The 55978-nt window shown below is 65.5% G+C and carries 55 protein-coding genes and 2 tRNA genes (1 of these 57 cut by a window edge); 36 read left to right on the top strand and 21 right to left on the bottom strand.

Annotated elements, in window-relative coordinates; all coding sequences use genetic code 11:
* Positions 1–256 carry the 5' portion of an L-rhamnose mutarotase gene (locus AC59GX_RS06020; protein WP_426280549.1) on the bottom strand. It extends 86 nt beyond the left edge of the window, so only the first 256 of its 342 coding nucleotides appear in the window; its start codon is at positions 254–256; its stop codon lies off the left edge, out of view.
* Positions 257–368: 112 nt separating this feature from the next.
* On the opposite strand from AC59GX_RS06020, the gene AC59GX_RS06015 reads away from it, so the two are divergent.
* The 5 genes from AC59GX_RS06015 to fucP are packed head-to-tail and all read left to right on the top strand — an operon-like array spanning position 369 to position 5294.
* Positions 369–1109, top strand: a complete 741-nt coding sequence (locus AC59GX_RS06015) for an SDR family oxidoreductase (protein WP_426280550.1) — start codon at positions 369–371, stop codon at positions 1107–1109.
* A gap of 10 nt (positions 1110–1119) precedes the next feature.
* Complete coding sequence (locus tag AC59GX_RS06010) at positions 1120–1965, top strand: fumarylacetoacetate hydrolase family protein (RefSeq protein WP_426280551.1); 846 nt, start codon at positions 1120–1122, stop codon at positions 1963–1965.
* Entirely contained in the window at positions 1962–3239 is a 1278-nt protein-coding gene (locus tag AC59GX_RS06005; protein ID WP_497301222.1) for an L-fuconate dehydratase, read from the top strand. The genes AC59GX_RS06010 and AC59GX_RS06005 overlap by 4 nt, the downstream gene beginning before the upstream one ends.
* Positions 3236–3988, top strand: coding sequence for an L-fucose dehydrogenase (locus tag AC59GX_RS06000; RefSeq protein ID WP_426280554.1), 753 nt, complete (start codon positions 3236–3238; stop codon positions 3986–3988). The genes AC59GX_RS06005 and AC59GX_RS06000 overlap by 4 nt, the downstream gene beginning before the upstream one ends.
* Positions 3989–4016: 28 nt before the next feature.
* Complete coding sequence (gene fucP, locus AC59GX_RS05995; protein WP_497301219.1) at positions 4017–5294, top strand: L-fucose:H+ symporter permease; 1278 nt, start codon at positions 4017–4019, stop codon at positions 5292–5294.
* Between the two features lie 205 nt (positions 5295–5499).
* Here fucP and lldD read toward each other — a convergent pair whose 3' ends face one another.
* On the bottom strand, positions 5500–6633 hold the full coding sequence (lldD, locus tag AC59GX_RS05990; protein WP_497301217.1) for an FMN-dependent L-lactate dehydrogenase LldD: 1134 nt from the start codon (positions 6631–6633) through the stop codon (positions 5500–5502).
* Positions 6634–6797: 164 nt separating this feature from the next.
* Here lldD and AC59GX_RS05985 point away from each other — a divergent pair, with 164 nt between their 5' ends.
* From AC59GX_RS05985 to AC59GX_RS05940, 10 genes are all read left to right on the top strand, one after another.
* Complete coding sequence (locus tag AC59GX_RS05985) at positions 6798–7607, top strand: IclR family transcriptional regulator (protein WP_426280558.1); 810 nt, start codon at positions 6798–6800, stop codon at positions 7605–7607.
* A 309-nt stretch (positions 7608–7916) separates the two neighbouring features.
* On the top strand, positions 7917–8282 hold the full coding sequence (locus AC59GX_RS05980) for a hypothetical protein (protein ID WP_426280560.1): 366 nt from the start codon (positions 7917–7919) through the stop codon (positions 8280–8282).
* A 97-nt stretch (positions 8283–8379) separates the two neighbouring features.
* Positions 8380–9789, top strand: a complete 1410-nt coding sequence (locus tag AC59GX_RS05975; RefSeq protein ID WP_253072214.1) for a mechanosensitive ion channel — start codon at positions 8380–8382, stop codon at positions 9787–9789.
* A gap of 38 nt (positions 9790–9827) precedes the next feature.
* Positions 9828–10112 carry a CsbD family protein gene (locus AC59GX_RS05970; RefSeq protein WP_426280561.1) on the top strand — a complete coding sequence of 95 codons (285 nt, stop codon included), beginning with the start codon at positions 9828–9830 and terminating at the stop codon, positions 10110–10112.
* Positions 10113–10301: 189 nt separating this feature from the next.
* Complete coding sequence (aqpZ, locus tag AC59GX_RS05965) at positions 10302–11090, top strand: aquaporin Z (protein ID WP_056486919.1); 789 nt, start codon at positions 10302–10304, stop codon at positions 11088–11090.
* 283 nt (positions 11091–11373) lie between these two features.
* Positions 11374–12504, top strand: coding sequence for a LuxR C-terminal-related transcriptional regulator (locus AC59GX_RS05960; RefSeq protein WP_497301214.1), 1131 nt, complete (start codon positions 11374–11376; stop codon positions 12502–12504).
* Positions 12505–12687: 183 nt separating this feature from the next.
* The gene (locus AC59GX_RS05955; RefSeq protein ID WP_426280563.1) at positions 12688–12870 is read left to right on the top strand and encodes a hypothetical protein; all 183 of its coding nucleotides are present in this window, start codon (positions 12688–12690) and stop codon (positions 12868–12870) included.
* 18 nt (positions 12871–12888) lie between these two features.
* A complete protein-coding gene (locus tag AC59GX_RS05950; RefSeq protein WP_136189770.1) occupies positions 12889–13032 on the top strand; it encodes an entericidin A/B family lipoprotein in 144 nt (47 codons plus the stop codon).
* Between the two features lie 236 nt (positions 13033–13268).
* The gene (locus AC59GX_RS05945; protein WP_136189769.1) at positions 13269–13508 is read left to right on the top strand and encodes a hypothetical protein; all 240 of its coding nucleotides are present in this window, start codon (positions 13269–13271) and stop codon (positions 13506–13508) included.
* The gene (locus tag AC59GX_RS05940; protein WP_426280564.1) at positions 13501–14490 is read left to right on the top strand and encodes a GGDEF domain-containing protein; all 990 of its coding nucleotides are present in this window, start codon (positions 13501–13503) and stop codon (positions 14488–14490) included. The genes AC59GX_RS05945 and AC59GX_RS05940 overlap by 8 nt, the downstream gene beginning before the upstream one ends.
* Before the next feature lie 45 nt (positions 14491–14535).
* Here the strand turns inward: AC59GX_RS05940 and AC59GX_RS05935 are convergent.
* Positions 14536–14609, bottom strand: a tRNA-Gly gene (locus AC59GX_RS05935).
* Positions 14610–14738: 129 nt separating this feature from the next.
* On the bottom strand, positions 14739–15245 hold the full coding sequence (locus tag AC59GX_RS05930) for a MarR family transcriptional regulator (protein ID WP_136189767.1): 507 nt from the start codon (positions 15243–15245) through the stop codon (positions 14739–14741).
* Between the two features lie 41 nt (positions 15246–15286).
* Here AC59GX_RS05930 and AC59GX_RS05925 point away from each other — a divergent pair, with 41 nt between their 5' ends.
* The 3 genes from AC59GX_RS05925 to AC59GX_RS05915 all read left to right on the top strand — a co-directional run bounded on the left by AC59GX_RS05925 (position 15287) and on the right by AC59GX_RS05915 (position 17967).
* The gene (locus tag AC59GX_RS05925) at positions 15287–16396 is read left to right on the top strand and encodes a branched-chain amino acid aminotransferase (protein ID WP_426280565.1); all 1110 of its coding nucleotides are present in this window, start codon (positions 15287–15289) and stop codon (positions 16394–16396) included.
* A 52-nt stretch (positions 16397–16448) separates the two neighbouring features.
* Positions 16449–16523 (top strand) — tRNA-Gln (locus tag AC59GX_RS05920).
* A gap of 265 nt (positions 16524–16788) precedes the next feature.
* The gene (locus tag AC59GX_RS05915; protein ID WP_426280587.1) at positions 16789–17967 is read left to right on the top strand and encodes an aspartyl/asparaginyl beta-hydroxylase domain-containing protein; all 1179 of its coding nucleotides are present in this window, start codon (positions 16789–16791) and stop codon (positions 17965–17967) included.
* A gap of 34 nt (positions 17968–18001) precedes the next feature.
* Here AC59GX_RS05915 and AC59GX_RS05910 read toward each other — a convergent pair whose 3' ends face one another.
* Positions 18002–19291 (bottom strand): aspartyl/asparaginyl beta-hydroxylase domain-containing protein, encoded by a 1290-nt coding sequence (locus tag AC59GX_RS05910; protein WP_426280588.1) that lies wholly within the window; start codon positions 19289–19291, stop codon positions 18002–18004.
* Between the two features lie 18 nt (positions 19292–19309).
* Positions 19310–19570: a hypothetical protein gene (locus tag AC59GX_RS05905; protein WP_426280590.1), complete on the bottom strand. Its 261-nt coding sequence runs from the start codon at positions 19568–19570 to the stop codon at positions 19310–19312.
* Positions 19571–19698: 128 nt separating this feature from the next.
* On the opposite strand from AC59GX_RS05905, the gene AC59GX_RS05900 reads away from it, so the two are divergent.
* Entirely contained in the window at positions 19699–20763 is a 1065-nt protein-coding gene (locus tag AC59GX_RS05900; protein ID WP_497301210.1) for a hypothetical protein, read from the top strand.
* A 194-nt stretch (positions 20764–20957) separates the two neighbouring features.
* Here the strand turns inward: AC59GX_RS05900 and AC59GX_RS05895 are convergent, their stop codons facing one another.
* Entirely contained in the window at positions 20958–24185 is a 3228-nt protein-coding gene (locus tag AC59GX_RS05895; RefSeq protein WP_426280592.1) for a TonB-dependent receptor domain-containing protein, read from the bottom strand.
* Between the two features lie 222 nt (positions 24186–24407).
* Between AC59GX_RS05895 and AC59GX_RS05890 the strand changes: the two genes are divergently transcribed.
* The 4 genes from AC59GX_RS05890 (at position 24408) to AC59GX_RS05875 (ending at position 29757) form a co-directional block, all read left to right on the top strand.
* Positions 24408–24947, top strand: coding sequence for a hypothetical protein (locus AC59GX_RS05890; RefSeq protein WP_497301209.1), 540 nt, complete (start codon positions 24408–24410; stop codon positions 24945–24947).
* Between the two features lie 209 nt (positions 24948–25156).
* Positions 25157–27079, top strand: coding sequence for a S9 family peptidase (locus AC59GX_RS05885; RefSeq protein ID WP_426280595.1), 1923 nt, complete (start codon positions 25157–25159; stop codon positions 27077–27079).
* A gap of 38 nt (positions 27080–27117) precedes the next feature.
* Complete coding sequence (locus AC59GX_RS05880) at positions 27118–28098, top strand: MBL fold metallo-hydrolase (RefSeq protein WP_426280597.1); 981 nt, start codon at positions 27118–27120, stop codon at positions 28096–28098.
* Between the two features lie 78 nt (positions 28099–28176).
* Positions 28177–29757 carry a L,D-transpeptidase family protein gene (locus AC59GX_RS05875; protein WP_426280598.1) on the top strand — a complete coding sequence of 527 codons (1581 nt, stop codon included), beginning with the start codon at positions 28177–28179 and terminating at the stop codon, positions 29755–29757.
* Here AC59GX_RS05875 and AC59GX_RS05870 read toward each other — a convergent pair.
* Positions 29754–31088: a chloride channel protein gene (locus AC59GX_RS05870; protein ID WP_426280599.1), complete on the bottom strand. Its 1335-nt coding sequence runs from the start codon at positions 31086–31088 to the stop codon at positions 29754–29756. The two genes, AC59GX_RS05875 and AC59GX_RS05870, sit on opposite strands and share 4 nt — an antisense overlap.
* A gap of 169 nt (positions 31089–31257) precedes the next feature.
* Here AC59GX_RS05870 and AC59GX_RS05865 point away from each other — a divergent pair, with 169 nt between their 5' ends.
* Positions 31258–32421, top strand: coding sequence for an endo-1,4-beta-xylanase (locus tag AC59GX_RS05865; protein WP_426280600.1), 1164 nt, complete (start codon positions 31258–31260; stop codon positions 32419–32421).
* A 27-nt stretch (positions 32422–32448) separates the two neighbouring features.
* Here AC59GX_RS05865 and proC read toward each other — a convergent pair whose 3' ends face one another.
* The 5 genes from proC to AC59GX_RS05840 form a co-directional block, all read right to left on the bottom strand.
* A complete protein-coding gene (proC, locus tag AC59GX_RS05860; protein WP_426280601.1) occupies positions 32449–33252 on the bottom strand; it encodes a pyrroline-5-carboxylate reductase in 804 nt (267 codons plus the stop codon).
* Positions 33249–33755: a type III secretion system chaperone family protein gene (locus tag AC59GX_RS05855; protein WP_165895101.1), complete on the bottom strand. Its 507-nt coding sequence runs from the start codon at positions 33753–33755 to the stop codon at positions 33249–33251. Before AC59GX_RS05855 ends, proC begins: the two co-directional genes overlap by 4 nt.
* 97 nt (positions 33756–33852) lie before the next feature.
* Positions 33853–34140: an accessory factor UbiK family protein gene (locus tag AC59GX_RS05850; RefSeq protein WP_426280602.1), complete on the bottom strand. Its 288-nt coding sequence runs from the start codon at positions 34138–34140 to the stop codon at positions 33853–33855.
* Between the two features lie 51 nt (positions 34141–34191).
* Entirely contained in the window at positions 34192–34710 is a 519-nt protein-coding gene (locus AC59GX_RS05845; protein WP_426281101.1) for a TspO/MBR family protein, read from the bottom strand.
* A 220-nt stretch (positions 34711–34930) separates the two neighbouring features.
* Positions 34931–35728: a TlyA family RNA methyltransferase gene (locus AC59GX_RS05840; protein WP_426280603.1), complete on the bottom strand. Its 798-nt coding sequence runs from the start codon at positions 35726–35728 to the stop codon at positions 34931–34933.
* A gap of 185 nt (positions 35729–35913) precedes the next feature.
* Between AC59GX_RS05840 and AC59GX_RS05835 the strand changes: the two genes are divergently transcribed.
* The gene (locus AC59GX_RS05835; RefSeq protein ID WP_056047792.1) at positions 35914–36585 is read left to right on the top strand and encodes an RBBP9/YdeN family alpha/beta hydrolase; all 672 of its coding nucleotides are present in this window, start codon (positions 35914–35916) and stop codon (positions 36583–36585) included.
* 141 nt (positions 36586–36726) lie between these two features.
* Here AC59GX_RS05835 and AC59GX_RS05830 read toward each other — a convergent pair whose 3' ends face one another.
* Together AC59GX_RS05830 and dxs are read right to left on the bottom strand one after the other, a co-directional pair.
* On the bottom strand, positions 36727–36894 hold the full coding sequence (locus tag AC59GX_RS05830; RefSeq protein ID WP_353466769.1) for a hypothetical protein: 168 nt from the start codon (positions 36892–36894) through the stop codon (positions 36727–36729).
* Entirely contained in the window at positions 36891–38813 is a 1923-nt protein-coding gene (gene dxs / locus AC59GX_RS05825) for a 1-deoxy-D-xylulose-5-phosphate synthase (protein WP_426280605.1), read from the bottom strand. Before dxs ends, AC59GX_RS05830 begins: the two co-directional genes overlap by 4 nt.
* Positions 38814–38962: 149 nt before the next feature.
* Between dxs and AC59GX_RS05820 the strand changes: the two genes are divergently transcribed.
* On the top strand, positions 38963–39436 hold the full coding sequence (locus AC59GX_RS05820) for a GNAT family N-acetyltransferase (RefSeq protein WP_426280606.1): 474 nt from the start codon (positions 38963–38965) through the stop codon (positions 39434–39436).
* A 144-nt stretch (positions 39437–39580) separates the two neighbouring features.
* Here AC59GX_RS05820 and AC59GX_RS05815 read toward each other — a convergent pair whose 3' ends face one another.
* On the bottom strand, positions 39581–40048 hold the full coding sequence (locus AC59GX_RS05815) for a Fur family transcriptional regulator (RefSeq protein WP_426280607.1): 468 nt from the start codon (positions 40046–40048) through the stop codon (positions 39581–39583).
* 41 nt (positions 40049–40089) lie between these two features.
* Complete coding sequence (locus AC59GX_RS05810; protein WP_056047781.1) at positions 40090–40473, bottom strand: MerC domain-containing protein; 384 nt, start codon at positions 40471–40473, stop codon at positions 40090–40092.
* 300 nt (positions 40474–40773) lie between these two features.
* On the opposite strand from AC59GX_RS05810, the gene AC59GX_RS05805 reads away from it, so the two are divergent.
* The 3 genes from AC59GX_RS05805 (at position 40774) to rpsI (ending at position 42987) form a co-directional block, all read left to right on the top strand.
* Positions 40774–41826, top strand: coding sequence for a COX15/CtaA family protein (locus AC59GX_RS05805; protein WP_426280608.1), 1053 nt, complete (start codon positions 40774–40776; stop codon positions 41824–41826).
* A gap of 124 nt (positions 41827–41950) precedes the next feature.
* Positions 41951–42430, top strand: a complete 480-nt coding sequence (gene rplM / locus AC59GX_RS05800; RefSeq protein WP_060524218.1) for a 50S ribosomal protein L13 — start codon at positions 41951–41953, stop codon at positions 42428–42430.
* Entirely contained in the window at positions 42430–42987 is a 558-nt protein-coding gene (rpsI, locus tag AC59GX_RS05795; RefSeq protein WP_082441435.1) for a 30S ribosomal protein S9, read from the top strand. The genes rplM and rpsI overlap by 1 nt, the downstream gene beginning before the upstream one ends.
* A 330-nt stretch (positions 42988–43317) precedes the next feature.
* Here rpsI and AC59GX_RS05790 read toward each other — a convergent pair whose 3' ends face one another.
* Both AC59GX_RS05790 and AC59GX_RS05785 read right to left on the bottom strand, forming a co-directional pair.
* A complete protein-coding gene (locus AC59GX_RS05790; protein ID WP_426280609.1) occupies positions 43318–44301 on the bottom strand; it encodes a polysaccharide deacetylase family protein in 984 nt (327 codons plus the stop codon).
* Positions 44298–46157 (bottom strand): sensor histidine kinase, encoded by a 1860-nt coding sequence (locus tag AC59GX_RS05785; protein WP_497301202.1) that lies wholly within the window; start codon positions 46155–46157, stop codon positions 44298–44300. Before AC59GX_RS05785 ends, AC59GX_RS05790 begins: the two co-directional genes overlap by 4 nt.
* A 197-nt stretch (positions 46158–46354) precedes the next feature.
* Here AC59GX_RS05785 and AC59GX_RS05780 point away from each other — a divergent pair, with 197 nt between their 5' ends.
* Entirely contained in the window at positions 46355–46822 is a 468-nt protein-coding gene (locus AC59GX_RS05780; RefSeq protein WP_055880606.1) for an Lrp/AsnC family transcriptional regulator, read from the top strand.
* A 213-nt stretch (positions 46823–47035) separates the two neighbouring features.
* On the opposite strand, the gene AC59GX_RS05775 is transcribed toward AC59GX_RS05780, so the two are convergent.
* Complete coding sequence (locus AC59GX_RS05775; RefSeq protein ID WP_426280611.1) at positions 47036–48328, bottom strand: hypothetical protein; 1293 nt, start codon at positions 48326–48328, stop codon at positions 47036–47038.
* Positions 48329–48491: 163 nt separating this feature from the next.
* On the opposite strand from AC59GX_RS05775, the gene yaaA reads away from it, so the two are divergent.
* The 5 genes from yaaA to AC59GX_RS05750 all read left to right on the top strand — a co-directional run bounded on the left by yaaA (position 48492) and on the right by AC59GX_RS05750 (position 53647).
* Positions 48492–49241, top strand: coding sequence for a peroxide stress protein YaaA (yaaA, locus tag AC59GX_RS05770; RefSeq protein WP_497301200.1), 750 nt, complete (start codon positions 48492–48494; stop codon positions 49239–49241).
* Entirely contained in the window at positions 49238–49924 is a 687-nt protein-coding gene (locus AC59GX_RS05765) for an SDR family NAD(P)-dependent oxidoreductase (protein ID WP_426280613.1), read from the top strand. The genes yaaA and AC59GX_RS05765 overlap by 4 nt, the downstream gene beginning before the upstream one ends.
* Positions 49925–50131: 207 nt before the next feature.
* Entirely contained in the window at positions 50132–50413 is a 282-nt protein-coding gene (locus AC59GX_RS05760) for a hypothetical protein (protein ID WP_426280615.1), read from the top strand.
* A 121-nt stretch (positions 50414–50534) separates the two neighbouring features.
* A complete protein-coding gene (gene gyrA / locus AC59GX_RS05755; protein WP_426280616.1) occupies positions 50535–53300 on the top strand; it encodes a DNA gyrase subunit A in 2766 nt (921 codons plus the stop codon).
* Positions 53297–53647, top strand: a complete 351-nt coding sequence (locus AC59GX_RS05750) for a DUF952 domain-containing protein (RefSeq protein ID WP_426280617.1) — start codon at positions 53297–53299, stop codon at positions 53645–53647. Before gyrA ends, AC59GX_RS05750 begins: the two co-directional genes overlap by 4 nt.
* A gap of 323 nt (positions 53648–53970) precedes the next feature.
* Here AC59GX_RS05750 and AC59GX_RS05745 read toward each other — a convergent pair whose 3' ends face one another.
* A complete protein-coding gene (locus tag AC59GX_RS05745) occupies positions 53971–54918 on the bottom strand; it encodes an alpha/beta fold hydrolase (protein WP_497301197.1) in 948 nt (315 codons plus the stop codon).
* Between the two features lie 78 nt (positions 54919–54996).
* On the opposite strand from AC59GX_RS05745, the gene AC59GX_RS05740 reads away from it, so the two are divergent.
* Positions 54997–55965: an alpha/beta hydrolase gene (locus AC59GX_RS05740; protein WP_497301195.1), complete on the top strand. Its 969-nt coding sequence runs from the start codon at positions 54997–54999 to the stop codon at positions 55963–55965.
* The last annotated feature ends 13 nt before the right edge of the window (positions 55966–55978 follow it).

Below are 55978 nucleotides of genomic sequence, written 5' to 3'. Positions count from 1 at the left end.
CGTCCATCGCCGTCTCCCAGGACGCGACGACCGGCTGCAACGCCGGGTCGGCCGCGCATGGAAAATCGTCTTCGACCTCGGCGATCATCACGAGCCGGTCGGCGATCTGCCAGATCTCCATCTCTCGATACCCCCGCTGGACGATGTCGCGCACGACCTCGGGCCACACGGCGCCCGGCGCGTGGCGTTCGCGATAGGCGGCGATCAGGGCTGCGTCGTCGACGAGGTCCAGCGCGGTCACGATGCGATACGTCACGGAAACTCCTTCGATACGGCGTACTCCCGCGACAATAGCGTCGCCGCCCCTTTTCAAAAGTCACTTTGACTAATAAAACCAACAAAACGCACAACGACGCGCAGGAGATGGAATGAGACTGTCCGGCAAGACCGCGGTAGTGACCGCGGCGGCACAAGGCATCGGCCGCGCCACCGCAGAACGCTTCCGTGACGAGGGCGCACGGGTCTTTGCGCTCGATCGTGATGGCGATACGCTGCAGGCGATCGACGGCGTCGAACGTCTGGTCGTCGACCTGCTCGACGCCAGCGCGATTGCCGCGCTGCCTGCCGCGATCGGCGATATCGACATTCTGGCCAACGTCGCCGGCTTCGTCGCGGCGGGCGATATTCTCCAGGGCAGCGACGACGACTGGATGCTGTCGTTCGACCTCAACGTCCACGCGATGCACCGCATGACCCGCGCGTTCCTGCCCGGCATGCTCGCGCGCGGCGGCGGTGCGATCGTCAACATGAGCAGCATCGCGTCGAGCGTGAAGGGCATCCCCAACCGCTACGCCTACGGCGCATCGAAGGCGGCGGTGGTCGGGCTGACCAAGGCCGTGGCAGCCGATTTCGTCGGCCGCGGGATCCGCTGCAACTGCGTGTGCCCGGGCACGATCGAGACCCCGTCCCTGCGCGAACGCATCGTTTCGCAGGCAGGGACGCAGGGCATTTCCGTGAGCGAGGCCGACGCCGCGTTCGTCGCGCGCCAGCCGATGGGCCGGCTGGGCCGCGCCGAAGAGATCGCCGCGCTGTTCCTGTACCTTGCCAGCGACGAATCGAGCTTCACCACCGGCGCGGTCCACGTGATCGACGGCGGTTGGGTCAACTAAGGATCATTTGATGAAATTACTGCGTTACGGCCCCCGCGGCGAGGAAAAGCCCGGCATCCTCGACCAGGACGGTGCGATCCGCGCGCTGCCCGCCGAGCTCGGCGATATCGCCGGTGAATTGCTGTCGCCCGCGGGGCTCGCGAAGATCGCCGCGCTCGACGTGATGACCTTGCCCAAGGTCGACGGCGCGCCGCGGATTGGGCCGTGCGTCACGCGCACCGGCAAGTTCATCTGCATCGGCCTGAATTATTCGGACCACGCCGCCGAGAGCAACATGGACCTCCCCGCCGAGCCGGTCGTGTTCGGCAAGTGGACCAGCGCGATCCAGGGTCCGAACGACGATGTCGAGATCCCGCGCGGCTCGGAAAAGACCGACTGGGAGGTCGAACTCGGCGTCGTCATCGGCACGCCCGGCCGCCACATCGCCAAGGAAGACGCGCTGTCGCACGTCGCCGGATACTGCGTCGTCCACGACGTGTCTGAGCGCGCGTTCCAGCTCGAGCGCAGCGGTACGTGGGACAAGGGCAAGGGCTGCGATACGTTCGGCCCGATCGGTCCCTGGCTCGTAACCGCGGACGAGGTCGGCGATCCCCAAAAGCTGGGTCTGTGGCTCGAAGTCGACGGCCATCGCTATCAGGACGGCACCACCGCCAACATGATCTTCGACGTCGCGACGATCGTTTCCTACCTCAGCGATTTCTGCACGCTCGAAGCCGGCGACATCATCTCGACCGGTACGCCGAAGGGCGTCGGTCTGGGCCAGAAGCCGCCGGTCTATCTGCGTGCGGGCCAGACGGTCCGCCTCGGTATCGATGGCCTCGGCGAACAGACACAGACGATGGTCGCCGCCGCGTGACGACCATCACCGGCCTGCGCACGATCGACCTTCGTTTCCCGACCAGCGCGGGACTCGACGGGTCCGACGCGATGAACCCCGATCCGGACTACTCGGCCGCCTATGTCGTGCTGGACACGGATACGGACGGGCTCGAAGGTCACGGCCTGACCTTCACGATCGGCCGCGGCAACGACATCTGCGTCGCGGCGATCGAGGCGATGCGGCATCTCGTCATCGGGCTCGACCTCGACTGGATCATCGAGAATCCGGGGCGAATGTGGCGGCACCTGACCGGCGACAGCCAGTTGCGCTGGATCGGCCCCGACAAGGGCGCGATCCACCTCGCGACCGGCGCGGTGGTCAACGCGATCTGGGACCTTTGGGCGAAGGCGGTCGGCAAGCCCGTCTGGCGCCTCGTCGCCGACATGACCCCGGAGGAACTGGTCCGGACGATCGACTTCCGGTATCTGACCGACGCGATCACGCCGGAGGACGCGCTCACGCTGCTGACCAAGCGGGCGGAAGGTAAGGACGAGCGGATCGCCGATCTCGAGGCGACCGGTTTCCCTTGCTACACCACGTCGGCCGGCTGGCTCGGCTATCCCGACGAGAAGCTGCGGCGGCTCGCGCAGGAAGCGGTCGATGCCGGCTTCGACTATATCAAGCTCAAGGTCGGTCGCGATCTGGAGGACGATATCCGTCGCCTGACGATCGCACGCGAAGTGCTCGGCCCCGACCGCAAGTTGATGATCGACGCGAACCAGGTGTGGGACGTCCCGCAGGCGATTGAATGGGTGAACGCACTCGCCTTCGCGAAGCCCTGGTTCATCGAGGAACCGACCAGCCCCGACGATATCCTGGGCCACCAGGCGATCCGCAACGCGATCGGCGAGGTGAAGGTCGCGACTGGCGAGATGTGCCAGAACCGCATCATGTTCAAACAGTTCATGGCGGCGGGTGCGATCGACGTCGTGCAGATCGATAGTTGCCGCCTGGGCGGCGTCAACGAGGTGCTGGCGGTGCTGTTGCTGGCGGCGAAGTTCGACCTGCCGGTGTGTCCGCATGCCGGCGGCGTGGGGCTGTGCGAATATGTCCAGCACCTGTCGATGATCGACTATCTCTGCTTCTCCGGGACCAAGGAGGGGCGCGTGATCGAGTATGTCGATCATCTCCACGAGCATTTCATCGATCCCTGCGTGATCCGTGACGCAGCCTACATGCCGCCGACGCTGCCGGGCTATTCGATCGAGATGAAGCCGCAGTCGCTGATCGACTATCGGTTCGCCGGATGAAGCTCGGGCTCGCCGGCAAGGTCGTGATCGTCACGGGTGGCGGGGCCGGGATCGGCCTCGCCATCGCCCGCGGGCTGGCCGAGGAAGGCGCGATCCCGGTGATCGTGTCGCGGAGCGCGCCCGAGGACTTCACGGCCGAGCATCTGTTCGTCGCGACCGAATTGTCCGACGACGCTGCGTGCGCGGCGGCGGTCGAGGCGGCGGTCGCGCGCTATGGCCTGATCGACGGGCTGGTGAACAACGCTGGCGCCAACGACAATATCGGGCTCGGCCGGACGCCGGCTGAGTTTCGCGCCTCGCTCGACCAGAACCTCGTCCATTATTTCGCGATGGCGCATCACGCGGTGCCGCATCTGCGCAAGACCGGCGGCGCGATCGTCAACATCTCGTCGAAGACCGCGGTTACCGGGCAAGGCGACACCAGCGCGTATGCCGCCGCCAAGGGCGCGCAACTCGCGCTCACCCGCGAATGGGCGGTGGCGCTGCGCGGCGATGGAATCCGCGTCAACGCGGTGATCCCCGCCGAGGTGATGACGCCGCTGTACCAGCGCTGGGTCGACAGTTTCGACGATCCGCAAGCGAAGCTCGACGGCATCGTCGCGCGCATACCGCTCGGCCACCGCATGACCGAGGATCGCGAGATCGCGGACACGGTGGTGTTCCTGCTGTCCGACCGGGCAAGCCACACGACCGGCCAGTGGCTCTACGTCGATGGCGGCTACACCCATCTCGACCGCGCGATAGACTGACAAACATAAACATAATCAGGAGTGGATCATGAGCGGAACGACCGCCGACAGGAAATATGTGCCGGCGATCGTGCTGACAGTCGCGCTGTTCTTCCTCTGGGGGATGGCGAACAACCTCAACGACATCCTGATCGCGCAGTTCAAGAAGGCGTTCACGCTTTCCGACTTCCAGACCAGCTTCGTCCAGCAGGCCTTCTACATGGGCTATTTCCTGCTCGCGGTGCCGGCGGCGCTGGTGACGCGCGCGAAGGGCTACAAGACCGCGATCGTCACCGGACTGGTGCTGTATGCGGCGGGGGCGCTGCTCTTCTATCCCGCCGCGCATTACGGGGAGTATCTGTATTTCCTCGCCGCGCTGTTCGTGATCGCGTGTGGGCTCGCGTTCCTGGAGACGTCGGCGAACCCGCTGATGACCGAACTCGGCGACCCGACGACCGCGGCCAAGCGGTTGAACTGGGCGCAGGCCGCGAACCCGGTCGGCACCGTCGCGGGCGTGCTGATCGGCAAGTATTTCATCCTGTCGGCGATCGTCCACGACGAGAACGCGGTCGCGGCGATGAGCCCGGCGGCGCGCGAGGCCTTCTATCGCAGCGAAGTCGTCGCGGTGCAGACGCCCTATCTCGTGATCGGCCTCGTCGCGCTGCTGTTCGCGGTCGCCGCCGCGGTGATCCGCTTTCCAGAGCATCGCGCGGAAGAAACCGTCGGCGCACCGTCGCGGTTCGTCGACGTGTTCCGCCACCCGCGGCTGATCTTCGCGACGGTGACGCAGTTCTTCTACGTGGGCGCGCAGGTCGGCATCTGGAGCTATACGATCCGCTATGCGCAGGCGAACGTGCCCGGCATGGCCGAGCATGATGCCGCGGATTACCTCTTCGCCAGCCTCGTGCTGTTCGGGATCGGCCGGTTCGCCGGCACCGCGCTGATGGGCCGGATCGCGCCCCCTCGCCTGCTGGCGATCTTCGCGGTGGTAAGTGCCGTGCTGGCAGGCATCGCGGGCCTCGCCGGCGGGCAAATCGGGCTGTACGCGCTGGTGCTTGCCAGCCTGTTCATGTCGATCCAGTTCCCGACGATCTTCGCGCTCGGCATGGACGGGCTGGGCCCGCTCCGTCGCGCGGGCGCCTCGCTGATCATCATGGCGATCATCGGCGGCGCGGTGCTGACCGGGCTGATGGGGCATATCTCCGATCTTGCCGGGATCGATACCGCGATGCTGGTGCCGGCGGCGTGCTTCCTGGTGGTGCTGGCGTTTGCGGTAAAGGCCGGACGGACGCTGTCGGGTGAGGCGCTAGAGCCGACGATCCACTGAGCTCTGTATCGAGGCACTGGAAAACTCGCAGGACCTCCCGATGTTGCCACCACCCCGGCGAAGGCCGGGGCCCAGTTGGGGGACGGAGGTAACCAGGGACCGCCCTACGTTATGACGACCTTTCCAACTGGGCCCCGGCCTTCGCCGGGGTGGTTAACTTAAGCAGCGTGCGTGAGCGTGAAGCGAGCGTTAGGAGGCCCTGCCCTCAGACCAGAATACCCCGATCGATCTCCGCAATCGACCGCACCCCCGTCAGCGCCATCGCCACGCGCATCTCGCGCTCGATCAGCGTCAGCAACTGGGTCACCCCCGCCTCGCCCCGCGCCGCCAGCGCATACAGCCACGCCCGGCCGAGCAGCACGCCGTCCGCCCCCAGCGCCAGCATCCGCACCACGTCGAGCCCCGACCGCACGCCCGAATCCGCCAGCACCGTCAGCTGCCCCTTCACCGCCTCCGCGATCGCCGGCAGCGCCGCCGCGCTCGACAACACGCCGTCGAGCTGCCGCCCGCCATGGTTCGACACGACGATCCCATCCGCACCGATCGCCGCCGCCTCGCGCGCGTCATCCGGATCTAGGATGCCCTTGATGATCAGCGGCCCGTCCCAGCCGTCGCGGATCCATTCGAGGTCTTTCCACGCGATCGACGGATCGAAATTGTTGCCAAGCCAGCCCATGTAATCGTTCAGCCCGCTCGCCTTGCCCAGCACCGGCTCCAGATTGCCGAGCTGGTGCGGCCGCCCGTGCAAGCCCACGTCCCACGCCCAGCCGGGACGCCCCATCGCCTGCAACATCCGGCGCAGCGGCGCGCGCGGCCCCGACATTCCCGAATGCTGATCGCGGTAGCGCGCGCCCGGCACCGGCATGTCGACCGTGAACACCAGTGCCTTCGCGCCTTCCGCCTTAGCCGTGGCGAGCAGATCACGCATGAACGCCCGGTCGCGAATGACGTAGAGCTGAAACCAGGTCGGCCCGGTCGGCGCCGCTTTCACCACCTCGCCGAGCGAGCACAGCGACACCGTCGACAGGCAGAACGGTACCCCCGCGGCATGCGCGGCGCGTGCCGCCTGCGTCTCGCCGCGGCGATGGTACATGCCCGCGATCCCGACCGGCCCGAGCCCGACCGGCAGCGCCTGGTGCTGGCCGAACAGCGTCGTCGACAGATCGATATCGGACACGTCGCGCAACACGCGCTGGCGCAGCGCGATGCCCGACAGGTCGCTGACGTTGCGCGCGAGCGTCGCCTCCGCATAGGAACCGCCATCGGCATAGTCGAACAGGAACCGCGGCAGTCGCTTGCGTGCAGCCTCGCGGAAATCGAGAGTCGAGGCGATCGTCATGCGGCGTCTCCTATGGTCTGCGCATCGATCCTCAGGTCGCCGCGTACGGCGTTCCCTAGCAAGCCAACGCCTCCGCCAGCAACTTTCAGATATGAAAGATTGTTGTTCCGCGTCCGCGCGTCTGCGGCATAAGGATCGCGCCTGCCATCACGATAGCTTCAACCATGCCGCTTCCCTCGCCGCCGCCAGACATCAATAGCGCCAGTCCGCGCGTCTATACGGCGCCCGCGCTGGAAAAGGCGATCGACATCGTCGAACTCCTCGCACGCGAACCGAACGGCCTTACGGTCAGGGAAATCGCCACTCGCCTCGCGCGGTCGATCAGCGAACTCTTCCGCGTGATCGTCGTGCTCGACCGGCGCGGCTGGCTACACAAGGATCCCGGCAGCGATCGCTACCGCGTGACCTACAAGCTCCTCGAAACCGCGCACCGCGCGACCCCCGCGCAGGAACTGACGCACGTCGCCGCGCCGCTGATGCAGGCGCTTTCCGCGATCGCGGTGCAATCCTGCCATCTCGTCGTCGTCAACGGCACGTCCGGGCTGATCATTCTTCGACAGGAAAGCCCCGGCCCGACCGGTTTCGCCGTCCGGCTGGGTACCAGCATAGCCTTGGCGACAAACTGCTCGGGTCACGTCCTGCTCGCCTTCATGGCCGACGATGCCCGATCCGCGATCCTCGACCAAACAATGGACCCGGCGGCCCGCGACACGCTCGATGCCGCCTTTACCGAAATCCGCGAACGCGGCTATGAATCGATCCGCAGCGCACGGATGGGCGGCGTGTCCGACATCAGTTGCCCGATCTTCGGCTTTGACGGCCACGTCGTTGCCGCGCTGACCATCCCGTTCCTCGAGGTCATCGACGAGACCCCGCATATCTCCGCCGACGAAGCACTGGTTGCACTGAAGCGTACCGCAACGCAGATTTCGCAAGCGCTAGGCTGGTACGCGCCGGGCGCGGCGTCCGCCTGAGGTCTGAGGCTATTGTTATAAGCCGCATCCTCCTGTCGCTTGCCACCCTGATCCGTGGCTGAATGCGTCGAACGTAGGGCCATATCGACCAGTCAGACGGCGTTGGCGGGGCCGCATGGAACATCGTTCTGAACAGTTTCTCTGCTCTAATCCGGTGTCCACCCATCCGGGTAGAATAGTATTTATCTACCCGACGGCTGGCTAACAATACTAGAAACTTTTAAATGAATTGAAGGGTTTGGCGCTCGGGATCATCGGATCGCGGGCCACTCCGGCCTGATGTCATGGCCCCGACAAGAGGGGCTTTTCATGACTCGGCATCCTAGTTTTTCACGCGTCGCGGCGCTTGCTGCTGTCGGCATCACCACGCTGTCGCTCGCTGCGTGCGTCAATCCGTCGGCGAAGATCGCCACCTCGCTCGAGGGGTATGGCTTCCAGCCTGCGCAGTCGCAGTGCGTCGGCGACCGGCTCGAGGCGAACCTGTCGCTTGGCCAGCTCCAGCAGCTCGGTCGCGCAGCCAAGGCGTCGCGCGAAGGCGACACCACGCCGGGCCGCCTGACGGCCAGCGACTTCGTTCGCGTGTCGGGTCAGGTCAAGGATCCCAAGGTACCACTCGAGGTCGGCAAGGCCGCTGCTGCGTGCGGCATCCTGACCGACCCCGCATCACCACTCTAATCCGGAACCGCGGCATCGAGGCCAAGGCACACCCAAGGCGCACGATGCCGCGAACGGCAGACGTCAGGCCCCGTAGAGGGTTTCAAGGGACACACACATGCAAGACGTAACCTATGCGGGCGATACGGTCGTATCGAACACCCGCGATTTCGGGGCGCAAGCCTGGAGCTATGTCGAGATCTGGACACCCCGGATCATCGCGGCGCTGATCATCCTCGTCATTGGCTGGGCGATCGCGCGTGCCGTGAAATGGGGCGTCGCCAAGCTCGTCAACAAGACGCCGCTCGCGATCCACGCCAACGAGCCGAATGCCAACCCGCGCAACCCGACCACGATCGGCGCGCAGGTCGGTGATGCCGCCTATTGGGTGGTCCTCCTGATCGCGCTGTTCCTCGCCACGCAGCCACTGGGCCTCGCCGGCGCAACCGGCCCGCTCGGCGACATGTTGCAGGGCTTCGGCACGGCCATCCCGCGGATCATCGGCGCAGCGCTGATCTTCTTCCTCGGCTATGTCCTCGCCAAGGTCGCCAAGAAGGCGGTCGAGGCGGTCATCACGGCCAGCCATGTCGAGCGTTTCTCGACGCATGTCGGCGCGACCACGCCGACCGACCCGACGATGCTGCCGCGTACCATCGGTGGCATCGTGTTCGCCTTGATCATCATCCCGGTCTCGATCGCGGCGCTCGACACGCTGAACATCGCGGCGATCTCGCAGCCGGCAACCGCCATGCTGCGCATCATCCTCGACGCCATCCCGCACGTCATCGCCGCCGGCATGATCCTCGCCGTCGCCTATGTCATCGCCAAGTTCGCGTCGCGTCTGTTGACGCAGTTCCTGGCAACGACCGGCTTCGACCGGACGATCGGGTCGATCGGCATCTTCGGCAACACGGAGAACCGCGAGCTCGGCACCACCGGCCAGTCGACCGGTCCGTCGTTCGTGCCATCGAAGACGGTCGGCACCGGCGCGTTCGTCGCGATCCTGATCTTCGGCCTGATGGAAGCGTTCCGCCAGCTGAACTTCGCCTATGGCTCGCAGATCATGGCCGAGGTGCTGACGCTGTTCGGGCAGGTCGTGTTCGGGGCGATCATCATCTTCGCATCGGTCGTCATCGCCCGCTTCGTGGCGCACGCCATCGAGCGCAACGGCGACCAGGGCACGCGCGTTGCCGCCCCCGTCGTACGGATCGCGATCATCGTGCTCGGCACCGCGATCGGCCTGCGCTTCATGGGTCTGGCCGACGACATCATCAACCTGGCGTTCGGGTTGCTGCTCGGTGCGATCGCAGTCGCCTTTGCCCTGGCGTTCGGCCTGGGTGGTCGCGATGCAGCCGGGAATGCCGTGAAGCGGATGCTCGACGGTGCCAAGTCGACCGATAACCCCGCCGATCGGGCGATCGACGGCGACCGCACGACGCCACCCTCAGGGATGGATCGTCAGACGGACGGCGATCTCGCCCGTCAGGATGACCGTGGCGACATGCGGGACCTTACCGACCGCCCCTGATCTGACCGTCCTTCCCTAGACAATCAAAGGAGATTCTCATGAACACCGATACCCTCAACGGCGCAGCCACCAACGTCGGCGGCAAGCTCAAGGAAACGCTCGGCGGCGTGATCGGCGACACGTCGTTGCAGAGCGAAGGCACCGCGGATCAGCTTGGCGGCACGATCCAGAAGACCGTCGGCCAGGCGAAGGACGTCGTCCAGGACAATATCCGCCCGCTGCTCGACTATGTTCGCCAGTTCTCGAAGGAGCGCCCCTTCACCGCGGCCGCCGTGGCCGGCGTGCTCGGCATCGCGGTCATCAACACCCTGCGCGGCAAGTAAGCCGCCAGACGGAAACGCTCTGATCGGCGGGCGGGGCAGCGATCGCTGTGCTCTGCCCGCCACCCCAAAGACCGACGGGCGCTCATCGATGCACCCCAGTTAGGCACGAACGACATGGCCGACAGTCCACACCTTCAGCGCACGTCGACCATCGGTACGCCCGCTGGTCAGGCAGCCCGACCCCGCCGTATCGCTACCGCGCGACGGCTGGCCGCCGAAGTCATCGGCACGTTCTGGCTGGTCCTGGGTGGTTGCGGCGCTGCGGTTCTTGCCGCGGGCACGGGCGTCCCCGGCACGATCGGCATGGCGGGCGTGGCACTGGCGTTCGGCCTTACCGTCTTCACGATGGCGTTTGCCGTCGGCTTCATTTCGGGCGGCCACTTCAACCCAGCCGTCAGTGTCGGCTTGACGGTCGCCGGCCGCTTTCCCGCTCGCGACCTGCCGGGCTATGTCATCGCGCAGGTCATCGGCGGCATATTGGGCAGCGCGGCACTCGCTGCACTGGCATCGGGGACCGCAGGGTTCGACCTGGTCGCCAGCGGGTTCGCCGCGAATGGTTACGGCGTGCATTCGCCGGGCGGATACGGCGCCGCAACCGCGTTCCTTTCGGAGGCACTGCTGACCGCCGGTTTCCTGACGGTAATCCTCGGCGCGACCGACGAGCGCTCTCCGGCAGCGTTCGCCCCGCTGTCGATCGGTCTGGCGTTGACGCTGATCCATCTCATCTCGATCCCGATCGACAATACGTCGGTGAACCCGGCGCGCAGCACGGGTCCGGCGCTGTTCGTCGGCGGGTGGGCGCTGTCGCAGCTCTGGCTGTTCTGGATTGCACCGCTGAGCGGCGCCGCCGTGGCTGGCCTTCTCGGTCGCTGGCTGTTCGCGCATACCGATGAAGATCAATCGCCAGGCCCGATCGGCGATACCCCGGTCGAACTGATGGTCGGCGACGACCGCAATACTGCGCCGCGTGAAGGATAATCAGTTCGGCAGCCGCCAGAATGGGAAGCAATAGTTCACCTGGTCAACAACAACACAACACCTGAAGCAGCAATACAAGAACCGGTCTGAGATAATATCATAGTTAATACCATCGGGATCGACTTAAGTAACCGACACTGACCTTTCGACTCATCTGTCATACAGATTGCGCGCCAATATACAGATCTCCTTAGTATCGAAATGGGGCATTCTTGGTATAACGGATTTTTCACTCCATCTATGGATCAACTTAAGTGTATCTTCGTGACGACGAGGAACGACCATGACGAACGACTGCCTGGATATCTTCACACGGCCTCACCACTCGCTCGCGGGCACCGTGTGGCATGCGCCAGATCGCATGACGCGGCTCGAATGCTCGATCGAGTCGCACCCCGCCCCCGCCATCGTCTGCGGCTTGCGGGACCTGCGCTACGTCATGGTCAGTCGTAGTTTCCTCGCGCTCACTGATAGCACGGACGAGGATTGGCTGAGCCGCTCGATGTACGAGCGCAACATCCTCGAGGGCGTCGCGAACTACGCGGCGGTGAAGCGCGCGCTCGTCAACGCGCAGACGATCCCGCAGACCCGGGCCAGCCTGGCGATGCCTGACGGCACAAGCCGGCCCGTGATCGTTACCGGCCAGCCCGTCACCTTCGGCGGCCAGCCGTGCATGCTGTTTACGCTGACGGATATCGAAGCGTGGCAGCAGACCGAACGCCATTACGATCAACTCCGAACAAGCGTCGAAACCGCGTTCGCGACGTCGACGGCCTGCATGATGATCGTCGATCCGGCCGACAATTTCGTGACCGTCGCGAATGACAGTCTCTGTTCTCTGATCGGGTATTCGCGAAGTGACCTGTCCGGTCGATCGACCGATGACATCGAGATTTGGCCATCGGGAATTGCATCTGGGGCCGTCCGTACCAAGTGCGGGCAGCGTCTCGAATGCCAGATATCGGAGGCCACGATCATGATCGCCGACAAGGCCTACGCGCTTTGGACCTTTCAGGACGTCACCAATCGTCGGATCGACGAACGCAATCTGGCCGCCGCGATCGAGGCGACGATCTCGGAATCGAAATGGCTCAGCCACGCCATTCTGGACAATCTGGTACTGCAGTCCGAACCACCGCGAGCCGTTACGCCATCGGGCCTGAACGACCTGACCGCGCGCGAACGCGATGTGCTCGCGCTGATTTGCGAGGGCATGGACGACAAGACGATGGCGCGCACATTGAACGTCAGCGGCAACACCGTCCGCAACCATGTCGCACGCGTCTACAGCAAGATCGGCGTCAATCGCAGGGTGGCGGCGGCGGCCTGGGCGCGTGCCCGCGGGTTCGGCGATGGGGCCGATCGCAAGACGCTGCTGCCAAGCCCCGTCCCGGTCGTGACGCTACAGCCCTGATGGACACTGGCCTGATCGATGACGCCGCTGATATTGATCGAACCAAGCAGGCGCCGCCTGCCCGATAGTATCCGTGCGAGATGTCGAAAATACTATCGGGTTGATACAACCCGATCTGTTGCCGTCATTCGGATCACGCTAAATCACGGGACTTGACCAAACCCGGATGGAGAATGGGTGCTCATGAGTGATGATACCGATGATTTTGCCGACAAGGCCAGAGTCTCGGTTGCGGAGGCGATCTTCAAGCTCACCGGGGCAGCCCCGTCCGAAACTGACGTCGATGCCAAGGCCGCTCGTATCCCGAAAACTTCACTTGCGGTCGGCCGCACTCGTCGCACCGGCACCATCCACCTCAAACACTGAACATGAGAGAGACCAAGTATGAAGAACGTATTTGCACTGGCACTACTTGCTGCAGGCCTGGCGTTGACGGGATGTCACACGGTTAACGGCGTCGGCAAGGATGTGAAGTCCGCTGGAACGGCCGTCTCGAGCGCCTCGGGTGAGAGCGGCAAGAAGAAGTAACGGACATGGCACCGTCCGCAATTTGAATCGACTTTCGCCAGGACTTTCAGTGCTGGCACGAACATCCGGCGATATTCGCGACGGACGGTGAAACCTCGGAATGCCCTGCCGATCCTTGATCCGGCAGGGCATCTTTTTATCTGGAGCCGGGAATCGTTGAGAGTGTCGAACAGGCCCGTTTGAGCTCTGTTAACCGTTCGGCTGTAAAGACTCGGTGCTGCAATGAGAGGCCGAACGTGCGCATCGATCAACTTCAGCCTACCCCCACCGTGGCGGAACCGCTCGAGATCCCCGCGGAGTTGTTGGCGAGCGTACAGCGCCACCAGGCACATCTTGCCGAACTGATCGTCAGCCTGCGGGCGGCGGGACTCGGCGAGGACGTCGTCGATGCGAGCATCCGCACTCTGGTCGACAGCTATGCCGACGATCTCACCGTAGCAATCCGCGCGATGATGAAGGCACCGGATCATGGATAACGCCCTGCTGCTCGACGACGACGATGGCCGGGTCGCAGCCTTGCGTCGCCTCGACGTGCTCGACACCGCGGTCGAAGAGCCGTTCGAGAAGATCGTCACGCTCGTCCGCACGGTGCTCGCGGTACCCGTGGCGACCGTGACGCTCGTCGATCGCGATCGGCAATGGTTCAAGGCGCGACGCGGTTTGGAGCAGAGCGAAACGCCCCGCGCGGTATCGTTCTGCACGCATACGATCCAGCAACGCGACCCGTTGATCATCGAAAACGCGCTGGCCGACCCGAGGTTCGCCGATAGTCCGCTCGTCGTCGGCCCGCCCTATGTGCGGAGCTACGCGGGCATCCCCCTGCGCACGCCCGAAGGATATAACGTCGGGGCGCTGTGCGCGATGGATACCCGGCCCAGACGGTTCAGCCCCGCGGACATCGCCATCCTCAGCAATTTCGCCAACATCGTTTGCGACGAGCTCGAACTGCGGCTGATCGCACAGGTCGATCATCTGACTGGCGCGCTGACCCGGCGTGGCTTCGTCGATCAGGCGCAACGGGAAATGGAGCGTACGCTTCGCTACGGGCGGGCAAGTTCGCTGATCATGATCGACGTCGACCATTTCAAGCGGGTGAACGATACTTACGGCCACTCGATCGGCGATCAGGTCCTGAAGCAGATCGCCAGCCTTGCCGAAACCACGTTACGCCCTTGCGACCTGTTCGGTCGTCTCGGCGGCGAGGAATTTGCCCTCCTGATGCCGGAAACCAGCGGCGCGGCGGCTCTCGTCGTCGCGGAGCGCCTTCGGAATACCATCGCCGAACATCCGATGACGCTCCATGGCGGCGGTACGATCCACGTAACCGCGAGCTTCGGCGTGGCTGAGCTGTCCGCATCCTTCAACACGCTAACCGCCTGGCTCGAACGTGCCGACACGATGCTCTACGCAGCGAAATCCGGCGGCAGGAACCGTACGCAACTCGCGGAGCCGATGTAGAACGGCGGACGCGGAACGGCGACGTTCATAATTTTAGCGAAAACGTGGAGCGGGTGAAGGGAATCGAACCCTCGTCACTTGCTTGGGAAGCAAAAGCTCTACCATTGAGCTACACCCGCTAACGGCGATCTACGCCTGTCGGTCCGGGTCTTGCACCGGCTCTCGATGACCGGCCGAGTGCCACAGTCCTTGCAGCGACGTCAACGCCAAATCGTCCCGCGTGAGCCGACTTGCCCTGCGTGAACCGACTAGCCGCGGAGACCGAACACCTGCGAACGGTCCGCCTCCGGCACCAGTCCTTCGAGCACCGCCCAGAACCCCGATACCGCGCTTTGCCCGGCGCTCGCATACGCCTCGGCCATCCGGATCCGCGCAGCCTCGAACAGTTCGCGCTCCATCTTCGAACCCTCGGCCGTCAACCGCAGCAGCCGCTGCCGCCGGTCGCGCTCGCCCGGCCGCGTCTCGACCAGCTTGCGGTCCGCCAGTTCGTTCAGCACGCGTCCCAGCGACTGCTTGGTGATCGCCAGCAGCGACAGCAGTTCGCTCACCGTCATGTCGGGCTTTCGCGCGATGAAATACAGTGCGCGGTGGTGCGCGCGGCCCAGCCCCTCTTCGGCAAGACCCTGGTCGATCGACCGCGTCAGGTGGCTATAACCGAAGTACAGCAGCTCCATGCCGCGGCGGAGTTCGGGTTCGCGAAGGAACAGGGGTGAGGCAGAAGACGGAGTGGCAGGCATGTTGACCGGTTTAGACATCGCCCGTAGTCGTCGGCAACCCGCAACGAGAGAGATTTTCGATGTCCGTTCCAGCTTTTACGCCGTCTTCCGCCTTCCGCCATGAGCCGAACGCGACTCCGGTCGAGGCGAACGAGCGGGCGAAGCGGCTGATCGATCCCGGATTCGGGCGAGTCTTCACCGATCACATGGCGATGATCCGCTACAGCGAGACCGAGGGCTGGCATGACGCGCGGATCACCGCGCGCGCGCCGCTGACGATCGATCCGGCGTCGTCGGTGCTGCATTATGCGCAGGAGATCTTCGAGGGGATGAAGGCGTATCGACTCGCCGATGGCGGCACCGCGCTGTTCCGCCCCGAGGCGAATGCACGCCGTTTCCAGGATTCGGCACGGCGCCTCGCGATGCCCGAGCTGCCGGCCGAGCTGTTCCTCGAGTCGGTCGAACGCCTCGTGAAGACCGATGCGAACTGGATCCCGGAGAGCGATGGCGGCGCGCTGTACCTGCGCCCGTTCATGTTCGCGAGCGAAGTGTTCCTCGGCGTGAAGCCGTCAGCCGAATATCTCTACATGGTGCTCGCCTCATCGGTCGGCGCCTATTTCAAGGGCGGCGCCCCCACCGTGTCGATCTGGGTGAGCCAGCAATACACGCGCGCTGCTCAGGGCGGCACCGGCGCGGCGAAGTGCGGCGGCAACTACGCCGCCAGCCTGCTCGCGCAGTCCGAGGCGATCCGCAACGGCTGCGACCAGGTGGTCTTCCTCGATGCGGCCGAGCGGCGCTGGGTCGAGGAACTCGGCGGCATGAACATCTTCTTCGTGTTCGACGACGGCAGCATGGCGACCCCTGCCCTCACCGGCACGATCCTGCCCGGCATCACCCGCGACTCGATCCTGACGCTCGCCCGCGCGAACGGCATTGCGGTCCGCGAGGAAGGCTACACCATCGACCAGTGGCGCGCCGACGCGGCCAGCGGTCGCCTGGTCGAAGCATTCGCCTGCGGTACCGCGGCGGTCGTCACGCCGATCGGCACCGTCGCCAGTCCCGAGGGCCGCTTCACGATCGGCGACGGCGCTCCGGGCGCACTGACGATGCGGATGCGCAACGCGCTCGTCTCGATCCAGCGCGGCACCGCGCCGGACGAGAACAACTGGCTGCACCATCTCGCGGATTGACGTCCGCAAGGGCTTTTCACACGCCGCTGCCCCGCTATAAGGCCGCCTCTGTTGGGGCGTCGCCAAGTGGTAAGGCAGCGGCTTTTGATGCCGCCATGCGCAGGTTCGAACCCTGCCGCCCCAGCCAATTCTTTCCATATTCCGGATCTGCCGTATTTATCGGCAAGCCGCCGCCAGTAGCACGGCCGACTGTGCCAACGGCGTGGCCGCGGACTGGTCACCGCCTTGGCTGCGCTCCCGGTCGCTTATCGTCGCGTCGCCTGATCGACTATCTCCACTTCGAAATGCGGCTAACGTGGTCACATCGCATTCCCGCGCCGAAGCATGCCTCGCCTCAAGCCAGGTGAGACCCGCACACTTGGCATCCGCCTCCACATCGTTACGCTGGAGGAATGCAACTCACCCGGCCTCAAGCAGAAAATCTCGCGCGCGACGGGATGGCCGCGCTCCGCAACGGTAACGCGGCACGCGCCTATGAAATGCTGTCCCTTCTACGCGACGGGGCACCGGGCATGCCCGCGCCGTGGTTCCTGATCGCACAAGCCGCGCAGTCGCTCGGCCGCGACGACGAGGCGGAAACCGCGCTGGTGCATTTCCTGGCAGCAGAACCACGCCACCTGGCTGCGCTGTTGACGATGGCCGCGCTGAAGGTCCGACGCGGCGACGAGCGCGCGGCGCAATCCTTTTATCGCACCGCGCTGAACGTCGCCACGCTGCCGAATGCCACGATAGCGCCCGTCCTGGTGCCGATGCTGAAGGCCGGTGAAGCGTTCCTGGCGGATTGCGCGAAACGGTTTGCCGCACATCTCGGCGATGCGCTGGCGGGGACTGGTCTTGCCGCTGGCGTATCAGGAGGGCGTACGCGGTACGCGCTCGACCTGCTGCTCGGACGGCGCGAACTGTATCTGCAACAGCCTTCGATGTTCTATTTTCCCGGGCTTGCGCAGCGTGCGTTCTTCGAGCGCGACGAGTTCGCGTGGGTTGCCGCCATCGAGGCCGCGACCGCAGACATGCGTGCCGAACTCGAAAGCGTCGTCGCGGCCGAGAAGGGCTTTGCGCCCTATGTCCAATCGACGCCAGACCGCCCCGCGCCGGCCAACCCGTTGCTCGACGATCCAAGCTGGAGCGCGTTCCAGTTATGGCGCGGTGGCGAGCGCGTGGAACCCAACGCATCCTCCTGTCCGCATACCATGGCCGCACTCGAGCAAGCACCGATCCCGATCATCGCGGGTCGCTCGCCGATGGCGATCTTCTCGCTGCTGAAGCCGGGCACGCACATTCGGCCGCATCACGGGATGCTCAACACGCGGCTGATCTGTCATCTGCCGCTGATCGCACCCGAAGGATGCGCGCTGCGGGTCGGGGCCGAAACGCGCGCGTGGCGGGCCGGCGAGATGCTGATTTTCGACGATTCGTTCGAGCATGAGGCGTGGAACCGCGGCACGGAAACCCGGATCGTCCTGCTGTTCGAGGTTTGGCGGCCCGAACTGACCGCCGACGAACGCGCCGCGCTGACAGATATCTTCGAGGCCATCGACACCTATCAAGGCGTGGCGATCGACACGGGCTGAGCATATCCCTGCGGGCCGCCCGTCGGCACCGGCTTCAGTCTGCAACGTCTCCGCTATTGCCGAGCTTGTTGCCGAGAGAACCGAACAGGCGGCGCAGCATGGCCGTCTCGTCAGCCGTCAGATGGGGATTCCAGACATCGACGATCAGGACGGCCCGGATAGTGTCGCTGTCGTTCCAGGCCTCGTGCTCGATCGTATCGTCGAAAACGAACGCCTCGCCGACGCGCCATTCGCGGGTCTCGCCGCCGACGCGGAAACCGCATTTGTCGGGGACGATCAGCGGCAGGTGCACGACCGAACGAATGTTGCTGACCCCCGTGTGCGGCGGCAAATGCGTGCCAGGTTTGAGGACCGAAAAGAATGCGGTCGGTGCGCGGCCGGGAATATCCGCCAGCGGCAACGCATCGAGAATCGCCGCGGTCTGCGGACACCGCGCGCAGACCGCGTCGTCGCGGACCCCGTAGCGCCACAGATAGCGTGCGCTCCACTGGTCCGAGCGATCGAACGGACTCCACAGATTGGCCGGCGTGCCGAGCGGCATCGTCACGTAAGGTGAGAAGCCCGCCGACGGTTCGGCGAGCAGCGCGTCCAGTTCGGCGCGAATAACGGGTGTCGCCGCCTCGAAATCCGCCAACCAGGCGAAATGGTCGCGCGCGAAGAACTCGTCGGCCGGGAGGAACGGGAAATGCATCCCGTGCGGTGCGGGTGCGTAGATCGTCCGACGCCCCAGCATCGCATCGACGCAGGCATCGAACCGGCGGCGCTGTGCGGGGCTCACACCCGCCCGCAATGGCTGCATCGCGGCATCGACATCGTCCGACAGCGCGCGCGCGTGGAAGGCGATCCGCTCCGATGCACGCGCCAGCAGTTGATCGAGCGGTGGCGATCGATCGGCTATCGATTGGACGATCGTCGCCACCCCGCCCCAGCGAAACGCCGCCTGCGCCGCATCGCCGGTCCGGTCGTGCAGTTCGGCAAGGCGCACGTTCGCCATCAGGTTGCGCTGGTCGAGCGCCAGCGCGCGCTCCAGCGCAGTCCGCTCCGCCGTCGCATCGCCCAACCCGCGATGCGCGCTCGCCAGGTTCATCCACAGCGGCGCGGCGGCGGGATCGGCATTTGCCGCACGTGCGAAAAACTCGGCGGCGGCCTGGTCGTCCCGCCCCAGCGCGGCCATTCCCAGCGCGTTGAGCGCGACGGGATGATCTGGCGCGATCGCCAGGATCTCCCGGTACGCCGCCCCCGACCGCGCGGCATCGCCCGACCGGTGTGCCTGGTCGCCGTCACGCAGCAGCGCGTCGACCCGTTGTGCCAGTTGACTGCTCACGCCGATCGCCAAGCGCGCTTATTGACCGCCCATCGCCGCGCGATCGACCACATCCTGGCCCGCCGCGCGCCCCTCCTGGGCGAGCCGGTTCCATTCGGCACGCGTATGGCATTCGCGTCGGGTCTCGACCAGCGAGCCTGACGGTGCGGAGCGTTTGCAGATCGGCCGCTCCGGCTTGGCAACCGCCTTCGCCGGTGCCGCCGGTTCGGGTTGCTGCGCGACTACAGAGGATGTCGCGATGACAATCGTCGCCAGACCAAACGCAATCCGCTTCATCATCGCATAACCTCCCGGGCATCGTGTTCTTCGCAGTATCATGCCGCATTCGCCCGCGGGCACAATCGGAAATCGCACGATCGCGCCTCGCAGGTGGCGATCAGCGCCGTGATATGCGATCCCTTTGCCGCATGAGCATCTCTGCGCCATATCCTTCGACTAATAACATAGGCGCCGGCACGCTCCCCGCCGCTCGGATCGCCGACCCGCAATGGCTCGCGCATCGCTACGATCCCGGTCACGACGCAGTTCACCTGATCGCCGCGGACCGCACCATGCGAAGTGCTGCGACGTTCCTGACCGATGAATTCCTGCCGACTGCGGCAGCGCCGGTCGTGGTCCCCCGCCAGCAGGCGATCGCCATGATCCCGCGGATCGATCCGGTTCATTTCATCTTCCACTCGGCCTATTGCTGTTCGACCCTACTCGCGCAGGTCCTCGACCGTGCAGGACTTGCGTCGACGCTGAAGGAACCGCTGATTCTCAACGACCTTGTCGGCTGGCGCCACCGCGGCGGCAACCCGGCACAGGTCGCCGACCGGCTCGACAGCGCACTCACGCTGCTGTCGCGCGCATTCGTGCCGGGCGAGGCGGTGATCGTGAAGCCGTCCAACGTGGTCAATGCACTGGCTCCGACGATGATGACGCTTCGTCCAGAGGCACAGGCGGTGCTCCTGTACGCGCCACTGCGGGTCTTCCTCACGTCGATCGCGCGCAAGGGCATGTGGGGGCGTTTGTGGGTACGCGAGTTGCTTGCCAAACAGCTGGCGGACGGCATGGTCGACCTTGGATTCACGCCGGAGGATTATTTCAGGCTGACCGACCTGCAGGTCGCGGCGGTCGGCTGGATCGCGCAGGCCGACCTGTTCGCCGCGCTCGCGTCGCGGTTTCCGGGACGCGTGCGATCGTTGCAGAGCGAGACACTGCTTGCCGCGCCCCGCCCGGCGCTGGCCGCGCTCTGTACCCTGTTCGGCTTGGCCGACGATCCCGCGACGATCGACGCGTTGGCGGCAAGCGAGGCGTTCGGGCGCAACGCCAAGGACGGCAAGGCGTACCGTGCTGCCGACCGCACGCGCGAACAGATCGACGGTGCGGCATTCCATGCCGAGGAAATCGACAAGGTGCTGGCCTGGGCCGAAGCGGTCGCCCGCGGGGCCGGCGTAGCACTCGATCCACCCGCGCCGCAGCTCGACTGAGCACAAATCGGCGCGGAAGGTGTACGCCGCCGATGGCCGGGATCCTGCGTACCCCGTCACGTCAAACTGACGCAGCGTCCTCCTTCGCGCCAACCAGCCGACCCCGCGGCACGAAGGTTGCGACCCCATTCACGACCCCCACAGGCAAAAAGGGCGACTCCGAAGAGCCGCCCCAAGATCGGATCGTCGCGATCCTAGAAGTGCAGTCGTGCCCCGACCGCAAACCGACGGCCCAGCGCGTCGTACGTCGACGGATAGGTGTTGCCGCTGTTGTACGAGGTCGAACCAACAGTCGAACCAACGATCGGCGGCTCCTTGTCGAGCAGGTTCTGAACCGTGACGGTGAAGTCGAAGTTCTCTGCAACGGCGATACGCGTGGTCAGATCGAAATAGTCGTGCGCCTTGATGCGACCGAAGTTGACCGTGTCGCCGCCGAACGTACCTGCGAATGCAGGACCGCTACCGTCCGTCACGTCGTAAGGCTCTTGCTTAACACCTTCGATATGGCGCCACATGAGCGATACATCGACGCTGTCGGCAAACGTGAAGGTCGCCCGGGTATTCCAATAGAACTCCGGCTGGATCGATGCGCAGCTGACCGAATAATAGCCGGTGCATTCGCGGTTGATCGAGGTTGGCGTTGCTTGGAACTTGGAGTCATGCGTCCAGTTGCCTTGGAACGACAATGCCATCTTCGCAAATCCGATATCGCGACGATAATTGATGCCGAGATCGATACCGTCCGTCTTGATCTGGCCAAGGTTGGACAGCGGCGAGAACAGGCCGGGAGTAGTGGCGCTATCGCCGTAGAGATTGCCCGTCGCCGGATTACGGCGAATGACAGTGCAGGCAGCTGAAGTTGCGCTAGCCGCGCTCAAGGAAGGACCAAAGCAGGCGTTGATCGCATCGTCAGGCGTCTGGCTCGAAATCGCGCCCTTCACCTTGATGTTGTAGTAATCGACCGTGACCGAGAAACCCGGGATCAGCTGAGTAGGCTGGAGAACAACACCAAACGTGTACGAGTCGGACTTTTCCGGCCGGACGTTGAGGTTTCCGCCGGTCGTGACGTTCGGCTGACCAGCAGGATCCGCTTGGATCGTCCCGATCGTGCTGACCGGTGCGCCCTGCGCTACGCAGACGTTGCGCAACACGACGTTCGAAACAGGCGCGGTCCCAGCGCATGGATCGGTCGCCAGATTGGTCAGTCCGGTGGTCAGCGGTGAGAACAGTTCGCTGATGTTCGGAGCGCGAACCGCACGCTGATAGTTCCCACGCAGCTTTACGCCGACAACTGGCTCCCAGCTACCACCAGCCTTGTAGGTCGTCGTATTGTAGGTCGGCGAGGTGGGAACGAGCACCTTATAGTGCGAATAGCGCCCACCGACTTCCAACGTCAAACTTTGGAAGAAAGGCTTATCCTGGACGAGCGGCGCAATGATTTCGCCGAAACCCTCGACAACCTCATACCCGCCATCGACATTCGGAGCAGCACCACCGGCGCCACCGAGTTCGCCAGCCGTTTGAGCCAGCGTATCCGAGCGCTGCGACGCACGATATTTACGATATTCGGAACCGGCCGCGAAACCGACCGAGTCGGTTGCGAACGGCGATGCGAAGCCGAAGTCGCCGTTCAATACTGCACGAGCCTGAGCAAGCGATGTCTTGATCGTCGTGGTGCTCTCGCCGAGCAGGTAGGGAACCTGCGCTGGCGTGAGCGTCCCCTCCGCGCCGAACAGGTTAACGGGAACGCAACCCGTCCCTGCACCGAGCGCAGCACCCCCGGGAGCGCCAGCCAGGCAGGTCGTGGTGTTTGTAGCATACGCTGCCGAGCGCAAGCGCGACGTCAGGACGTAGCCCTGCAGCGTCTGCGTGTTCTCGGATTCACCGTAACCACCCGACACGTCCAGCTTGATGCCCTCGGTGATGCCCAGCTTAACGCCGGCTCGATAATCGAAAATCGTGGTTTGGAAGTTTGAGATACGCGGACCGACTTCTGGAGTACGACGCGACAGGGTCGTCGTCGCAGTCCGGAAGTTTGGATCCGTCGGGCTTGTCGCGATCGCGGCGGCCGCGCATTCCGTTGGTGTAAAGCGCGGCGTATAAGTAGTTTGAGCGGCAACCGAAGCACCAGCTGCAGTTACGCCGAGCGTTGTCGGTGCAATGTTGGCAGCGCAGAGCTGAGTACGGAGCGCGGCAGGCAGGTACGGATTGCTGAGGGGCACAACCAGCTGCGAGCCGAACGAACCCGATGGCGCCACGATGGTCTGCACGGTGTTCTTCGAGAACAGGCCGCGCGTATAGACCTCAATGTTGTCGGAAACGTCGTAGTGCGCCGCACCGTACATGTTGAAACGCTCGAACGGCGTCTGGAAGATGTTGTACGGGTTGAAATTGAACGGCGCATAAGCTGCAACGGCCTGCCCGTTCGAGCCAATCTGGCTGTTTCCACGATTGGCCATGCCGCCTGGGTTCAACGCGAGAATGGGAACGCCTGCTGCCGTCGTTCCGGTCTGGACATATAGCGGCGCCGTGTTGGCGATGCCGTTCACCAGCGTCCGAGTACCGGTAAGGCTTGCGGGGACCGAAGTACCCGAACCGCCGAGTGCACCGCTGAACGAGTTCACGTTGTTGATCGAGTAGTCACGATCGCCTTGATAGACGGGGTCTGACTGTTGATAGCCGACCGAGAATACCGCGTTGCCGCGACCGTCGTCGAAGTTCGCTCCGATCGTGATGTCGCCGCGGAAGTACGAACCGTCGCCACGCTCGGTGATCTGGTTCGAGACCGATGCGTCAAGGCCCGAGAAGTCCGAGCGGGTGATGAAGTTGACGACGCCTGCAACTGCGTCGGCGCCGTATGTTGTCGCTGCGCCGCCGGTCAGCGTGTCGACACGCTCGACGAGTGCGAGCGGGATGTTGTTGAGATCGACGCGACCGACCAAGCCCGATGGTGCCAGACGGTTGCCATCGAGCAGCACGACGTTACGGAACGAACCAAGGCCGCGAAGATCGACGTAGGATGCGCCGCCGTTGCCGTTGTTCACGGCCGAACCGATGCTCGGCACGGCACCTGGAAGGGTGCGCAGGATGTCTTCGGCAGTGTTCGACTGGCGAAGCTGGATTTCCTCCTGGCCGATGACCTGAACCGGCGCCGATGCGATCAGCGCCGGATTCTTGATCAGCGAGCCGGTGACGACGATGTCGCCCTGGCTGTTCTCGGTGGTCGGCGCCGCTTCGGACGTCGTCATGCCGACTTCGCCCTGGGCATTCGCGCCCGGCGTGGTTGCTTGGGTCGCGGTCGCGCCCCCAGCGCGAATCCCCGAATTGTCACCCTGGACTTGCGCGAACGCTGGCGTGGCAAGCGTCGCCGCTCCCATGAGCAGCGTGGTCGCAAGCAGGTGTGCACGAGCAGCAGATGTCATATTAGCCCCCTTGTTGCCGGCGTATCGCCGTGCATTTGCCCCCGGAAAAAGAACCGGCTCTGGGAGGGGTGTATCGATCGCTATTACCGCACCGCAATGAATATCGTCGATTCGGACCTTTTGAGTTCCGTTTGCGACATTAGCGTGACATAAGCGCAACATAGTGTCCCCCGCCGGTCTCGGCCGATAGATTCTTTCCTTTATTCGTCTCGAGGTAGTCCAATGCGTGATTTGCGTGCCTATTGCGTTCCGTTTGCACTCCTCGCTCTGGCGGGCGTCTCCTGCGGTGAACCGGCAACCGCCGCCCCCGATCGGACCTCGTCGCGAACATTGGACGTTCTTGCGGAATGCCAGCAGGTTGCGACCGATGCTGCTCGGCTGTCGTGCTTCGACGCAGCCGCTCGCGAGATAGCGAGCGCGCGCAAGTCCGGCAGTTTGCTGGCGCTGGACCGCGCGGCCGTCGTCGAGCGTAAACAGCAGCGGTTCGGGCTCGCAGATGCGGCAAAAAACCCCCTTGGCGGCGGCGAGGCCGACCGGCTCACGAGGGTTACCGAGGTGAAGACGACGATCACCGGTGTAAGGGCGTCAAGTTACGCGCGTTTCCTAATCCAGCTGGCCAACAATACGGCGTGGGAGACGATCGAGCCTCTGACGCTCGCACCGCGCCCCGGCACCGCGGTCATCATCAAGCAGTCTGGTTTCGGCGGGTTCAAAGCGTTGATCGACGGCGAACGACCGGTTTTGGTGAAGCGTCAGCGCTAGTGACTGTGGCAAAATAAGCCCAAGCGCGTCTCTTGGATTTCACTGCCCGAGCTAGCAGGTACGAACCCGCGATCACGGACGATTTCGGCCCGCTACGGAAGCCGGGCGGCCGCGGCGCGAGGTCTTTGAACGGCGTAGTCACGACACCGGCTTGCCGCAGGACAGCCACGCGTTAAGCAGGGGCAACCGCTGTTCTGCCGGAGCCCCCGATGCGTCTTACCGTCACCGCCGCCCTTCTCCTCGCGACCGCCGTGCCTGCGTCCGCGCAGACGCTTCACCAATATGGCGGGCTCGCGCTGTCCCCCGCCGGCGATCGCACCGCGACCATTGAAAGCAGCGGCGCGCACGGTGTCATAACCCTCCGCAGCGTCGCCGACGGGCACGTGCTGCGGACGATCGATCCTTGTGCGACGTGCAGCTATGCGGGGCTGACCTTCGCGCCCAACGGCGACCTGATATTCCTGGTCCGCGACACCGCGGCGGGTAACGTCAGGCTCACCTATGCCGACGCCAAGGCGACGCGCACCGTCGCGACCATCGCCGGTATCGCGCAGACGCCGCGCGTGTCGCCCGACGGCAAGCGGATCGCGCTGCTGGTGACGCTCGGCGCGGCCAAGGAATCGGGCGCGACGCAGGCCGGCGTCAGGATGATCGGCGAGATCGACGAGAAGAGCGACGAGCAACGCCTCGCCGTGTTCGATATCGCCAAGGCGACGACGACGGTGACGCCACTGTCGCCTGCGGGTCGCTACGTCTACGAATATGACTGGACGCCCGATGGCCGCGGGTTCGTCGCGACGACCGCGCTCGGCAATGGCGACAACAATTGGTGGGTGGCGACGCTCGACGCGATCGACGCGCAGACCGGCGCGGTCCGATCGATCGCCAAGCCGACGACGCAGATCAACCAGCCGCGTGTGTCCCCCGACGGCCGCACCGTCGCCTATGTGGGCGGCCTGATGAGCGATTTCGGCTCGATCGGCGGCGACGTCTTCACGGTCGGGCTGGAGGGCGGCACGCCGCGCAACGTCACCGGCGGCGCCAAGTCGACGGTGACGACGATCGCCTGGACCCGCGGTGGCCTGCGCACGGTGACGCTGGCCGGCGACCAGATGCAGTTCGGCACGCTCACCCCCGGCCAACCGGTGGTGCCGGGCTTTGCCAAGCCGGCAAGCTCGAGCGCAGGCGATGGCCGTGCCGTGTTCTCCGCGGACGGGCGGATTGCTGCCGGCGTGGTCCAGGATTACGAGCACGCACCGGCGATCTACGCAGGTCCGCTCGCCCCTCAGGGACAGGGCGTGAAGCAGATCACGCACGACAACGACGCGATGCCCGCGCTTGCCACAGCACGTAGCATCAGCTGGAAGAACGAAGGCTTCGACGTTCAGGGCTGGCTCCTCGCGCCCCGCCCAACCTCGGGCACCGCGCCGGCCGGCAAGGCGCCGATGATCACGATCGTCCACGGCGGCCCATCGGCGGCCTCGACGCCCGGCTATCTCTACCCGACCTCGCTCAACGCCGCTTTGGTCAAGGCGGGCTATTACGTCTTCCTGCCCAATCCGCGCGGCAGTTACGGCCAAGGCGAGGCATTCACCGCCGCGAACAAGCGCGACTTCGGCGGTGGCGACCTGCGCGACGTACTGGCCGGCGTCGATGCGGTCGAACGCGTCGCCCCGGTCGACGACAAGCGCCTCGGCCTTGGCGGGTGCAGCTATGGCGGGTTCATGGCGATGTGGGCCAACACGCAGACCAACCGCTTCAAGGGCATCGTCGCGGGCGCCGGCCTGTCGAACTGGGTCAGCTATTACGGCACCAACGGCATCGACCAGTGGCTGCTGCCGTTCTTCGGCAAGTCGATGTACGACGACATGAAGGCGTATGAGGACGTCTCCGCGATCTATCACGCGAAGACCGCCCGGACGCCGACGTTCATCTATGTCGGCGAGCGCGATATCGAGGTGCCGCCGACCCAGTCGATCGAATGGTGGCACGCGCTGAAGGATCGCAACGTCCCCGTAAGCCTCGTGATCTATCCCGACGCCGGCCACTGCGTGACGGGCCCCGAACAGTCCGCGGACGTCCGCCAGCGGTCGATAGCGTGGTTCGACAAATACGTGAAGAACGCAAAGTAGCGTCTGGGCGGCCGGGGGGCTTCGGGCTAGGCAGGCGCATGCCGCAGAACCGTTATTACCAGGGTCCCCCGTCCGACCATTTCGATGGTCTCCGGTTCTTCAATCCGGGGCAGGCGCCGACCGATCGCGGCCTGAAAGACGTGCTGCGGTGGAAGCTGGCGCCCGGTGTTGCGAAATGGCCGCGCTCGGTGCCGGTCACGCCGGCCAATCCCGACGCGCGCGTCGACGGGATCCGCGTCACGATGATCGGGCACGCCTCGATGCTGATCCAGGTGGCCGGGCTCAACATCCTGACCGACCCGATCTGGTCGGAGCGCGCGAGCCCCGTCTCGTTCGCCGGGCCAAAGCGCGTCGCGGCGCCCGGTGTCGCCTTCGACGACCTGCCGCCGATCGACGTCGTCCTCATCAGCCACTGCCATTACGATCATTTCGACGTCACCACTTTGCGCAGGCTCCAGGTGGCGCATACGCCCCTGTTCGTACTCCCACTCGGCAACGATACGATCCTGCGCGCCGCGGTGCCCGACGCCCGTTGCATCGTCGGCGACTGGTGGGACCGCCTGACGATCGGCGAGGGCATCACCACCACGATCACCCCCGCCTATCACTGGGCGAACCGCTGGCCGAGCGACGTCCGGATGGCTTTATGGGCCGGACACTGGCTCGACACACCCACCGGTGCGATCTGGTTTGCAGGCGATACCGCGTACGGTAATGGCGCGATCTTCGGCCAGATTCGCGAGCGCCTCGGCGCGCCCGACGTCGCGCTGATCCCGATCGGCGCCTACGCCCCGCGCTGGTTCATGGCCGGGCAGCATGTCGATCCCACCGAGGCGGTGCGGATCTTCGACGAGGTCGACGCGAAACAGGCGCTGGGCATTCACTGGGGGACGTTCCAGCTGACCGACGAAGCACGGGACGCGCCGCAAATCGCGCTGGGCGAGGCGCTGGACGCAGCGACGATACCCCGCGAGAAGTTTGTCGCGGCACCACCCGGCGGCGTCTTCGATTTCGGCTGATCGACGGGAGCCGAACCCAGGAACCGAGAAATCTGCCGCTAATGTGAGCCCATCGAACGGTCCAAACGTTATCCACCGATGACAGTACGAACTTTGCGGATGCAGCTCGCTCTGGGTTGCATGCCGGTCCTGGCTCTGGCGCTCGGTGGATTTGCTCCCGCGCCGAAGCCCATCGTCCCAACAAAGGCCGTCGCGGAAGGCCAGCCCCGCTCCGCATCGAAGTCGGCACCAAGGGCAGTTGGCAAGGCCACTCCGACCAAGGCCGCTTGGACTGCGGCAAACATCGCGGCCTTCGATCAAATCCTTGCCGACCGTGCGCGCCACGGCCTCGATCGGGTCGAGTTCCTTCCCGCCCCCGCTGACGGCGCCGCGCCGATCGACGATAGCGCGCGAACCAAGGCGGCACTCGACTATGCCGGCGCACTCGCACAGGGCCGCGTCGACCCCGCCTCGCTGCATCAGGTCTACACGCTGCCCCGCCCCAAGGTCGACCTTACCACCGGGCTGTCGCGGGCGCTGGCCAAGGGCGATCTCGTCGCATGGTTCGACGGTCTCCCACCGCAGGATGCCGAGTATAAACAACTCTCCGACGCGTATCTCGCGTTCAGCGCCAAGGCGTCGACCGCAACGCCGGTCCAGGCGATCCCCTCCGGCGTCATCCGCGTCGGCAACCGCGACGCGCGTGTCGCCACGATCGTCGAGCAGCTCGCGGAGAGCGGATATCTTCCCTCGTCGACCGACCCGCTCGCCGTAGCGCCCGTACCGACGCCATTTTCGCCGACAGCGACCATGCCGACGACCCCGGCACCAATGATCTACACGCAGGCAATGGCCGAGGCGCTGAAAGGGCTCCAGACCGACTACGGCATCGCCGCAGACGGCGTGGTCGGACCCGAGACGTTGAAGGTGCTGAACCTGGGTGCGGGCGACCGTGCGCGCGCGCTCGCGGTCGGGCTCGAACGGCGGCGGTGGCTGGCGCGAACGCCGCCGCCCACGCGGATCGACGTCAACACCGCCGCCGCACAGCTTCGCTATTACCGCGACGGCACGATGATCGATCGGCGCAAGGTGATCGTCGGCGAACCCGGCCGCGAGACGCCGGCGCTGTCGTCGCCAATCTATCGTCTGGTTGCCAATCCCACCTGGACCGTGCCCAAATCGATCCAGAACGGCGAGATGGCCAATGTCGGCGAGGAGTATCTGACCGCGCACAACATGGTCGTCCGCGATGGCTGGATCGTCCAGCAGCCGGGGCCGAGTAACGCGTTAGGCATGGTCAAGTTCGACATGGCGAACGATCAGGCGATCTATCTTCACGACACCTCCGCGCCGGGCTTGTTCGATCGCAGCCAGCGTCACCTGAGCCATGGTTGCGTCCGCGTCGAGGATGCGTTGGGGTTCGCGCGGATCCTCGCGGAGGACGAAGGCGTCGGCGAGGCATGGCAGACGGCGCAGGATTCGGGCGAGACGAGCTTCGTGCCCCTGCCCCGCCGCATCCCGGTCCGGCTGCTCTACCACAACGTCTATGTCGACGATGCCGGCAAGATCGCGTTTCGGACCGATCCTTACGGTTGGAACGATCCGATCGCGGAGCAACTCGGCTTCGCCAAGGCATCCGCCAAACGCGCCGAGGCGCAGGCGATCGATATCGGGCCCTAAGGGACTTTCGGCGTTGCGGGCATCGCGAACGTCTTCGACAACCCGTGGTACAGCTTCTCGCGGCAGACCCATTGGCTGGCCGCATCGGCGATGAACGCGGTTGCGAACATCGGCAGCATCAGCCCGCGGCTGGCGGTCGTCTCCGACAGGATGATGACCGCAGTCAGCGGCGCGCGGACGACACCCGCGAAATACGCGACCATCCCCAGGATCACGATCGCGCTTGCGGGTTCGCCGGGAAACACTTCGCGGAGCAAGTTGCCGACCCCGGCCCCGACGGCGAGCGACGGCGCGAAGATTCCGCCGGGCAACCCCGCGATCGCGGTCGCGGCGGTCGCGACGAACTTCGCGGGTCCGAACCACAAGGGTGCATCGACACCGACGATCATCGCGCGCGCCGCGGAATAGCCCGTTCCCCAGGTCAGGCCGGTGAACACGCCCAGCACCGCGACGACCGCACCGCACGCTCCCGCGAACTTGACCGGGTTGGCGCGGGTCCAGGTCGTCATGCGGTTGCGGCTCTGCGCCATTGCCAGCAACGTGTGGGAAAACAGGCCGCCCGCCATCCCGCCGGCGATTCCCGCAACCGGCGCTACCAGCAGCGCCGACAGCAACGGCATATGCGCGCCGATCGCACCGAAATAGATGTAGTCGCCCTGCACCGACTGCGCGACCATCCCGGCGATGACGATCGCGGCGAGGACCAGCAGCGTCACGCGCTGCTCATACGCCGACGCCAGTTCCTCGATCGCGAACAACAGCCCGGCGAGCGGTGTGTTGAACGCGGCTGCGACCCCCGCCGCGCCACCGGCGATCAGCACGCCGCCCCGCAACGGCACGCGGACCAGCCGGTGCGTCGCGCCCATCACCGCCGCGGCAAGCTGGACGGTCGGCCCCTCGCGCCCGACCGACGCGCCGCCCAGCACCGCGCCGATCGTCAGCACGGCCTTGGCGGCGACGGTCCGCGGCGAGATCAGCGTCCGCGTCGCCTCGTTCGGATCGGCCTGTGCCGCGATCACCTGCGGAATACCTGATCCCCGCGCGAACGGCGCGTACCGCCGGGTCAGCCAGACCAGTGCCATGAACGTCAGCGGCGTCGTCAACAGCGGCAGCCAGTGCCAGCTCTGCGCGTACCCGGCGAACACCCCCGCCGCCCAATCCGCCGCTTCGGCGAACAGCGTCGCGACGACGCCGATCAGGATCGCGCCCGTCAGGATCGCCGCACGAGTGCGGAACTGCACGGACCGTGGCCCCCGTGCACGCAGCAACGCACGGTACCGCGACGGCGTCCAGCGTTTCGCCGGCATAAGATGATCGAAGAGCCCAGGCATGATGTCGATCTAGTTCATGCCGCCCGCCACGTCACCCGCCCCATCACCCGCCTGCGTCACCCGCCTGCAACCTGGCGGCGCGCAGGCCTTGGCGGCCCGGTAAGCGATTGACATCGTCCCGATATCTAACAACGATAGCGCTATCACAAAAATATAATGAGGATGCTTCGTGGACATTACACGGCGGGACGGACTGGGCATGCTGGCGGGACTCGCGGCTGCTGGCGCTACGGCGAATGCTCAGGCGCGATCGATCCTGCGCCCGACGGGCGCCGACGGGAGCTTGCAGTCGCTCGCAGCAGCCAAGGGCATGCGCCTCGGCTCCTGTTTCGCGTGGAGCGAACCCGGCGCGGACCGCGGCTCGTTCGCCAATCCGGCTTATGCGAGACTGCTGAAGCGCGACTGCGGGCTGCTGGTGCCTGAAAACGAGATGAAGTGGCAGGCCCTCCGCCCCAGCGCCACGACCTTCGACTTCACGCGATTCGACGCGATGATGGCATGGGCCGATGCCAACGCGCTGCCCGTCCGCGGCCACAACCTCCTATGGCACCAGCCGAAATGGATGCCGAAATGGGAAGAGAGTCACGACTTCGGCGCGACGCCCGCGCGTGCGGCGGAACAGTTGCTCGTCCGGCACATCACCACGGTATGCCAGCGCTACGGTACGCGCATCCGCAGCTACGACGTGGTCAACGAGGCCGTCACTCCCGCCGACGGCACGCTGTACACGACCGCCCTGTCCCGCGCCCTCAGCAGCCCCGAGGCGACGCTCGACCTTGCCTTCCACACGGCGCGCACCGCAGCACCGCACGCGCAACTCGTCTATAACGACTATATGAGCTGGGAGCCGGGCAACGCACAGCACCGTGCCGGCGTCCTCAAACTGCTGGAGGGGTTCAAGGCCCGCGGCGTTCCGGTCAACGCGCTCGGCGTCCAGTCGCACCTCGTCACGCAAGGCACCGACACGCGCGCCACGATCGCCGCGCTCGAAGGCGAATGGCGTCGTTTCATCGATGCCGTCACCGCGATGGGCTATGCCATCGTCATCACCGAACTCGACGTCCGCGACAACAATCTCCCCGCCGACGTCGCCGCACGCGACCAGGGAGTGGCCGACTTCACGCGCGGCTATCTAGACCTGATGTTCGCCTACCCGGCGCTGAAGGACGTGCTGTTGTGGGGCATGACCGACCGCTACAGCTGGATCGAGGGTTTCGAGCCGCGCAAGGACAAGGCTCGCCGCCGCCCCTGCCCATACGACGCCGCATTCTCCGCCAAGCCGATGCACGCAGCAATCGCCGCGGCCTTCACCGCGGCAGCACCGCGCGGCTAGCAAGTCCCACGACATTCCACGCCGCCTCTAACGCGCCGCAGCCGCCATTTCAGCGTTGCGCCGTTCGGAGGCGGCAAGCGTCGCGGTAAGCAGCGCGACCAGGGCGTCGTCGCGGTCGAGGACGTTCAATCCCTCGCGGGTCGATCCACCGGGGCTGGCGACGCGGTCGGCGAGTATGGCGGGCGATACGTCCGCCTCGGCCGCCATGATCGCGGAACCCTCCAGCGTGGCGATAGCGAGACGCGCCGCCTGGTCTACCGGCAGCCCGAGCGCTGCACCCGCCCTGGCGAGCGCGTCGGCGAATCGGAACACGAACCCGGGGCCCGATCCGGCAAGCGCAGTCACGGCATCGAAATGCGCTTCGTCGGCGATCCATTCGTAATGACCGAGCGGCGCTGCGAACGCTTCCGCCGCCGCGATCGCCTCTTCCGACGCACCAGCGGTGTAGAGCGACGTCACGCCCTTGCCGATCGCGACCGGAAGGTTGGGCATCGCACGAACGATCGTGTCAGCCGCGAACCGCTGGGAGAGTGCCGCGTGGTCGACACCGGCGAGGATCGACAGGAGCAGCTTCGGCTTACCTCGCATGGGCGCCAGCAAAGCCTGCGCCGCATCGATCTGCTGCGGCTTCAGCGCGAGCATCACGGTCGCGGGCGCCTCTTCGTCGGGAAGCGCGGTCAGCGACCGGACGCCTTGAGGCGCGCCCTGCCCGCTCCGCGTGATTACCGTAACAGTCGCCGGGTCGAGCCCCGCGGCGATCCACCGCCGGAGCATCGCCCCGCCCATGTTGCCGCAACCGATCAGCCACAGCGGACCTGCCGGAAAGCTCATGCCTCGCCGTGCGTTTCGATCAGTGCCGCGGCGATCGCTTCCTTGGGGCTCTTTCCGCCCCACAGCACGAACTGGAACACCGGATAGAAGCGCTCGCATTCCTCGATTGCCGATTCGACGAGCAGTTCCGCCGCGTCGAGCGACATCGTGCCGTCGTCACCCCCGTCGACCATCGCCGCGTGCCGGAACAGCAGGATGCCGCTCGACGACCAGAGTTCGAAATGCCCGATCCAGAGCTGTTCGTTGACCAGCCCGATCGTCTCGTAGACCGCCTGGCGCCGCTCGTCGGGCACTTTGATGTCGGGAAAAGCGAGGAATTGCAGGACGCTATCGTCTTCGCGCCACAGCGCGCGCAGTTCGTAGGTCGCCCAGCTTCCCTTGACGGTCGCGACGATCTCATCGTCGTGACGCTCATGCTCCCAGCCATGCGCAGCGTAATAGCTCTCGAGCATGTCGATCGGGGCGGCGTCTTCATGGTCGTGGTCGGCGTGTTCAAGCATCATAGGGTCCTGGCGGTCCTTATCGCACGACAAAGGGTGCCGAGGCAAAAACGCCCCGACAACCCCATCGGCCCCAATTCTGCGGAAAACTGTGGAAAAGTCAGTCGACCGACGCCCCGAGCGGTGCATTTACCGTCGATTGTGCGGCAAACTTGGCTTCGAGCGCATCGAGGCGCGCCTTCAACGCATCGTTCTCGTCGCGGGCAGTCGAAGCCATCGCCTTCACAGCGTCGAACTCTTCGCGGCTGACGAAGTCGAGCCCGCCGAGCCATTCGCGCGCGCGTTCCCGTGCGCCGGAACCGGCTTCGCGACCGACGCCCGCAAGCGTACCGGCAGCACCGTTCAAGACCTTGACGATATCGTCGAACACGCGGTTTTCGGACTGCATTGCTTCAAAATCCCAAAGACTGTCGCAGTGACTGTGACAGTGACTGCTGCGTCACAGCATTTGGGACGTATGCGGCGCGGGTGCAAGGGTTTCGGCACTGGGGTTCAACTGCCCGATGCTGAACGCGAGCACGCCGGCAAAGCTGATCCACACCATATACGGCACCATCAGCCACGCCGCGGCGGGCCGGATGCGCGCGAATACGAAGGTCGCGGCGATCGACAGCACCAGCATCGCGACGATCACGAGTACCGACAGTCCGATCCTGTGCGCGCCGAAGAACATCGGCGTCCAGGCGAGGTTGAGCAGGAACTGGCCGACGAACAGCACGACGGCGACCCCTCGCAGCCGAGCGCCACGCGCGTTGAGGATCATCGCGAGCGCCAGCCCGATCAGGATGTAGAGCGTCGTCCAGACGACTGGGAACACCCAGCCCGGCGGGTTAAGCGCAGGCTTCGCGAGCGCCATGTACCAGGCATTCTCGCTGCCGACGCTGACCGATCGGCCGGACAGGAAGCCCAGCAACAGGATCAGGGGCACGGTCACGACCGCCCAGCGGAGGAACGACATCCTCAACTGGCCCTTCGAAGCGATACCGCCCACACAAATCCTTCCGCCTCTACGCGCGCTCGTCCTGGCGCGCATTTTGCGATCGGTAAACCGAGTTTGGTGGAGAATCGTTCCGCTAGTGGTTCATTCCGGCACGCTACCTCCCCACGCCGTCATCCTGACGAAAGTCAGGATCCAGGATACCGAGCGCACCCCGCGTGGCTCTGGGGCCTGACTGTCGTCAGGATGACGGCGATGTTTGGGTCTCGCTTGCCGCTTCCTGTAGCCGTTGCTCAGAAGCCGGCCGCCTATGCAAAGCAGCAATCAGGAACTCAACGTTACCCTCGGGCCCCGTGATCGGGCTCTCGACCACGCCGACCACGCTCCACCCCTGCCCGGTCAGCCACGCGGCAACCTCGTCGCAGACGCGCTGGTGGATCGCGGTATCGCGGACGACCCCACCCTTCCCCACTTCGCCGCGCCCCGCCTCGAACTGCGGCTTCACCAGCGCCATCAGCCTCGCGTCGGGCTTGGCAAAGGACATCGGCCGCTCCAGCACCTTGGCCAAGCCGATAAAGCTCGCATCGCAGACGATCAGGTCGATCGGCTCCGGGATATGCGCGGGCGTGAGGATCCGTGCGCTGATTTGCTCGTGGACGATGACGCGCTCGTCCTGCCGGAGCGACCAGGCAAGCTGGTTGGTGCCACTATCGACCGCGTAGACCTTCGCCGCGCCGTTCTTCAGCATGACGTCGGTAAAGCCGCCGGTCGACGAGCCAACGTCGATCGCGACCGCGCCGGCCACGTCCCAGCCGAAATGCGCCAGGCCGTGCGCCAGCTTGATCCCGCCGCGCGAGACCCAGGGGTGATCGCGACCGCGCACATCGAGTTGCACGTCGTCCGCGAGCGTCTGCCCCGGCTTGTCGACCTTCTTCGTCCCCGCGAACACGAGGCCCGCCATGATCAGCGCCTGCGCGCGCGTCCTCGACTCGACCAGCCCCCTGTCGACCAGCATTTGGTCCGCGCGTATCTTCACCATCCGCACGCTATCGCCGCCCAATCCGATTGCCGCAAGCTGCCTTCCTTTCGCCGCAATGCCATTGCCTACCGATCGAGTAGGATTATCTTGAGCGCATGGGATCGTGACCGGATGGCGTGCCCTAGAGCGTCCTTCGGCCACGCTCCCGACCTCGAAGAACGAGGTTTTGGAGAAGGAGAAGCGCTGTGGGTAGTTTCGCACCGTATGATTCCGTCCAGCCGACGATCCTGACCGTGCCCGGCCTTGGTGGATCGGGTCCTTCGCACTGGCAGACGTTATGGGAAGAGGCGCGGCCCGACACGGTGCGCGTCGAGCTCGGCATGTGGAACACGCCGCACCGCAATGCCTGGGTGACGCGTCTGGACGAGGCGATCCGGCAGGCACAGGCACCGGTGATTCTCGCCGCGCACAGCCTCGGGTGCCTCGCGGTGGCATGGTGGGCCGAACTGAGCCCGCAGCCTTATGGCTGGCCGGTAGCGGGCGCGCTTCTCGTGGCACCGGCGGACGTCGATCGCGGCGGCGCGCAGGCCGAACTGAAGGGCTTCTCGCCGACTCCGCGCACGCCCCTGCCGTTCCCGTCGATCGTGGTGGCGAGCAGCGACGACCCCTGGGTTACTCCGGAACGTGCGCACAGCATGGCGGCGGACTGGGGCAGCCACTTCGTCGATGCCGGGCCGCAAGGGCATTTGAATGCCGCGAGCGGGATCGGCTGGTGGCGTGAAGGGCAAGACTTGCTGGAGCGGGTGATTGCGGCGAGTGGCGATGGGCGCGGGCAGGCTTTGCCGCCAAGCAAAGCGCGGTCGATCCTTGCGGTGAGCGCTACAGACGCCGCGCAAACGCACTACTTGGGCGGCTGATTGCTCGCTTGAGGCTGCACCACCCCGGCGGAGGCCGGGGCCCAGTTGGGAAACGTCGCTAACTGAGCGCGATCGCCCATTACTGCGACCTCTCCAACTGGGCCCCGGCCTTCGCCGGGGTGGGGTGGTGGAGTTGGCTGCTCACGAAATCCGCGTACCATCCTCATCGAACAGTTCGGGATTAGCCGCCTGCTCGGCCTTCGCCGCTGCGAGCCCACCCCGCATCCGCCGCCACATCGCGATGTTGAGCGAAACCATCACGACCACCGCCAGCGCAATGATCACGAGCCCCTTGGTCGGCCCGGTCATGCGCGCGCTTCGGCAACCCCGCCCGAATTGTGGCGGAGCGCCTTGAGCACGGTATCCACCAGCGCGGTCGCATCGAGCCCGGCTTCGGCATACTGGACTTCGGGCTTGTCCTGATCCTGATACACGTCGGGCAGGCGCAGCGTGCGCAGCTTAAGCCCACCGTCGATCAGCCCCTCATCCGAAGCCATCGTCAGTACGTGCGCGCCGAAGCCACCGACCGAATTCTCCTCGATCGTCACCGCGACTTCGTGCGTCGTGAGCAGCTTGCGGATCAGGTCGACGTCGAGCGGCTTGGCGAAACGGAGATCCGCTACCGTCGTGCTCAGCCCCTTGGCTTCGAGAACCTCGGCAGCCTTGAGCGCTTCCTCGAGACGCGTGCCGAGCGACAGGATCGCGATCTTCTTGCCCTCGCGCACAACACGCCCCTTGCCGATCTCCAGCAGTTGCGGAGTCTCGGGCAGCGCGACGCCGGTGCCGTTGCCGCGCGGATAGCGCACAGCGATCGGGCCGGTGTCGTACTGCGCCGCGGTGTGCGTCATGTGGACGAGTTCAGCCTCGTCAGCCGCCGCCATCACGACGAAGTTCGGCAGCGTCGCGAGGTAGGTAACATCGAACGACCCAGCGTGAGTCGCCCCATCCGCACCGACCAGCCCAGCGCGGTCGATCGCGAAACGGACCGGCAGGTTCTGGATCGCGACGTCGTGCACGACCTGATCGTACGCACGCTGAAGGAACGTCGAGTAGATCGCGCAGAACGGGCGCATCCCCTGCGCGGCAAGGCCGGCGGCGAAAGTGACGCCGTGCTGCTCGGCGATACCGACGTCGAAGAACCGGTCGGGATACGCCTTGGCGAACGCGTCGAGCCCGGTGCCCGACGGCATCGCCGCGGTGATCGCGCAGATCCGCGGGTCGTTCGCAGCCTCAGCGACGAGCTGCGCGCCGAACACGTTCTGGTACTGCGGCGGGCCCGGTGGCGCCTTGGTCTGCACGCCCGAGATCACGTCGAATTTCTGGACGCCGTGATACTTGTCCGCGGCAGCCTCGGCGGGGCCGTAGCCCTTGCCCTTCTTGGTGACGACGTGGACGAGGATCGGGCCCTCCTCGGCATCGCGGACATTCTCGAGCACCGGGATCAAGTGTTCGAGATTGTGCCCGTCGATCGGGCCGACATAATAGAAGCCGAGTTCCTCGAACAGCGTCCCGCCCATCGTCATGCCGCGCGCGAATTCGTCGGTCTTGCGCATGCCGCTGGCGATCGGCCGTGGCAGACGCTTGGCGAGCTTCCGGGCAAGATCGCGGAAGCCAAGGAACTCGCGACTCGACACGATGCGGCTGAGATATGCCGACAATCCACCGACCGGCGGCGCGATCGACATGTCGTTGTCGTTGAGGATCACGACGAGGCGGTTGCCCGCCTGAGCGGCGTTGTTCATCGCCTCGTAAGCCATGCCCGCCGACATCGCGCCGTCGCCGATCACCGCGATGCCCTTGCCGGGCGTCCCCGCGATCTTGTTGGCGATCGCAAAGCCCAGCGCCGCCGAGATCGAGGTCGATGAATGCGCCGCGCCGAACGGGTCGTATTCGCTCTCGCTACGCTTGGTGAAGCCGCTGAGGCCGCCGCCCTGGCGCAGCGTGCGGATCCGATCGCGGCGTCCGGTGAGGATCTTGTGCGGATAACATTGGTGACCGACGTCCCAGACGAGGCGGTCGCGCGGGGTGTCGAAGACATAGTGGATCGCGGTCGTCAGCTCGACCACGCCGAGGCCCGAGCCGAGATGCCCGCCGGTGGTGCCGACCGCGGAAATCGTCTCGGTACGCAGTTCGTCGGCGAGTTGGCGGAGCTGGTCCGGGCGCAGCTTGCGGAGGTCGTCGGGCGTCGAAACGGTGTCGAGCAGCGGTGTCGAGGGAAGGTCGGCCATCGGACGGGCTTAATGCAGCGCGCGTATCGTGTCGATTGTTACCGTGTCTTGACGTAGCATTCGCGCTGGAATCGCTCGGAAAGTGCACAATTATGAACTTTACGCACCGTGTTGCCGTGGCTGCAGATATTCCGGCGATTTCCGCACTGATGGCCCGCGCAATCGGCGCGTTGCAGGGGGACTTCCTCACGCCAGCACAAGTCGAGGCAAGCCGCGCGGTGATGGGGCTCGATACGCAGCTGATCGCGGACGGGACGTATCTGCTAGTCGAGGCGGGGGGTCGGCTGGCCGGATGTGGCGGCTGGAGTCGGCGCGCGACGCTCTATGGGGGCGATCACAGCACGGCGTTGCGCGATGCGGCGTTGCTCGATCCGGTGCGCGACGCGGCACGGATTCGCGCGATGTACACCGATCCGGATTTTACGCGGCGGGGTGTCGGGCGGCTGGTGTTATCGGTCTGCGAGGCGGCAGCGCGAGAGGCCGGGTTTGCGCGGGCGGAGATGATGGCGACGCTAGCGGGGGAACCGCTGTACCGGGCCTGCGGGTATCTACCGATCGAGCGGATCGAGACGCCGGGCGAGGTCCCGGTGCCGATGATCCGGATGGGGAAGGATTTGACCTAAATCCGATCCTCCCCCGCCAGGGGGAGGTGGCGCCGTAGGCGACGGAGGGGGAGGACACGGAACAGAGTTTGCCCTTCCCTCCCCCTCCGTCTGGCTAGCGCCAGCCACCTCCCCCTGACGGGGGAGGATCAAGCGGTGCCGAAGCTACTTCGCCTCGCACTCCGCGCAGCGCCCGCGGACTTCGATCACCGGGCGGACCGGGGAGAAGCCCGCTGCCTGCGCCGCGTTCCGCACACCCTTGGTGATCGTGTCGTTATCGAGATGCGTCGTCTGGCCGCACGAGTCGCAGACCAGGAAGATACAATCGTGCAGACAATCGGGATGCGCATTGGCGACATAGGCATTCGCGCTCTCTACCCGCCGAGCGAGGTTCGCGCCGACGAAAAGGTCGAGGATGCGGTACACGCTGTTCGCGGCGACCCGGCGACCTTCGGCTTTCGAGACCGCCTCGGCGATATCGTACGCCGACGCCGGCTTCTCGAAGCTGGCAAGTGCGGCAAACACGCTGGCACGCATCGTCGTCCATTGCTCGCCAGCCTTTTCGAGCGTCGTCTGTGCTGCGACGGTGAGATCGGCGCCCTGCGGTTCGGTGTGGGTGTGAGCGTGCGCCATGCTGGATGAAGTAGGATGCCGGAACAGTTCCAGCAACCCGCTCAGCTTTCCGCGCGACGGTTGAGATCGTGGCCGAATGCGAGCAGCCCGACGCCGACGATCGTCCACAACGTCTCGCCGCCACCGCTGTCGTGCGGCAACGTCATCGCGCCCGCCATGATGCCGAGCCCGAGCGCGCCCATCGCGGCGGGCATCATATAGCCGTGATTGAGCACGCCGCGGCCGAGCGCGAGTGCGCCGAGGCCGATCGCGATCGTCAAGCCGACCTCGTGGAAGATCGGGTCGAGCAGGAACCCGCCGGCCGTCGACATCAGCGCGACCAGCACAGAGGTCGCGAGGCAATGCACCATGCACAGGCCCGAGAGTCCGATCGCATAGCGATCGAGCCCGGCGAAGCGGTGGGTATGCGTGGCCGAGGGCGTCATCGTCAGTCGGATATAGATGGGCCGCTGAAAGGATACAACATTACATTGCAGATTTTCTTGGGTGATGGGGTGGTTTTTCGTCGCCGTGCCGCAAGACCCTGACCATGCAACGTCGCGCCATCCTCACTTGTTTCCCCGCGAAGGCGGGGACCCAGCCTGGGCTCCCGCCTTCGCGGGAGAACAATGAAGCAGAGCGCTGTGGCTACTGGGGTATTGGCCCTCGATCGCCCCCAGCAACATGAAGCAACGGCGCACCACGAACCGATGGCGCCCCGCCGCGCAAACCACTATCTCCTCATCATGCTTCAACCCAGCGTCGCCTTCCTCAGCAAAGCCCGTCCTCGTTCCGTCGCCCTGTGGCTGTTCACGGTCGCCGGTCTGATCGTCGCGATGGTCGTCATCGGCGGGATCACGCGGCTGACCGAGTCGGGGCTGTCGATCACGCAGTGGAAGCCGATCAGCGGAATCATCCCGCCACTCAACGACGCGCAGTGGCAGGCCGAGTTCGACGCCTACAAGCGCATCCCCGAATACGCCGCGTTCAACGCCGACATGACGGTCGGCGGGTTCAAGGCGATCTTCTTCTGGGAATACCTCCACCGGCTATGGGGCCGCGTGATCGGGCTCGTGTTCGCGGTGCCGCTGATCTGGTTCGCGGTGCGCAAGCGTATCCCGGTCGGCTATGGCTGGCGGCTGTCGGCGCTGCTGGCGCTCGGTGCGTTCCAGGGCGCGATCGGCTGGTGGATGGTCGCCTCAGGTCTGTCGGTGCGAACCGATGTGAGCCACATTCGACTTGCGGTCCACCTGTTGACCGCACTGACGATCCTCGCCGGGATCGTGTGGACGGCGCTCGACCTGATGGCGCTGCACCGCAATCCGCTCGCCGCCCCTGCACGCCTCGCGCCGGTAGCGATCCTCGCGCTGGCGCTGCTGTTCGTGCAATTGGTCTATGGCGCGTTCACCGCCGGGCTCGATGCGGGCTATGCGTTTGCGAGCTGGCCGCTGATGGGCGACGGGCTGTTCCCCGCCGACGTGCCGATGGTCAATCCCGCCTGGAGCAACGCGGTCGACAACCCGATCGTCGTGCAGTTCATCCACCGCTGGTTCGCGTTCGCCGCCGCCGCCGGGCTGATCTGGCTGGCGATCAAGGCGACCAAGACGGGCAGCAGCGCGGGGTTCTTCGTCGTCGGCCTCGTCACGCTCCAGATCATGCTCGGCATCGCCACGCTGATGACCGGCGTGCAGATCGATGTCGCGGTCGCGCACCAGGGCAACGCCGCGCTCCTCCTGATCGCCGCGATGTTCGCCGCCCACGCAGTCGGCACGGCACCTCGCGTAAAGCAGCGGGTATGATAATACCCGTCAGGAAACCGGCGGAAAGCTTGACTTGAAGCCCCCCTTTCAGCATTAGGCCGGCATTCGCGCTGTGGGGCCTCCCCTTGGTGCGCTTGCATTCAATCTGGAAGGTCTAACGCCCATGAAGGCGCTCATGAAGACCACCAAGTCGGCAAAGCCGGCTGAGGTGGAGAAGCAGTGGCATATCGTCGACGCGGAAGGTCTCGTTGTCGGCCGTGCCGCATCGATCATCGCCAACGTCCTGCGCGGCAAGCACAAGGTGTCGTTCACCCCGCATGTCGATTGCGGTGACAACGTCGTAGTGATCAACGCCGACAAGATCCGCTTCACCGGCAACAAGGCCGCGAAGAAGATCTATTACAAGCACACCGGTTACGCCGGCGGCATCAAGGGCATCACTGCCGCCAAGGTCCTCGACGGCCGCTTCCCGGAGCGCGTTCTCGAAAAGGCTGTCGAGCGCATGATCCCGCGCGGCCCGCTGGGTCGTGAGCAGATGCGCAACCTGCGTATCTTCAAGGGTACCGAGCATCCGCACGAGGCACAGAACCCTGCCGTGCTCGACATCGGCAGCATGAACCGCAAGAACAAGGTGGGCGCATAATGTCCGACAACCGCCAGTCGCTCGCCGATCTCGCGAGCCTGACCAACCAGCCCGCGCCGGCTGCCCCCGCCGAGCAGGCTCTGCCGACCAGCGAAGGCGATATCGCAGCGCCGGTCTCGAACGAGCCCGTCCGCGAGCCTATGCCGCTGCGCGAGCAGATCCTCGACAAGCAGGGCCGCGCCTACGCGACCGGCCGTCGCAAGGACGCCGTCGCACGCGTCTGGGTCAAGCCCGGCACTGGCAAGATCACGATCAACGGTCGTGACCAGGAAGTGTATTTCGCACGTCCGACGCTGCGTCTCGTCATCAACCAGGTGTTCGGCATCACCGAGCGCGAAGGTCAGTACGACGTCGTCTGCACCGTCAAGGGTGGTGGTCTTTCGGGCCAGGCCGGCGCGGTCAAGCACGGCATCAGCCAGGCGCTGACCCGTTTCGAGCCGGTGCTGCGCGCATCGGTGAAGGCAGCAGGCTTCCTGACCCGCGACAGCCGCGTCGTCGAGCGCAAGAAGTACGGCAAGGCGAAGGCTCGTCGTAGCTTCCAGTTCTCGAAGCGCTAATCTCGCTTTCAGTATCTGCGTATCAGAAGGGCGGTCCGGCAACGGGCCGCCCTTTCTGGTTTGGGGGTACAGCGTGATGACGCCAGGGTGAGAGCTGCAACGTAGCCCAAACCCCAACGATCTCCCCTCCCTTCCAGGGAGGGGAGCCTGTTGGAGTTGGCGCGCAGCGTGCCTATTGCAGATGCCACGGCGGTCGAACTTGTCGAACGTTGATGGTCCCGCCAGATACGAAAGCGCGCCAAAGCCGCAGCGGCGCGGCCGTTTCTTGTTCTCCCGCGAAGGCGGGAGCCCAGTCTGGGTCCCCGCCTTCGCGGGGAAACAATCGACGCCTTACCCCAACGCCGAAATGATCTCGTCAAGCGAGGCATTGTGAATCCCACGCCGCTCGAACTCGTCGAGCATCGCGGTCCACCAGTCGTGGAAACGCTTCAAATCCGCCGCGTCGCGAACATAAGGCGTGTGACCCGGGACCAAGGACGGCGAGTGGAAGGACAGGTTGAGCAACCGCAGCCCTTCGCCATCCGCCACCGCGACGGCCTCCAGAGCGTCAGCGATCGGCATGTCCTCGGGCGTCAGCGCGATCCGGGACAACAGGTGCGCGCGCGCGAAGAGGCCCCTGCCCTTCGGAATTCGCCCGAGCGCCCGGTACAGCTGCGCGCCGCCCCGTCGCGCACCGCCCGTGAAGACAGTGGTCAGCGGCAACGCGACGATGCCCTCCGCGCGATAGGCGCCGGCGTCGGCCATCGAGAAATCTGGACCTCCGTCAGCACTGTAATCATAGCCGGGACGAACCGAGCTATCGATCCGGTAACCGAGCCTAGCGAGCAGCGCGAAACTGTTTGGACCGATACCGTAGCGGCCGGCCCGATAGGCACGCGGGGCGCGGCCGAACGCATTCGTGATGGCCCGCGTCAGCGTTTCGAGCTTGGCGGCTTCCGATGCACGCGGCAGGTTGCCGGCGTAACTCGATCCCGGCGGCGCGCTGTCCGGGAACGGCGGATTGACCCAGGCATGAAGCTGCGTGCCGATCTCCGACCGTCCATCTTCGAGGACACGTCCGAGTATCGCGACGGCCACCGGATCGGTGGCGACTGGGTAATCGACCATGCAGGCCAGCGCGACGCCCCGTTCAGCGAACCGGCGATGCGCGTCAGGAAAGGCCACCATCGCGGTCGTCGCGCGGTTGCGGCGATTCAGCGGGGCGTTCCAGTCGAATTCCTCTTCGACGTCCGCGAAGACGGTGAAGCGCGTGCCGAATGCCTCGGGCCATACCACGCGTTGTGCGTCGGTCGGGCGCGGGGGGCGATACGTCACCGCTGTTCGTCGGCGGTCCGCTCCGCATCGACAGTATCAGCAGCCGGAAGCTGAAGGGTCAGGCGGTCGGCGCCGATCGTCAGCACGCCGCCCAGTTCGACCGCGAGGTTCTGCGCCAGCCGCAACGCGAAACCAGTCCCGAGCAAGGGCGCGCCATCGCCGTCGCTCTCATGTTCGGCATCGATGCTCAGCAGGCCATCGGTGGCATGCGCGGCGAGCGCAGCGGGTCGGTCGAACTCGATCATCACGGTATCGGCGACCGGCCGCACGACCACGCCGAGCTGCTCGCCCTTCCGCCCCGCCGAAACCAGCGCGGCGAGCAACCGGCCGATCAGCCGCTCGACCGCACGATCGTCGCCGAGGATGTCACAGTCGCCCGCCAGCATCGCCACGACCAGGCTCGTACCACGCAGCGTCGCGAGCGGCTGAAGATCCCGCACGACCCGGTCGAGTAACGGACGAACCGGCACCGTCGTCGGGCGCAGGTCGAGCGCACGCCCTTCGATCCGTGCGGCAGTATCGAGATCGTCGATCGCCGCGAGCAGGTCGCCCGCCTGCGTGCGGATCGTGGTCGCACGGTCGCGGTAGGTCGGCGAGACCGGACCCAGCAACTGCGTCTCGATCAGCTCCGCGAACCCGGCGATCGCATTGGTGGGCGTGCGCAGTTCGTGAACAAGCTGGCGGAGCGAATCGGACACTGGCGACGAGACGCGAACCGGCTCGGCCGTCTCGTCGCGACGCGGGCGACGCCCCGTTCCGCGGAAACCGATAAATCGGCCCGACGCGTGCTCGAACGCCGGCACGCCCGAAAGCCGCCACGATCCGAACGCATCGGACAGGCCGCCTACTTCGAGCCGCGCATCGCTGAACCGCGAGCGGCGGCGGAACGCGCCCGCCGCGACTCCGTCGAGATGCGCCTCGCCCTGTTGCGCGGCATAGGCGAGCGACACGCCGACCAGTGCCGAGCGCGCGACGCCGTCGACCATCCGAATGATCCCTTGCGCATCGGTCTCGAAACGGAAGCCCTCGATCTCGGCCGCTACGGGCGCTGGCGTAGCAGCATCGACGGTGCGGTCGCGATTGAACGCTTCGATACGCGCGACGAGGTCGGAAATTTCGAACCGATCCGCCGGGGCTGCATCCTCGGGTGCCGGAACGGGCGGTTCGGTTTCGGCTAGCTTGGCGTGGCGAAACGCCTCGGCGACGAACGGCAGCCCGCGTGCGACCGCGCCGAGCGCCATGAACGGGGTTTCGCTGAGCGGCGCTGCGTAGAGGGACAGCTCGGGAATGTCGGCGGGAGCCGGTTCGGAAAGCTTCGCGATCTGTTCATCGCGGACTGGCGCCTTTTTGCTCAGCGCCGGCTCGAGGGCGATGGGCTCGGGCGCAACCGGTTCCGCCTCGGCCACCTCGATCTCGACTGGCGCTTCGGGTTGCGGCAACACGAAGTCGGTCGGACCGAAGCTCTGCAACCCACGCTGGACCTCGCCGGGCAGGTCACGACGATGGCGCAGCACGGATCGGCTCGGCGGGGTCAGTCGCGGAAGAAGCGCGAGCCAATCGTCCGGCTCCAGCGTCGCCGTCCGCAACACCGGCGCGGCGATCGCCAGCACGTCTTCCGCGAAGAACCCGACGAGCCGAGCATCGGGCTTGGCAAACGCCAGCGCCCGCGCACTCGCAGCCCGGACCTCGACCGGCACCGCCTGCCGCAACAGCCGCAACCGCGCGATCGCCGGCTCGTCGACGACCGCACGACCGCGTCCCATCAGGTCGACCAACTGCCGCCACGCCGATTGCGCACCGAAATCGGTGGCCATGTCGGCGGCAAGGATCGTCTTCAGGCTATCGTCGAACCGCACATCGTTCCCCGGCTTCAGCGGGCTTAGCACGCTCTCCGTACCGATTCCTTAACGCGCGCGGCGATGCGAAGGAACAACCCATTTCGGTAGGCAATGGCCTTCGTCGCATTGTGGGACAATTGCGTTTCGCCGCAACAATCTTATCGCTATGAGGAATGAATCGCTTGGTTTGCGATGCCCATCAGGAGTTGCGTGTAATGAGTTTTGACCGGATCGATCGGCAGATCCTGTCGCTGTTGCAGGCCGACGGTCGGATGACCAATGTCGATCTGGCCGACCAGGTGGGGCTCACTGCGCCGCCGTGCCTCCGCCGCGTCCGCGCACTTGAGGAAGCGGGTGCCATTCGTGGCTATCACGCCGATCTCGATGCCAGCCGCCTGGGCTTCCCGATCACCGTGTTCGCGATGGTGTCGCTACGCAGCCAGGCCGAGCACGACCTCGCCGCGTTCGAACATCACATCGCCGACATTCCCGAAATCCGCGAATGCCACATGCTCAACGGCGAGATCGACTTCATCCTGAAGATCGTCGCCGCCGACCTGAAGAGCTTCCAGGAAATCCTGACGACGCACCTGACGCCTGCGCCCAACGTGGCCAGCGTGAAGACGTCGCTGACGATCCGGACGGCGAAGGCGCTGTCGGGGATCCCGGTGGTGGTCGACTAGCATCTAGTCTTCGCCCCTCCCTGGAAGGGAGGGGTTGGGGGTGGGTCGGGCTCCGCTTGGTTCGGACCTTCGTAACACAAGCAGGCCAACCCACCCCCTGCCCCCCCCCTTTCAAGGAGGGGAGTTCGGACTTTGTGATGGGCCGGCCATACCCACAAACGAAAACGGGGTGGCATTGCTGCCACCCCGCTTCCTTGTTCAAGACGCCTTAGCTTAGGCAGCCGGTGCGCCGAGCCAGGTCGTCCACAGGCCAGCAACGTCCGCCTTCGGCGAAGCCTTGACCGCCGAGAACGCCGTCGCAGCACCCGCCTTGTCACCCGACCGCGCGAGCGCGATGCCCATATGCAGGTTGACGTCGTCGGCATCGACGCCGCCCTTGGTCAGCGCCAGGCGGTACAACTCGATCGACTTGGCGTAGTTGTTCTGGCCGAGATAGGCATCGGCCGTACCCGCGGCGAGCTTGCCGTTGGGCGCCGCCGCAGCGCGCTTCTCGAGGCCCGACAACGGACCATCGTTGGCGATGTTCTTGCTCGCATCCGCCAGCAGGCCCTTGGCCATCGTGTTCGACGCCGGGATCTTGCCCGACGCAAGACCTTCCTTGATCACCGCCTGCGCTTCGCTCGGCAAGCCGCGACGGTTTACGCTGTCGGCATACTGGAGATAGTCGGTCTGATCGGCGAGCGAATTGGTCGCACGCATCAGGCGGAACACGTCGACCTTCTGTGCCTCGTCGAGCGGGATCAGCGCGTTTGCCTGGATGCCAGACAGGATCAGCACGTCGCGCCAGTTCTTCGCCGACGGGTATGCCGTGATCCACTTCTTCAGCCACGCCATCGTATCGGCGTTGCGCTTGGCAGCGTAGGACTTGGCGATCGCGTACCGGTAATATTCCTCCGGCGCCTTCTGGCCCGATGCCGTCATCTGCGCGATGCTGGCCTCCAGATCGGCGGTCGCACCGGCGACGTCGCCGCTGTCCATCTTCGCCTTGATGACCTGCAGCGGCAGGTTCGGATCGGTGTAGCCGAGCTCCTTCGCCTTGGCGAAATACTGGAGCGCGATCGGGTACTGCTTGCCGTTGAACGCGAGTGCACCGCGGCGATAGGCATAGCGACCGCGGTCGGCGGCCGGCGTCGCCGGGTTGGCGATCAGCGCGTCGAGCGGCTTTGCCAGCGTCGTCTCGTTCATCGGCGCGTTCGGGTTGGCGGTCTGCGCGGCGACCAGCTTCTCGTTCTCGAGCTGATAGCGGAGCGCGGCGCCGATATACTTCTCGTAGTCGGTCTTGGCGGCGGCATCGACCTGGTCGATCGCGGTCTGCGCGCCGGCGTAATCCTTGGCGGTCAGCGCGGTCTGCGCGGCAATGCCGGGCTTCTGGACTTCGGGGCTCAGCTTCATGGCCGGTGCCTCTTCGGCCTTCTTGTCCTTGGCGAACGCAGGCGCCGACAGCGCGAGGCCGCTCGTGCCGGTGGCAAACGCCGCAATCAGTGCAAGCTTGGAAATGGTCTTCATGCGGAAACTCTCCCTCTGCGTCGGCCCGCTTACGTAAGTGGCGCGCGACGACGCTATATGATCCGCCATGCATACGTTCAAGCGAGCGGCTTGGATCCCGCGGATGTAAGATTGCGCGTGAACGTCGATTGAACGCGCCCCCGGCCGTCGCTAGATCGCGGCCATGATCGCTGTCCTATCGCCCGCCAAGACGCTCGATTACGAGAGCGCGCTGCCCAAGCTCGACCCGACCGCACCGCGCTTCGCCGATGAGGCGAAGACGCTGGCGCATGCCGCAGAGCATCTGACGCAGAAGAAGCTGTCGGAACTGATGCATATCTCACCCGCACTGGCGAAGCTGAACGCGGACCGATTCCGCGATTTCGACACGCTGCCCGAGCGGCCGGCGATGTTCGCGTTCGCGGGCGACGTCTATACCGGGCTGGAGGCGAAGACCCTCGACGAGGCGGCGGTGGACTACGCGCAGGACCACGTGCGCATGCTGTCTGGGCTGTACGGGTTGCTGCGGCCGCTCGACCTGATGCGACCCTACCGGTTGGAGATGGGCACGCGCTGGGCGCCCCGGAAGACGAAGCTGACCGACTGGTGGGGAGACAGGATCGCCAAGCTGCTCGCGGACGACGTCGAGGCGGAGGGATCGCAGACGATCCTCAACCTCGCGAGCCAGGAATATTGGGCGGCGGCGGATGGAAAATTACCTTCGTCCATACGCGTCGTAGCGATCGATTTCCGCGAAGGCGAGGCACAGAAGTTCGTCAGCTTCCATGCGAAGAAGGCGCGCGGCATGGTCGCGCGGTGGCTGGTCGAGCACCGCGTCGACACGGTCGAGGGGATCAAGGGGTTCGACAGCGACGGCTATGCGTATGACGCGGCGGGCAGCAGCGACGCGCAGTTCCGGTTCGTGCGCAAGTGAGCAGCGCGGTCGTCATCGGCGTGTCGGGTGGCATCGGCAAGGCGCTTGAGGAGGCGCTGATCGAGGAAGGGGCTTTCGATAAGGTCTACGGGTTCGCGCGATCGGATAGCGGCGATCGGCATCTCGATTTGGAAGACGAGGCTAGCATTGCGGCGGCGGCCTTGCGGGTCGGGTCCCCGACGCTGGTGATCGTCGCGACGGGCTTGCTGCACGACGGTGACAAGGGTCCCGAGAAGACGATGCGCGAGCTCGATCCGGTGTGGATGGCGCGCAACTTCGCGATCAACGCGATCGGCCCGGCGCTGGTGGCGAAGTACTTTTTGCCGACGATGCCCAAAGCGGGGCGGATCGTGTTCGCTGTGCTCTCGGCGCGCGTGGGGAGCATCGGCGATAACAAGCTCGGTGGCTGGTATGGCTATCGCGCGTCGAAGGCAGCGCTGAACCAACTGGTGAAGACGATCTCGATCGAGGACAAACGGCGAAACTCCAGCGGGATCGTCGTGGGTCTGCATCCGGGCACGGTCGACACCGGTCTGTCGAAGCCGTTCCAGGGCAACGTCACCCCCGGCAATTTGTTCAAGCCTGACCGCGCGGCGGTGCAGTTGCTCGACGTCATCGACGGCCTGCGCGCGCCGGACAGCGGCAAGCTGTTCGCCTGGGACGGCGCCGAGGTCACGCCTTAGTCGCTGTTCTCCTGCGCACGCAGGAGCCCAGGATACCAAACGATACCGCCCGTAACCCTGGGCTCCTGCTTGCGCAGGAGAACCGAATTCGCACCCCACCTCGCCCCGCTCATGACGCAGATTTCACCTATCTGCCACACTCCGTTCAGGTCCCTCGGCGCAGTCTCTCCGCATCGTCCACCAAGGCCGAAACGAGAGGATACCCGCATGAAGAAGTCTCTCCCCCTCGCGATCCTCGCCGCCGCTACGCTGCTGTCCGGCACCGCAGCCGTCGCCGCGACCCAGGCTCAGACCAGCGTCAAGCCGAAGACCGTCGCGACGCACACCACCACGACCAAGACGACCACGCCGATGGGCAACACCAAGGTCGCCAAGCACACCACGACCGTCGCCAAGGGCCGCATGGTCACCGCCAAACTCGCGAACGGCAAGACCGTCACGTACAATTGCTCGCTCGCCGGCAACAAGACCAAGACCGCGTGCAAATAAGCCTCAAATTAACGATGAAACCCTTCTCCCTCGCGTGCGTACGCGTGCGCGGGGGTAGTAAGGTGCCCCCCCCTCGGCTAAGGTGTGTCACAACACCGCAACAAGCCGAAAGCGTTCAGATTTGACCGACGAGACCATACTCGCCGAACCACAGGGCGGCGAGCCCGCCGGCATCGCCACGATCTCGATCGTCGACGAGATGAAGTCGAGCTATCTCGACTATGCGATGAGCGTCATCGTCGCGCGCGCGCTGCCCGACGTCCGCGACGGCCTGAAGCCCGTCCACCGCCGCATCCTGTACGGCGCGCACGAAAGCGGCTTCGTCGCCGGCAAGCCGTACCGCAAGTCCGCGCGCGTCGTCGGTGACGTGATGGGTAAATACCATCCGCACGGCGACAGCTCGATCTACGACGCCTTGGCCCGCATGACCCAGGACTGGTCGATGCGCGTGCCGCTGATCGACGGCCAGGGCAACTTCGGCTCGATGGATCCCGATCCGCCCGCGGCGATGCGCTACACCGAGGCACGCCTGGGCAAGGTCGCGAACGCGCTGCTCGGCGATCTTGACAAGGACACGGTCGACTTCACGCCCAACTATGACGGCTCGGAGCGCGAGCCTTCGGTGTTGCCGGCGCGCTTCCCGAACCTGCTGGTCAACGGCGCGGGCGGCATCGCGGTCGGCATGGCGACCAACATCCCGCCGCACAATCTCGGCGAAGTCATCGCCGCGTGCCTCGCGTACATGGACAATGGCGCGATCACGACCGAGGAACTGTTCGAGATCGTACCCGGTCCCGACTTCCCGACCGGCGCGATCATCCTCGGCCGCGCGGGCGCCAAGTCCGCCTACGAAACCGGCCGCGGCTCGATCATCGTCCGCTCGCGCCATATCGTCGAGGAGGGCAAGGGCGACCGTCGCTCCATCGTGCTCACCGAAATCCCGTTCCAGACCGGCAAGAACGGCCTGGTCGAGAAGATCGCCGAAGCCGCCAAGGACAAGCGGATCGAAGGCGTCAGCGACATCCGCGACGAATCGAGCCGCATGGGCGTCCGCATCGTCATCGACCTGAAGCGCGACGCGACCGTCGACGTGGTGCTCAACCAGCTCTGGCGCCACACGCCCGCGCAGTCGAGCTTCCCCGCCAACATGCTGGCGATCCGCGGCGGCCGTCCCGAACTGCTCAACCTGCGCGACATCATCGGCGCGTTCATCACGTTCCGCGAGCAGGTCATCACCCGCCGCTCGAAATTCGAACTGGCGAAGGCCCGCGAGCGCGCGCATCTGTTGCTCGGCCTCGTCATCGCGGTCACCAACCTCGACGAAGTCGTCAAGATCATCCGCGGCTCGTCGAGCCCCGCCGAAGCGCGCGGCAAGCTGCTCGCCCGCGAATGGCCGGTCGAGGAGATCGCGCCGTACATCGCGCTGGTCGAGGCGGTCGAGGACAAGCAGGCCGACGGCATCTACAAGCTGTCCGAGCCGCAGGTCCGCGCGATCCTCGATCTCCGCCTGCACCGCCTCACGCTGCTGGGCCGAGACGAGATCGGCGACGAGCTGAAGGCGCTGGCCGCGACGATCGGCGAGTTGCTCCACATCCTCGGCGACCGTGCGAAGCTGTACGAAGTGATGCGCGGCGAGCTGATCGCGATCCGCGACGAATTCGCCACGCCGCGCCGCTCCGAGATCGCCGCCGCCGCCAACGGCATCGACGACGAGGACCTGATCGAGCGCGAGGACATGGTCGTCACGGTGACCATGCAGGGCTATATCAAGCGCACCAGCCTCGACACGTTCCGCGCGCAGGCCCGCGGCGGCAAGGGTCGCGCGGGCATGTCGACGAAGGACGAGGACGTCGTCACCGAGCTGTTCGTCACCTCGACGCACACCCCGGTGCTGTTCTTCTCGAACCTCGGCAAGGTCTATCGCTACAAGGTCTGGCGCCTGCCCGAGGGTGGTCCCGCGACGCGTGGTCGGCCAATGATCAACCTGCTGCCGCTGGCGCCGGGCGAGACGATCTCGACCGTGCTCCCGCTGCCGGAGGATCTGAGCGAGTGGAGCCGTCTGCACGTGATGTTCGCGACGCAGCGCGGACTCGTGCGCCGCAACGCGATGGATGCGTTCACCAACGTGCCGTCGAACGGCAAGATCGCGATGCGCTTCGAAGAAGGGTCCGAGGACAAGCTGATCGGCGTCGCGCTGCTCAGCGAGCATGACGACGTGCTGCTCGCGACCAAGCTCGGCAAGGCGATCCGCTTTGCCGGCGACGACGTCCGCGAGTTCCAGAGCCGGACGTCGACCGGCGTACGCGGCGTCACGCTGAAGGGCGACGACGAGGTCATCTCGCTGTCGGTCCTCCACCGTGTCGGCGCGACGCCCGAGGAGCGCGAGACGTATCTCAAGTTCGCCCCGTGGAAGGGCGAACGCGAGGGCGATCACGGCATGGGCGCCGACCGTTACAACGACCTCAAGGACCGCGAGCAGTTCATCCTGACGGTCTGCGAGAACGGCTATGGCAAGCTGTCGAGCGCCTATGACTACCGCCGCACCGGCCGCGGTGGCCAGGGCATCACCAACATCGACAACATCGCGCGCAACGGCCCCGTCGTCGCGAGCTTCGCCGCGGCGAAGGGCCATCAGCTGATGCTGGTGACCAACCAGGCGAAACTGATCCGCACGACGCTCGCGTCGCTCCGCGTCATCAGCCGCAACTCGGCCGGCGTGAAGCTGTTCGACGTGGCGAAGGGCGAACACGTCGTCTCCGCCGCACGGATCGAGGAAACCGAGGAAGACGCCGAGATCAACCTGGCGGACGCCGTGCCCGAGGTCGCGCCTGATACCGGCGCGACGATCGGCGAGGACGACGCAGCAGGTCCGGAGGACGGCGAATGAGCCGCGATCCGATCGCGTACAAGGTGCTGACGGGGGAGCAGCTGGCGACCCTGGAAAGCGGGAGCTTTGCAGGCGCGCCGGTGGATGTAGCCGATGGCTATATCCACCTCTCGACCGCCGAGCAGCTGACGGAGACGGTGGACAAGCACTTCGCTGGCCAGTCGGACCTGCATGTGGCTGCGATCGATCTCGAAGCGCTCGACGACGACGTGAAGTGGGAAGAGTCGCGCGGCGGACAACTGTTCCCGCATATCTATGGCGGGCCGCTGCTGCTCGAGGTCGTACTGTCCTACGGTCCGTTGGAACGAGACGACAAGGGCAAGGTAAAACTCCCCGTCGCCGGCTGACCGGTACTCAAACGCAAGCTTGTTCTCCCGCGAAGGCGGGAGCCCAGACTGGGCTCCCGCCTTCGCGGGAGAACAAGAAGCGGGAGATGGCGTTCGTTGCCGTCTCTCGGACAGCTATCGGCATTGCATCAACACGAGCATCGGCAACTTCCAACGCCGCGAGTGCTTGTTGTCGAGAACGCGCTCCCTACCAAAGCACCACCCCGGCGAAGGCCGGGGCCCAATTGGGGAAGCTAGCTAACGGAGCGCAAACCTCAGTTACGTCGACCTTTCCAATTGGACCCCGGCCTGCGCCGGGGTGGACAAACTACTAGGGTAAACCCTCACCCAGCCGCAAACGCAGCCCTCACAAACCGCGCACAAGCCTCAGGCGCCGTAATCGGGATCATGTGCCCGCCCTCGATCGTGTCGATCTTCGCTCCCGGAATAACCGCAGCAGTCCGGTGACCATTCCAGGCCGGATCAAGAATAGCATCCTGCCGCCCGAACAAGATCCGCACCGGCAAACCGATCTCCGCATACCGCCCGACCATCGCCGTCACATCGTCGTTCGCCCCGGCAAGATCCGCCGCCGCCGCCGCGATCGCGATCGGCCGTGCCGACAGCGCACCACCGCCCCGCGTTATGAAATCCTCCGGCACAGCCTCGGGCGCAAACACGCCTTCCAGTGTCTTCTTCGCGGTCAACCGGCTGAGCGGCGTCCCCAACACCTGCGCGAACGCCAGACGCGCACCCGACGGAATCCGGGCGAGCCCGCGGAAGCTCTCGGGCACCTGCTCCAACGGCTGCGTCAGCGGCGCGATCAACGCCAGCGCGCGGACCAGATGCGGATGGTCGAGCCCGACCGCGAGGCTCAGCGCACCGCCCAACGAATGCCCGACCAGCAAAGGCCGATCGAGCCCGAGCTTCTGGATGAAGTCGGCGATGATCGCGCCCTGCCCGATGATCCCCGGCATCGCCCCCGTCGCGGTCGAATAGCCCGACCCCGGCCGATCGACGACGATCACGCGGTAGTCGTCCTTCAGCAGGTCGACGAGCGCATAGCTGAAGTTGCGCAACTGCCCGGCGAGCCCGTGGACCATGACGATCGTCGGCCCGCTGCCGACATCGATATAATGCAGCCGAGCACCCGCGACGTCGAGAAAACGCCCTTCCGCCGGCACCAAATCCTCGGCAAGCCGCGCGACGCGGCTCGAATAGAGCGACAGCCCGATCCCCGATACCGCCGCCAGCAGCGCCCCGCCGATCAATCGCTTGCCCGTCCGCTTCATAGCCATCTCCTCAAATCCTTAGTGCGCTGAACGCCCGGCCTTGTCCAAAGTCGCAGCTGCCCGCGCAGGGAACTCGTCGTGGCCACCAAACGTCCGACCCGCGAAGGAGATGCGCCGGTGGATCCACAGGCTCGAACGATACTCGACACGGTAAAGACACTCGCCCCGGGCGCCGATCCGCACGCCGACGATGCGCAGTGGCTCGCCGACTTCCGCTACCAGACGGCGCTGCTGAAGACCTTCTCCGGCGATCCGGAACCGGTCCATGCGATCACGCACCTCATGCTGCCGTCCGAGTCCGGCCCGCTGACCGTGCGGCTATATCGCCCGAAACCCGGTCCGTTGCCGCTGCTGCTGCACATCCACGGCGGCGGCGCGATCGCTGGGTCGATCGACGGCCATGATCCTGCATTGCGCGCGCTGGCGAACCGGACCGGCTGGCTGGTCGCCGCCCCCGCCTATCGCCTAGCGCCCGAACACCGCTTCCCCGCGCAACTCGACGATAGCTGGACGGCGCTGCAACGCCTCATCGCGCAAGCCGACGCGCTGGACATCGACCGATCGCGCATCGTCATATCCGGGGACAGCATAGGCGGTACGCTCGCGACCGCGCTCGCCTCCCGCGCAGCATCCGAAGGCGGACCAGCGCTACAGGGCCAGATCCTGCTCTACCCGAACACCGACCTGCGCCGCGACACCGCCTACCCATCGCGGCAAAGCGAAGACGGCAACATCATCGATGCGAAGTCGCTGGAGCGGCAGATCGACCTGTACCTAGCCTCGGACGCAGACCGCACCGACCCCCACGCGTCGCCCATCCTGGCAGATGACCTCGCCACCCTGCCCCAGACGCTGCTGATAACCTGCGAGAACGACCCGCTACGCGACGAAGGCGAAGCCTATGGCCAGCGCCTGCGCGACGCAGGCGTCACGGTCGACCACGACCGGTTCGACGGCATGATCCACGCCTTCCTGCAAACGGGCGGAAAGCTGGACGCGACCGACAGGCTGCTCGATCGCATCGCCCGCTGGCTCGACGCCCGATGATAGGAAAAATGGT

Source organism: Sphingomonas sp. 320_CC (assembly GCF_059691795.1).
This window is presented reverse-complemented; position numbering and strand designations above follow the sequence as displayed.

What these genes read in the sequence shown, in the direction of transcription:
- AC59GX_RS06000 (WP_426280554.1), top strand. Translation starts at nt 3,236, where the DNA reads ATGAAGCTCGGGCTCGCCGGCAAGGTCGTGATCGTCACGGGTGGCGGG.
- AC59GX_RS05850 (WP_426280602.1), bottom strand. Translation starts at nt 34,140, where the DNA reads ATGCAGTCCGAAAACCGCGTGTTCGACGATATCGTCAAGGTCTTGAAC.
- AC59GX_RS05880 (WP_426280597.1), top strand. Translation starts at nt 27,118, where the DNA reads ATGCCGCAGAACCGTTATTACCAGGGTCCCCCGTCCGACCATTTCGAT.
- AC59GX_RS05955 (WP_426280563.1), top strand. Translation starts at nt 12,688, where the DNA reads ATGAGTGATGATACCGATGATTTTGCCGACAAGGCCAGAGTCTCGGTT.
- fucP (WP_497301219.1), top strand. Translation starts at nt 4,017, where the DNA reads ATGAGCGGAACGACCGCCGACAGGAAATATGTGCCGGCGATCGTGCTG.
- AC59GX_RS05750 (WP_426280617.1), top strand. Translation starts at nt 53,297, where the DNA reads ATGAGCCGCGATCCGATCGCGTACAAGGTGCTGACGGGGGAGCAGCTG.
- AC59GX_RS05905 (WP_426280590.1), bottom strand. Translation starts at nt 19,570, where the DNA reads ATGATGAAGCGGATTGCGTTTGGTCTGGCGACGATTGTCATCGCGACA.
- rplM (WP_060524218.1), top strand. Translation starts at nt 41,951, where the DNA reads ATGAAGGCGCTCATGAAGACCACCAAGTCGGCAAAGCCGGCTGAGGTG.
- AC59GX_RS05925 (WP_426280565.1), top strand. Translation starts at nt 15,287, where the DNA reads ATGTCCGTTCCAGCTTTTACGCCGTCTTCCGCCTTCCGCCATGAGCCG.
- AC59GX_RS05875 (WP_426280598.1), top strand. Translation starts at nt 28,177, where the DNA reads ATGACAGTACGAACTTTGCGGATGCAGCTCGCTCTGGGTTGCATGCCG.
- AC59GX_RS05900 (WP_497301210.1), top strand. Translation starts at nt 19,699, where the DNA reads ATGAGCATCTCTGCGCCATATCCTTCGACTAATAACATAGGCGCCGGC.
- AC59GX_RS05830 (WP_353466769.1), bottom strand. Translation starts at nt 36,894, where the DNA reads ATGACCGGGCCGACCAAGGGGCTCGTGATCATTGCGCTGGCGGTGGTC.
- AC59GX_RS05915 (WP_426280587.1), top strand. Translation starts at nt 16,789, where the DNA reads ATGCAACTCACCCGGCCTCAAGCAGAAAATCTCGCGCGCGACGGGATG.
- yaaA (WP_497301200.1), top strand. Translation starts at nt 48,492, where the DNA reads ATGATCGCTGTCCTATCGCCCGCCAAGACGCTCGATTACGAGAGCGCG.
- AC59GX_RS05975 (WP_253072214.1), top strand. Translation starts at nt 8,380, where the DNA reads ATGCAAGACGTAACCTATGCGGGCGATACGGTCGTATCGAACACCCGC.
- lldD (WP_497301217.1), bottom strand. Translation starts at nt 6,633, where the DNA reads ATGACGATCGCCTCGACTCTCGATTTCCGCGAGGCTGCACGCAAGCGA.
- AC59GX_RS05820 (WP_426280606.1), top strand. Translation starts at nt 38,963, where the DNA reads ATGGCCCGCGCAATCGGCGCGTTGCAGGGGGACTTCCTCACGCCAGCA.
- AC59GX_RS05745 (WP_497301197.1), bottom strand. Translation starts at nt 54,918, where the DNA reads ATGAAGCGGACGGGCAAGCGATTGATCGGCGGGGCGCTGCTGGCGGCG.
- AC59GX_RS05895 (WP_426280592.1), bottom strand. Translation starts at nt 24,185, where the DNA reads ATGACATCTGCTGCTCGTGCACACCTGCTTGCGACCACGCTGCTCATG.
- AC59GX_RS05960 (WP_497301214.1), top strand. Translation starts at nt 11,374, where the DNA reads ATGACGAACGACTGCCTGGATATCTTCACACGGCCTCACCACTCGCTC.
- AC59GX_RS05855 (WP_165895101.1), bottom strand. Translation starts at nt 33,755, where the DNA reads ATGATGCTTGAACACGCCGACCACGACCATGAAGACGCCGCCCCGATC.
- AC59GX_RS05980 (WP_426280560.1), top strand. Translation starts at nt 7,917, where the DNA reads ATGACTCGGCATCCTAGTTTTTCACGCGTCGCGGCGCTTGCTGCTGTC.
- AC59GX_RS06010 (WP_426280551.1), top strand. Translation starts at nt 1,120, where the DNA reads ATGAAATTACTGCGTTACGGCCCCCGCGGCGAGGAAAAGCCCGGCATC.
- AC59GX_RS05840 (WP_426280603.1), bottom strand. Translation starts at nt 35,728, where the DNA reads ATGGTGAAGATACGCGCGGACCAAATGCTGGTCGACAGGGGGCTGGTC.
- AC59GX_RS05780 (WP_055880606.1), top strand. Translation starts at nt 46,355, where the DNA reads ATGAGTTTTGACCGGATCGATCGGCAGATCCTGTCGCTGTTGCAGGCC.
- AC59GX_RS05940 (WP_426280564.1), top strand. Translation starts at nt 13,501, where the DNA reads ATGGATAACGCCCTGCTGCTCGACGACGACGATGGCCGGGTCGCAGCC.
- AC59GX_RS05890 (WP_497301209.1), top strand. Translation starts at nt 24,408, where the DNA reads ATGCGTGATTTGCGTGCCTATTGCGTTCCGTTTGCACTCCTCGCTCTG.
- proC (WP_426280601.1), bottom strand. Translation starts at nt 33,252, where the DNA reads ATGAGCTTTCCGGCAGGTCCGCTGTGGCTGATCGGTTGCGGCAACATG.
- AC59GX_RS05970 (WP_426280561.1), top strand. Translation starts at nt 9,828, where the DNA reads ATGAACACCGATACCCTCAACGGCGCAGCCACCAACGTCGGCGGCAAG.
- AC59GX_RS05760 (WP_426280615.1), top strand. Translation starts at nt 50,132, where the DNA reads ATGAAGAAGTCTCTCCCCCTCGCGATCCTCGCCGCCGCTACGCTGCTG.
- AC59GX_RS05815 (WP_426280607.1), bottom strand. Translation starts at nt 40,048, where the DNA reads ATGGCGCACGCTCACACCCACACCGAACCGCAGGGCGCCGATCTCACC.
- dxs (WP_426280605.1), bottom strand. Translation starts at nt 38,813, where the DNA reads ATGGCCGACCTTCCCTCGACACCGCTGCTCGACACCGTTTCGACGCCC.
- rpsI (WP_082441435.1), top strand. Translation starts at nt 42,430, where the DNA reads ATGTCCGACAACCGCCAGTCGCTCGCCGATCTCGCGAGCCTGACCAAC.
- AC59GX_RS05985 (WP_426280558.1), top strand. Translation starts at nt 6,798, where the DNA reads ATGCCGCTTCCCTCGCCGCCGCCAGACATCAATAGCGCCAGTCCGCGC.
- AC59GX_RS05775 (WP_426280611.1), bottom strand. Translation starts at nt 48,328, where the DNA reads ATGAAGACCATTTCCAAGCTTGCACTGATTGCGGCGTTTGCCACCGGC.
- AC59GX_RS05950 (WP_136189770.1), top strand. Translation starts at nt 12,889, where the DNA reads ATGAAGAACGTATTTGCACTGGCACTACTTGCTGCAGGCCTGGCGTTG.
- AC59GX_RS05805 (WP_426280608.1), top strand. Translation starts at nt 40,774, where the DNA reads ATGCTTCAACCCAGCGTCGCCTTCCTCAGCAAAGCCCGTCCTCGTTCC.
- AC59GX_RS06015 (WP_426280550.1), top strand. Translation starts at nt 369, where the DNA reads ATGAGACTGTCCGGCAAGACCGCGGTAGTGACCGCGGCGGCACAAGGC.
- AC59GX_RS05845 (WP_426281101.1), bottom strand. Translation starts at nt 34,710, where the DNA reads ATGTCGTTCCTCCGCTGGGCGGTCGTGACCGTGCCCCTGATCCTGTTG.
- AC59GX_RS05885 (WP_426280595.1), top strand. Translation starts at nt 25,157, where the DNA reads ATGCGTCTTACCGTCACCGCCGCCCTTCTCCTCGCGACCGCCGTGCCT.
- AC59GX_RS05870 (WP_426280599.1), bottom strand. Translation starts at nt 31,088, where the DNA reads ATGCCTGGGCTCTTCGATCATCTTATGCCGGCGAAACGCTGGACGCCG.
- AC59GX_RS05930 (WP_136189767.1), bottom strand. Translation starts at nt 15,245, where the DNA reads ATGTCTAAACCGGTCAACATGCCTGCCACTCCGTCTTCTGCCTCACCC.
- AC59GX_RS05810 (WP_056047781.1), bottom strand. Translation starts at nt 40,473, where the DNA reads ATGACGCCCTCGGCCACGCATACCCACCGCTTCGCCGGGCTCGATCGC.